We start from the raw sequence: 57,354 nt of genomic DNA, 5'->3' as shown, positions 1-57,354 counted from the left end.
CCGGCTACGCCACCCGCCGCCAGCTCCGCGCCCAGGGCCTGCGCCCCGGCGGTCAGCCGGTCGCGGCCCAGGTGATGCGCCGCTCGCCGCGCCGCAAGGGCGGGGTGTCGGTCGCGTACCTGTACCGGATCGACCGCGCGAAGCCAGTACGGCCGATGACGTCCCGCAAGTGGGGCGCGCTCGCGCTGGCGATGCTCGCCCGCCGCACCTGCCCCGTCTGCCGGATCACCTTCGGCTACTGCCTGCCGACGTCGCTCGGCATGTGCCTGCTCTGCCACGACTCCCAGGAACAGCGCGCCGCCTGAACACTCCCTTCACCGCAAGGAGACCCGAAGTGACCAGCACCGACATGAGCGCCGACGAACGTCGGCAGGAGCGCAACCGCCGCCGCCGTGCCCAGCGCCGCGTTGAGGGACGGCTGCGCATGGCACGTCACGCCGCACACGGACTCGTCACCTACGGCGAGTGGGTCGGCGGCCGTCCGTGCGCCACGGCGAGCGACGTCATCCGCGCGACCCGCGCCATGTACGGCGGCTACCTCAAGGGCGAGGACATCACGCCCGAGGAAGCCTCGGTGGCGCTGCGCGTGACCCTGACGTGCGACTCGTACGAGGAGAGCCAGGCCGAGCTGCGCAAGGCCGCCCGGCGCATCCTCGCCGCCTGAGCGTCCCTTCACCGCAAAGGAGTACGGCCATGACCGACACCATGACGCCCGTCCCCGTGTGCGAGCAGCTCCCCGCGATCCGGGCGCTGGCCGCGCTGGCGGCCGCGTTCCCGGCGCTCCCCAGCGACACCGTCACCGTCGGCACGGTGATCGCCCCGGACCGCATCGCCCAGGGCCTGCGCGTCGACCTGCACGCCGCCTCCGCCGACTTCGAGGCCTGGCGCGAGGCACTCGCCATCGACCCGGCCCAGGTCGAACACAAGGAGCTGTCCCGCTTCCAGACCCTCAGCGCCTACGCGGAGAGCGGCGGTGTCCCTGTCCAGCTCATCGCCTATATGCCGCTGACCACGGCGGTTCTCGCCGCCGCCTGACCACACGCCCCAGTGCGGGGTCCGGCCGCCCACCTCCTACAGCGACGGCCGGACCCCGCTCATCCCTCCCGGAAGAAGGACACCTGAAGTGAAGCATCCCGACGACGACAGCGAACTCTTCGACCGGCTCGAAGCCGAGATGAAAACCGACCCCGCGCCCGGCTCGGGTGGTGAGGTAGTCGACCTGGACAAGGCCCGGTCCGCCCGTACGGGGTCGGCCGACTCGTCCCCCGGCCGGTCGGCCGACGCGGTACCCGGCTCTGACCCGGCCGGGTCGGGCGACCCGGCGGCCCGTGTCACGGTCGACCAGCCGACGCCCAGGGCGGCCGGTCCGGGGTATCTGGGCCGACTGGCCGGGGCGCGGCGCCGGGATGTGATTCCGGTGTGGCTGCGGTCGGCCGCGGAGCTGAAGACCGCGACCGCGTGGGTGGCCCGCCACTACGCGCACGCCGCCGGATATCACGCGTTGCGCGCCCCGGTGTACGCCGCGCGCCTGGCGCTGCGGGCCCCGGCCGGTGCGGCCAAGTTCGTGGGCGGCACCCTGCGGTGGGTGGCCGACGCTGAGGGGGAGCCGGTGCGGCTGGCCGCGGTGCGGCGCGAGGACGCGGCGGAATATCTGAAGCTGTCCCGCCAGCGTGACGGGCGGGTGCGGATGCGGACCCTGGTCACGGTGCTCGCGATGTTCACCGGCCTGGGTGCCGCGCTGGCTGTCTACGTGCTGGCTCCCGGATGGCTTCAGGCTCTGTCGGCGGGCGCGGTGACCCTCGCGCTCGGCTACGGCGGCCGCAAGGCTGACGCCCCGGTCATTCACCGTGCGGTGGAAGTGCCCAGGGCGATGAAACTCACCTCGGACATCGTGCTGCGCGCTCTGGGAGCGCTGGGTATCCCCGCGATCAACCAGGCGCAGTCCAAAGGGCGGGACGGCTTCGAGTTCACCGCCCCGATCACCCGCGACGGGCCGGGCTGGCGCGCGGAGGGGAACCTGCCCTTCGGCGTCACCGTCACGGATGTCATCGCGCGGCGCGACAAGCTCGCGTCGGGTCTGCGCCGCCCGCTGGGCTGTGTGTGGCCCGAGGCGGTCCCCGACGAGCACACCGGCCGCCTGGTCCTGTGGGTGGGGGACCAGGACATGTCGACGTCCCGCAAGCCGAAGTGGCCGCTGGCGGCAAGCGGGAGCGTGGACCTGTTCAAGCCGGTCGCGTACGGCACCGACCAGCGCGGACGCTGGGTCGACGTCACGTTGATGTACATCGCGGGCGTCATCGGCGCGATTCCCCGCATGGGCAAGACGTTCCTGTTGCGTCTGCTCCTGCTGATCGCCGCGCTCGACCCGCGCGCGGAGCTGCACACGTACGACATGAAGGGCACCGGCGACCTCGATCCGGTCGGCAACGCCGTCTCCCACCGCCACGCGGCCGGGGACGATGACGACGCCATCGAGTACATGATCCAGGACTTCCGGGCCCTGCGGGAGGAACTGCGCCGCCGCACCAAGGTGATCCGCTCTCTTCCGCGGGACATCTGCCCCGAGTCCAAAGTCACCAGCGAACTCGCCGACAAGCGGTCGCTCGGACTGCACCCGATCGTGGTCGGGGTAGACGAGTGCCAGGTCCCCTTCGAGCACCCCGAATACGGCAAGGAATTCGAGGAGATCGCCACCGACCTGGTCAAACGGGGCCCGGCCACCGGGATCGTGTTCCTGGCCGCCACCCAGCGCCCGGACGCCAAGTCGCTGCCCACCGGCATCAGCGCGAACGCCTCGCTGCGGATGTGCCTGAAGGTGATGGACCACACGGCCAACGACATGGTGCTCGGCACCGGGGCCAACAAACGCGGGGTACAGGCCACCATGTTCGCCTGGGGCGACAAGGGCATCCACTACCTGATCGGCGAAGGCTCGGATGCCCGCATCGTGTCCTCAGTGTTCGTGGACGCGCCCGGTGCCGAGACCATCGCCGCCCGTGCCCGCACCGCCCGCGAGAAAGCCGGACTGCTGTCCGGCCACGCGCTCGGAGAAGCACCCGAGCCCGCCGCCCCCGCGTACGACCTGCTTACCGACATCCTCTCCGTCGTACCGGCCAAGGAGCCCAAGGTGTGGTCCGAGACGGTCATAGAGCGGCTGGCGGAGCTGCGGCCTGACGTCTACGACGGATGGGAGCCCGAGGCTCTGGCCGCGGCACTGAAGCCGCACGGCGTCTCCACCGTCCAGGTCGGGCGGCGCATCAAGGGCAAGGTCGTCAACCGGCGTGGCGTCGACCGCTCCCACCTCACCACCGCGATCGCGGAGCGTGACGGAAGGCGGGACGCGTCCTGAGGTTCCGGGGCCGCTGGCGCTAGCGGTGCACCCCGCTAACGTTAGCGGCCCCGCTAGCACCCCAAACCTGCTCTGATCAGGATGCTAGCGGATAGCGGCCCACCTGCGCAAACCCCGGAAACCTGCCTGGAAGGGCCTGTGATGACCCCTGCCCTGCTCGCTATCATCCTCACACTCGGAATCACTCTCTGTTACATCGGAGTGTGTGCGGTGTCCCCGTTCGGGAACTGCCGCAAGTGCCGCGGCTTCGGCTTCCGCCTCACCCAGGACCGCCGCGGACGCCTCAAGCCCGGCAAGACGTGCCGCCGCTGCCGCGGCGACCGCAAACGCATACGCGCCGGACGCTGGCTCTACAACCGCGCCGCCCGCATCCACCGCGAAGGCACCCGCTGATGCGCCGCACGCTGCGGACCCTGGCCGCCATCGTCCTGCTCGGCGTCGCCGTCGGCACCTGCCACGGCGACACCGAACCGGACCAGCCGACCGAGCCCGCTCCGCCGCGCCCCGCCGTCACCACCACCGGCACACCCGCTGACGCCCCAGACCTCAAGGGAGTTCTGCCATGGCACTGACCGACCGCGACCCGCACAACGCCCGCGAGACGGCCCGCGTGCTCTACCTCTCCGCGAAGGCGATGCGCCGCCAGGCACGCGGCAAGCCGACCAAGGCGATCGAGAACGAGATCGACCGCATCCGCGAAAAGGCCCAGGCCCGCGAAGACGCCCGCGACCACCGCTAACCCGAGACCGAAGGAGAACCGCTCATGGCCCTGACCGTGTCCCTGGTCGCCCTGTTCGGCCTGGTCCTGTTCTTCCTCCTGCGCTCTCACAGCCTCAGCTACGGAGCCGCGTTCATCGCCGCCGGGTTCGGCTTCTTCCTCGCCTCCACCGGCGCGGCCGAGCCCATCAACGAACTGACCCGCGCCGTCATCGACGCCGTCCCCGACCTCTAAAGGGGCCCCCACCGTGAACCCATCCGAGCCGATCGAGCCGATCGTGGCCCGCCACTGGCTCGTGCTGGCCGCGCCCAAGGCCGCCCCCGTGCTGTCGACGTCCACCGTGCTGGCTCTGGCCCGGATCTGGAACGCAGGCGGAGCCGAACACGACGTCGGCGGAGCCGTGCTGATGACCGCCCTGGCCGCGGGCAGCGCCGCCGCCGGAGTACTGGCCGCCCACAAGCTGGGCGACACCACGGTGACCGTCACCTGCCTGTCCGGCTCCGCCGCCTGCGCCCTGGCCGGGATCGCCGCCTACAGCGACGGCATCGAACTGCCCCTGCTGCTCTGGGCGATCGCCACACTCATCATGTACGCGCTCGCCGCCCGCACCTGGCGAAGCGACCGCCGTGAGGCCGCCGCCCGCCAGCGGCACACGAGCGAGCGGCGCGAGCACCACGCCCACGTCGAACGCGTCGAAGCCATCCGTGCCGGAGCCCAGATCGAATCCGCCCGTGCGGGCGCCGCCTACGCCGAAGCCCTCTCCCACGCCATCCTCACCCGCGCCGCCCAGCCCGGCTTCAACCCCGCCGCCCTACACAGCGCGGGACTGCCCGAACTCCCCAACCCCGACCACTAGATGCGCTGTCTCGCGAGGCTGGCACCAGGGCCTGAATGCCTGTTCGCTGAAACGGTCAGGAAAGGAATGGATGTTGAACAAGCGCATTGACAGGAAGGCGGTCTGGCGGGCGTCGGATGGCACCCACTACGAGATCTTCGGATTGGGTGCCGATGGTCTGTGCTACCTCCGTCGCGTCGAGCAGGACCCGGACACCCGGCAGTGGGAAGTCGACCGAATCGAGGTCATCGACATTCACGAAGACGTACTCCTGCGCGACTACACCGCTGTGCAGCGCGAGCCGCTTCCCGAACCTCGTATCACTCGCCTCGGTGCCCTGATCCGCGACCTCTTGGCGTCCTACGAGGACGCGACCGGCCGCTCCTCGCCGATGGCCGAGGAAATCTTGGCCGCGTTCGCCGATGTAGAGGCGATTCCGGCGGAAGTCCAGCGTCGTCAGCGCGGGTCCGCCGCTGCCGCGTACGCGCGCGGTCACCACACCGCACGCCGACGTCGATGACACCAGGGCTGCCGCGCACGTCCTGGGACACCACAACTAGACACACCTGAGGGCGGCCGCTCTCTCGCCAAAAGACCGCGGCCGCCCCCAGCTCTCCGTCCCTTCGACAGAAACAGAGAACCCCCAGCATGACACCAAACCCCACCCGCGCGCTGCTCCACGCAGCACTGAACGCCGCCGCGCGCGGCTGGCACGTGCACCCGCTGCGCCCCGGCACCAAGCGCCCCGCCCTGCACGGCGAGACGACGTGTCCCCGTACCGGCCCGTGCGCCGACGGACACCTGAAGTGGGAACAGCGCGCCACCACTGATCCGGACCGTATCCGCGCGGCCTGGTCGCGCACCCCGTTCAACGTCGGCATCGCAACCGGCCCGTCCGGGCTGCTGGTCGTCGACCTGGACACACCCGGACACAAGGACAGCAGCGCGGACGCGCCTGACGGCGCGACGGCCTTCGCCGCGCTCTGCGAGCGCGCCGGGCACGCCGTCCCCCACACCTACCGCACCCGGACCGCGAGCGGCGGCCAGCATCTCTACTTCACCGCCCCGCCCAGCATCCGGCTGGCCAACACCGCGGGCACGCTCGCCCCGCTGGTCGACACCCGCGCCTGGGGCGGCTACGTCGTCGCCGCGGGCAGCACCACTCCCACCGGCCCGTACGAGACCGTAGGTGCCTGCACGGTGGCTCCGCTGCCCGAATGGCTGCTGGCCATCCTGAAGCCCGTGCCCAAGCCCGCACACGCCCTGTCCGTGCCCGTGAGTACCCACGCACCCGCGTACGCCGCCGCAGCACTGCGCAACGAGGTGCACAACGTCGCCACGGCCGCCGACGGGACCCGCAACACGACACTGCTGCGGGCCGCACGCGCTCTGGGGCGGCTGATCGCGTCCGGCGACCTCAGCCGCACAGAAGTTGAGGACGCTCTTAGCAGGGGGGCGGCGGGCAACGCCACCCAGTCCCAGCACTACTACGACGACGTGATCAGGCGCGGGCTGGACTGGTCTGTCGCCCACAACCCCGGCAAGGGGCACACCGCATGAGCCCTCGCCAACATCCCCCCACTAAGAGCGCTCCCCACACCCCGACTGGCCTCCCCACCGCCGACCACACCGCGCCCCGGACGGCCGTGGGCGACCCCAAGAGCGTCGCCGAAGGCGTCCACGCTGCTTGTCGCCCTAACCCGCCACGCGGCGACGGACGGCACCCCGTCGCCTGGCTCCACGCCACCGCACCCGGATACGGCACCACCCCCACCGCCACCTCACGATGCGCGTGCGGACGCGACCGCAGCGCGGTCGGCCGACACCGGGTGCTCGCACTCATCACCGACCACACCGCCCACCGCGACGCCTGCCCTCTCCGCACCGCCCAGGAAGGGAGGAACGCGGCATGACCAGCACCACCCCGCCCGCGCCGTCCACCGACGGCGCGGCGCTGCTCGACGACGTCGAAGCGTTCCACCGCCGCTTCAACGTCTTCCCCACCGAAGCCGCGCACGTCGCCGTCGCCCTGTGGGATGCTCACGCCCACCTGCTCGACTGCTTCGAGTCCACCCCCCGGCTGGCGTTCCTCTCCCCCGAGCCTGGGTCGGGCAAGTCACGGGCCCTGGAAATCGTGGAGACCTTGGTGCCCCACCCCATGGCCGCCGTCGACGCGTCCGCCGCCGCGCTGTTCCGCGCGGTGTCCGGGGTCAGCGACGGCCAACGGCCAACGATCCTCTTCGACGAGATCGACACCATTTTCGGCCCCAAGGCCGGGGAGAACGAGCAGCTCCGCGGGTTCATCAACGCGGGCCATAGGCGCGGCAAGGTGATGTACCGGTGCGTGGGCGACGGCGCTAACCAGACCGTCCAGGCCTTCCCCTCCTACACCGCCGTCGCGGTCGCCGGACTCGGCTCACTGCCCGACACGATCCTGACCCGCTCGGTCATCATCCGCATGCGCCGCAGGGCCCGGAACGAGAAGGCCGAGCCGTACCGCGCGCGGCTGCACGAACAGGAAGGCTTCGCCCTGCGCGACCGCCTCGCCGCATGGGCCGAGCAAGCCCGCGAACACGTCACCGGTGCCTGGCCCGAGATGCCCGACGGCGTCACCGACCGGCCCGCCGACGTGTGGGAACCCCTGCTCGCCGTCGCCGACGCGGCCGGAGGCCACTGGCCCCGCCGCGCCCGCGCCGCCTGCGTCGAGCTGGTCAAGGCCTCCCAGGTCAACGACAAAGGCAGCATCGGCATCCGGCTGCTCACCGACCTACGCGACCACGTCATGGTCGGCGTCGACCGGCTCCCCACCATCGCCGTGCTCGACCGGCTCAACGCTCTCGATGACGCCCCCTGGGCCGACCTCGACGGCAAACCGCTCGACAACCGGCGTCTGTCGAAGATGCTCGCCCAGTACGTCACCGCCGACGGAACCCCCATCGCCTCACGGAACATCCGCACCGCCGGGGGAGTCCTCAAGGGCTACTACAGCGAGGACCTCGACGACGCGTGGACTCGGTACTGCCCGCCCCCTTCCCCATAGGTCCGCTACATCCGCTACATCCGCTACACCCCAGGTCAGAGCACCAAAACGTGTAGCGGCAACCCCACGGTGTAGCGGCTACAGCCACACCCCCGCGTAGCGCCGTAGCCGCTACACCCCTCGCATCCGCTACACAAACACCCCCGCTGACCTGCGATGTAGCGGCGTAGCGGATGTAGCGGACCTCAGAGAGCACCCCGAGCCGACGCCCGCCGAGGAGACACCCCGATGCGTACCGCGCTCTCGCCCGTCGACCAACTGCTCTACACCCCAAAGGAAGCTGCCGCAGTGCTGCGCTTCGGCCGCTCAACGGTCTATGAGCTGATGGCCGCCGGGGTCCTGAAGTACGTCAAGCAAGGTCGTTCCCGCCGCATCAAGCGGAGTGACCTTGAGGCTTACGTCGATGGCCTCGAACCGCAGTCCCCCTGACCGAGCCCTACCGAGGCGGCCCCGGACATCGCTCCGGGGCCGCCTCTCACATGGAGGCACGTACATGAGCCCCCGCAAGCCGAACATGGAATCGTCCATCTACCTGGGCAGCGACGGCTGGTGGCACGGCCGCGTCACGATGGGCGTCAAGAACGACGGGAAGCCCGACCGCCGCCACCGCAGGGCCAGGAGCGAGCCCGAAGTACGCCGTAAGGTCCGCGACTTGGAAGATCTGCGGGACAAGGGACGAGCCCCCAAGGCCGGACGCAAGCCGACCGTGGCGAAGTGGATGGAGACCTACCTCACTGACATCGCAAGCCTGAAGCTCAAGCCACGCTCTCTGGACGACTACTGGTCCAAAACCCGCAACGACATCATCCCCGGCATCGGCCAGCACCGTATCGACAAGCTCCAACCAGAGCATCTGGAACGGATGTACCGAGCCATGCTCGATGCGGGGCACGCACCGTCACATGTGCTCAAGGTCCACCGCATCCTCTCGCGGGCTCTGAAGATCGCCCATCGGCGTCGCCTGGTCGTCGAGAACGTCGCCACGCTCGTGGACCCTCCGAGCGCCGACGAAACCGAGGCGAACCCCTTCACGACCGAAGAGGCCAAGGCCTTCCTGGAGGCCGCAGCCAAGCGCCCCACGTTTATGCGGTGGGTGGTCGGCGTCGGAATGGGGTTTCGGCAGGGTGAGAGTCTGGGCTTTCGGTGGTCGTACGTCGACCTTGATGGGGAGTTGTTCCACCCGCAGTGGCAGCTTCAGCGCCTCACCTGGCGTCACGGCTGCGCAGACCCGCACGCGTGCGGAGCCCGCCTGCACCGCTTCGACCCATGCCCGGCGAACTGCACGGCGCACAAGGGCTACAAGCGTGGATGCCCCAAGCCCTGCGCGAAGACGTGTGAGAGGCACGCGAGCACCTGTCCGGAGCGGAGGGGCGGCGGTCTCGTCTTCACCCGGCCCAAGACGAAGAAGAGCAAGGAACCCGTGCCCATCCCGCCGCCATTCGTGCCCTACCTCCGCGACCACAAGGAGCAGCAGGACGAGACGCGGGCCGCTGCGGGCGAGGCGTGGGAAGACCACGACGTGGTGTTCGCGCGGCCCGACGGGCGGCCGCTCGACCCGCGCGCGGACTGGGAAGAGTTCAAGGAGCTACTCGCGGAGGCCGGGATCAGCGACCGGCGTCTCTACGACGGCAGTCGTCACACCGCGGGCACGATCCTGAATGAGCTGGGGGTGGACATGCCGACCATCATGGAGATTCTTCGGCACACTCAGATCAGCCAGACCCGCCGCTATGTCAAGGGAAGGTCCCACCTCTCCAAAGACGCTATGCGCCGTATGGGAGACCTCTTCATGCCCCCGGCTGAAGCAACAAGCGAACCCGCAACTGAGACCAGAACTGAGACCACCGACCGCAAAGCGGCCCGCGCACGGCGTCGCCGTCGTATCCGGTGAACGATGAAATCCCAGGCCGGATCAGATCCGGCCTGGGATTCTCAGGTGAGCCGCCTTCGGGATTCGAACCCGAGACCTACGCATTACGAGTGCGTTGCTCTGGCCAACTGAGCTAAGGCGGCAAGCCGCGGATATGTCCCTTCCGTGCAGGAAGAGGTTCGCATCAACAGCGGCGCCAAGTCTACAGGGTTGTTCGGGGTGCCTCTGACCAGGGGCCGGTACGTACGTCGGTGTGGGTCAGCAGGTGGTGTCGTCGGGTGGGGGGTCGCCCTGGAGGAGGTAGCGGTTGATCGCGGTGTCGATGCAGGTGCTGCCGCGGCCGTAGGCGGTGTGGCCGTCGCCGTCGTAGGTGAGGAGGGTGGCCGAGTCCAGTTGGGCGGCGAGGGCCTCGGCCCATTCGTACGGGGTGGCCGGGTCGCGGGTGGTGCCGACGACCACGATCGGGGCCGCGCCCTTCGCCTCCGTGCGGTGCGGCTGGCCGGTGGCCTTCACCGGCCAGTACGCGCAGTTCAGGGACGACCAGGCGAAGCCTTCGCCGAAGACCGGGGAGGCCTTCTCGAAGTCGGGGAGTACCTGGGCTACCTCGTCCGGGGAGGTGACCGCGGGGGGCAGGTCGAGGCAGTTCACGGCGGCGTTGGCGGACATCAGGTTCCCGTAGTCGCCATCGGGGCCGCGCTCGTAGTACGCGTCGGCGAGCGACAGCAGACCCGCGCCGTCGTCCTCCGTCATCGCCGACGCGAGGCCGTCGCGCAGCTGCGGCCAGGCGCCCTCGTCGTACATCGCGGCGATCACTCCGGTGGTGGCCAGACTCTCACCGAGGGGGCGGTCCTCTCCCGTGGGCACGGGCGTACGGTCCAGCTCGCGGAAGAAGTCCTTCAGGCGCTGCCCCGCCTCCTCGGGGGTTCCGGTGCCCAGCGGGCAGTCGGCGCGTGTCACGCAGTCCTCGGCGAAGGACTGGAACGCGGTCTCGAAGCCGGCGGTCTGGTCGAGGTTCAGCTGGAGCGCGGGCAGCGAGGGGTCCATCGCTCCGTCCAGGACCAGCCGACCGGTCCGCCGCGGGAAGAGCTCGGCGTAGGTGGCGCCGAGGAACGTGCCGTACGAGGCCCCGACGTACCGCAGCTTCTCGTCGCCCAGCGCGGCGCGCAGTACGTCCATGTCGCGGGCCGCCTCGACCGTCGAGACATGAGGGAGCACCGTGCCGGACTCGCGTTCGCAGCTCGCCGCGAAGCTCTTGAAGGCCTGGGTCAGGTCTTTCGTCTCGCGCTGGTCATCCGGTGTGAAGTCGACCTGGGTGTACGCGTCCATCCGCGGCCCGTCCAGGCACTCGACGGGCTCGCTGCGGGCCACGCCGCGCGGGTCGACCGCGACCATGTCATACCGCGCCCGGACCGGCTCCGGGTAGCCGATGCCCGCGTACGCCTGGAGGTACTGGATCGCCGACCCGCCGGGGCCGCCCGGATTGACCTGGAGCGAGCCGATGCGCTTGCCGGGGCCCGTGGCCTCCTTGCGGGCGACGGCGAGCTTGATGTCCCGGCCACCGGGGCTCTCGTAGTCCAGCGGGACCCGCAGGCTCGCGCACGAGAAGTCCGGCACGCCGCACTCGCGCCAGCTCAGCCGCTGCCCGTAGTACGACTCCAGGCCCTTGGGGACGTACGCGGCCGACGTGGACTCCACGGCGTCCGACGGAGAACCCCCCGATGAGCAGCCGGAGACCAGCAGCGCCGCCGCCGCGAACAGCGCGCCTCCGGCTCGGAAGGCTTGACTCCTGACATCCATTCACTGAGAGTAACTCTCGGCGAGGGCTGGATAGACAGTCTGTGAGGAATGTCGTCCGGATGAGTGATACGGACGGCCTCACCCCGCACGCAGCGCCACCGTCATCGCCTCCACCGCCAGCAGCGGCGCCACATTGCGGTCCAGCGCCTCACGGCAGGCGGCGATCGCCTCGATCCGCCGCAGCGTCGCCTCGGGCGCCGAGCCGCGCGCGACCTGCTCAAGGGTGTCGCGCAGCTCGGCGTTGGCCAAGGTCACCCGCGAGCCCAGCTGGAGCGCCAGCACATCCCGGTAGAAGCCCGTCAGGTCGATCAAGGCCAGGTCGAGGCTGTCCCGCTGGGTGCGTGTCTTGCGGCGCTTCTGCCTGTCCTCGAGCTCCTTCACCGCGCCCGCGGTGCCGCGTGGCATCCGGCCGCCCGCTTGGGCGCCGAGCGCCGCCTTCAGCTCCTCGGTCTCCTTGCCGTTCACCTCGTCGGCGACCTGCTGGGCGTCTTCAGCGGCGGCGTCGATCAGCTCCTGGGCCGCCTTCAGGCACCCCCCGATCTCCGTCACCCGAAGGGGCAGCCTCAGCACGGCGGCGCGGCGCTCACGCGCCCGCTCGTCAGTCGCGAGGCGCCGGGCCCGGCCGATATGCCCCTGGGTCGCACGGGCCGCGGCCACCGCGACCTGGGGTTCGATGCCGTCCCGGCGCACCAGGACGTCCGCCACGGCGTCCGCCGGAGGCGTCCGAAGCGTCAGGTGCCGACAGCGCGAGCGGATCGTGGGCAGTACGTCCTCCAGCGACGGCGCGCAGAGCAGCCACACCGTGCGCGGCGCGGGCTCCTCCACGGCCTTGAGCAGGACGTTTCCCGCACCTTCGGTGAGACGGTCGGCGTCTTCCAGCACGATGACCTGCCAGCGCCCCCCGGCGGGCGAGAGCTGGCACCGGCGCACCAGATCACGGGTCTCCTTGACGCCGATGGTCAGCAGGTCCGTCCGTACGACCTCGACGTCCGCGTGCGTGCCGATCAGGCTCGTATGGCAGCCGTCGCAGAACCCGCATCCGGGAGCGCCGCCGAGCGCGCGGTCGGGGCTCACGCACTGCAGCGCGGCGGCGAACGCTCTGGCCGCCGTGGAGCGGCCGGATCCGGGCGGGCCCGTGAACAGCCACGCGTGCGTCATCTTCGACGCCTCGGGGGGCGGAGTGCCCTCCGTCGTCGCCGTCACGAGGGTGTCGGCGTTCCGAGCGGCGGCGTCGAGCTGCGCCGCGACGCGCTCCTGGCCGACCAGGTCGTCCCATACGGGCATGGGCCACGCCTCCTCGTTGCGGTTGTGCGGCTTCGCCGTTCTGCGGTCGCTTGCCGCCCCATTGTCGTCGACGGCACTGACAATGTTCTTGACGGCTCTGGCGGCAGGACGCTGCGCTACCGTCCCCCGGTCGTCCTGTGGCCGTCCCTGCCGTCGTCGTCCCGCGAGCCGAGCAGTTCGTCGGCCAGAGTGGGCAGGTCGTCCAGCGGAGTCTCCTCCGCCCAGTCGGACCGCGGCCGACGCCGCTGACTGCCAGAGCCAGCGTCAGCGCCGGGGCGGGGTTCGTGGCCGGACCCAGCGCCTGGGTCGACCTGCGGCAGTTCGCGTGTGACCTCGTTGCCCGTGTCCGGACCCGTGTCCGGACCCGTGTCCGGACCTGTGTCCGGCCCCGCAGCCGAACCCGTACCCCCAGCCGTCTCCTCGTCGCGGAAGAACCCCGGCGGGACGCGGTCCGTCGGGTCCCCGTCAGCGGGCTCCGAGACCTGTGGGATGACCGCGGTCTCGTCGTCCGCGCCCGCGACCGTCCCCGTACCGGTATCAGTCCCGGTACCGGGACCGGGACCGGCGTCAGTCCTCGTACCGGCACCAGCCGAGGCGCCCTCAGCGGCCGCCGCCCGCCGCGCCGCCTCAGCCCGCAGCAGCGCTTCCTCCGCCTTGCGCTGCTTCTCCAGCCGCCGCGCCTCCGCCTCCGCGTGCAGCCGCGCCTCCTCCTCGGCCTCCCGCCGGCGCCGCTCCTCCTCAGCCGCCCGAGCCTGCTCCTCGGCCAGCCGCCTGGCTCGCTCCTCCTCGGCCAGCCGTCGCGCCTCCTCGGCCCGCTGCCGCTCCTCCTCGGCCTTCCGCTCGGCCTCACGACGCCGCGCCTCTTCGAGTTCGCGCCGCTTGCGCTCCTCCTCCTCAGCACGCAGCCGCGCCAGCTGCTCCTGGCGCTCCCGCTCCAGGCGCTCCTCCTCGGCCTTGCGCGCGGCCTCTTCCTCAGCACGGCGGCGCGCCTCCTCCTCGGCCGCCCTACGGGCCTCTTCCTGGGCCTTCTTCTCGGCCTCGGACAGCGGCAGCAGCTGGTCCAGCCGGTGCCGTACGACCGTGGTCACGGCCTCCGGCTCCTGCGCCGCGTCCACCACCAGGTAGCGCCCCGGATCGGCCGCGGCCAAGGTGAGGAAACCCGCCCGTACGCGCGCGTGGAACTCCGCGGGCTCCGACTCGAGCCGGTCCGGCGCCTCCGTGAAGCGCTCCCGCGCCGCCTCGGGCGACACGTCGAGCAGCACGGTCAGATGCGGTACCAGCCCATCCGTGGCCCAGCGCGAGATCCGCGCGATCTCCGTGGGCGACAGATCACGCCCGGCACCCTGATACGCCACCGACGAGTCGATGTAACGGTCGGAGATCACCACCGCCCCGCGCTCCAGGGCGGGCCGGACCACCGTGTCCACGTGCTCCGCGCGATCCGCCGCGTACAGCAGCGCCTCCGCGCGGTGGGAGAGCCCGGCCGACGAGACGTCCAGCAGGATCGACCGGAGCCGCTTGCCGACCGGCGTGGCGCCCGGTTCACGGGTCACGACCACCTCGTGGCCCTTGGCCCGGATCCACTCCGCGAGCGCCGCGGCCTGCGTGGACTTCCCCGCGCCGTCACCGCCCTCCAGCGCGATGAAGAACCCCGTGGCGGCGGGCGCCTGCGCCGGATCGCCGCCGCGCAGCGCGTCACCCAGGTCCCGCCGCAGCGGCACCCCGGAGCGGTCGTCGGTGCGCGCCAGCACCAGCGCGGCCACCGGCAGCAGCAAGGCGCCGACGAGCATCAGCGTGAAGGCGGCGCCCCCGTGGGCGAACACGAACTTGCCGCTGACCAGCCGGTGCGCCCCGATCAGCGCGGCGAGCACCGGCGCCGTGACCACCCCGAGCGCGATGGCGACCCGTACGACCGAGTGCAGATGCTCCGTGGTGCGGGCCCTGCGGTAGTCCTCGACCTCCTGGTCGAGCAGCGCGTGCCCGGTGTGCGCGGCGATCCCCGCCGACACGCCCGCGAGCGCGACGATCAGCAGCACGGACGTCGGGTCGGGTACGAGCCCCGCGGCGAGCAGCGCGACACCCGTGAGCGCGATCGCCAGCGCCAGCAGCCGACGGCGGGAGAGCGCGGGCAGCACGGACGGCGCCGTACGGATGCCGACGACCGTGCCGCCGGTCAGCCCGAGTACCAGCAGTCCGAAGGAGACCGGACCGCCGCCGAGGTCCCCGGCGTGCAGGACGGCGACCGCGACCGCGGCCGCGACCGCTCCCGCGACGCTGGCGCAGGCGAGCACCAGCAGCGGAACCGCGCCCGTGCGCCCCTTGTCCACGCCGTCGCCCGCCTTGGGGCGGCGCAGCCCCTCCAGCGGGGACCGCGCGCGTGGCGTCTGGGAGTCGGGAAGTTCCAGGAAGTACGCGACCGACAGCGAGGCGGCGAAGAGCCCGGCGGCGACATACGAGGCGAGCGCCGCCTGGTGCAGCGCGAACCAGGCGAGCCCGGCGCCGAGCAGATTGCTGACGAGCGTCACCGCGACGAGCCCGAGCGCGGCGATCGGCAGCGACACGAAGGTCGTACGCAGCGACAGCCGCCGCAACGCCGCCATCTGGTCCGGCAGCGGCCGCACGGCGGCGCCCTCGATCGGCGGCGCGGGCAGCAGCGCGGGGGCCGCGGTCTCCCGCACGATGGTCCACAGGCGCTCGGCGGCGCCGGTCACGAACGTGGTGACCAGCAGAAAGGCCAGCGCGCTGGCCGGGGTCCAGTCGATCCACAGCGGCGCGACGATCAACAGCGCGGCGCGTACACCGTCCGCGCCGATCATGGTCCAGCGCCGGTCCAGGGGCCCGCTCGGCGACGTCAGCGAGGACAGCGGCCCCAGGAGTACGGCGCCGAAGAGCACCGTGGCCAGGACGCGTACCCCGAACACGGCCGCCACCGCGAAGGCCGCGCCCCGCACACCACCGCCGAACGCACCCTCCGCGAAAGCCGCCTGGGCGGCCAGCACGACGAGGACGAGCACGGCGAGCGCGTCGCCGACGCCGCCGACGAGGTGGGCGCTCCACAGCCGCTTCAGCGCAGGCGAGCTCAGCAGGGCGCGGACGGCGCGCTCACGTGAATCCGCGACCAGGGCGTCGTCTGGCGCAGCGGCAGGCTGCATTCGGGTTCCCTCCATCGGGCGATGGTATGAGCTCCACTACCAAGCTACGTTGATCGAGCCTGGGAGAACGGGCCTACCGCCGAGTCGGCGGGAAGTGACGTCTGTGGAGTCGGTGTGAGACCGCGGGGCGGATGTGGGGGCGGATCCGTCATCCGGCGGTCGGCGCGAGCGGTCGAAGCGACGGGTACGCCCCGGCACGCGGGATGCCGGGGCGTACACCATGTGCGTCCTATTCGGCGGGCGTCGCCTTCTTGGCCGCGGTCTTCTTCGCTGCGGCCGTGGCCGTCGCCGTCTTCTTCGCCGTCGCCGTCTTCTTCGCCGCGGCCGTCGTCTTCTTGGCGGCGGTCTTCTTCGCGGTCGTCTTCTTCGCGGTCGTCTTCTTCGCGGCCGTCTTCTTGGCCGTGGCCTTCTTCGCCGGGGCCTTCTTGGCCGTCTTCTTCTTGGCCGGGCCCTTCGCCCGCTTCTCCGCGAGCAGCTCGTACCCGCGCTCCGGCGTGATGTCCTCGACGCTGTCGGCCGCCCGCAGCGTCGCGTTGGTCTCGCCGTCGGTGACGTACGGCCCGAACCGTCCGTCCTTGACGACCACCGGCTTCTCGCTGACCGGGTCCGTGCCCAGCTCCTTCAGCGGCGGCTTGGCGGCGGCCCGGCCGCGCTGCTTGGGCTTGGAGTAGATCTCCAGGGCCTCCTCGACCGTGATCGAGAAAAGCTGCTCCTCGGTCTCCAGAGAGCGGGAGTCCGTGCCCTTCTTCAGATACGGGCCGTACCGGCCGTTCTGCGCGGTGATCTCGACGCCCTCGGCGTCCGTCCCCACCACGCGCGGCAGGGACATCAGCTTCAGCGCGTCCTCCAGCGTGACCGTGTCCAGGGACATGGACTTGAACAGCGAGGCCGTGCGCGGCTTGACCGCGTTCTTGCCGGTCTTCGGGGTGCCCTCAGGCAGGATCTCGGTGACGTACGGGCCGTACCTGCCGTCCTTGGCGACGATCTCGCGGCCGGTCGCCGGGTCGGTGCCGAGCGCGAAGTCGCCGCTCGGCTTGGCCAGCAGCTCCTCGGCGTACTCGACGGTCAGCTCGTCCGGGGCGAGGTCGTCGGGGACGTCGGCGCGCTGGTGGCCCTCGGCGTCCTTCTCGCCGCGCTCCACGTACGGGCCGTAGCGCCCGACCCGCAGCACGATGTCGTTGCCGACCGGGAACGAGGACACCTCGCGCGCGTCGATCGCGCCCAGGTCGGTGACGAGCTCCTTGAGGCCGCCGAGGTGGTCGCCGTCGCCGTTCCCGGCGTCGGACGCCGAACCCGCGCCGGAGTCCTCGCCGCCCTCGCCGAAGTAGAAGCGCCGCAGCCACGGCACGGCCTGTGCCTCGCCGCGCGCGATGCGGTCGAGGTCGTCCTCCATCTTGGCGGTGAAGCTGTAGTCGACCAGGCGGCCGAAGTGCTTCTCCAGCAGGTTGACCACGGCGAACGACAGGAAGGAGGGAACCAGCGCGGTGCCCTTCTTGAAGACGTAGCCACGGTCCAGGATCGTCCCGATGATCGACGCGTACGTCGACGGGCGGCCGATCTCGCGCTCCTCCAGCTCCTTGACCAGGGAGGCCTCGGTGTAGCGGGCGGGCGGCTTGGTGGCGTGCCCGTCGGCCGAGATCTCCTCGGCGGTCAGCCCGTCGCCCTCGGCGACCTGCGGCAGCCTGCGCTCGCGGTCGTCCAGCTCGGCGTTCGGGTCGTCGGCGCCTTCGACGTACGCCTTGAGGAAGCCGTGGAAGGTGATCGTCTTGCCGGAGGCGCTGAACTCGGCGTCCCGGCCGTCCGAAGCGCGGCCGCCGATCTTCACGGTGACCGAGTTGCCGACCGCGTCCTTCATCTGAGAGGCGACGGTCCGCTTCCAGATCAGCTCGTAGAGCCGGAACTGGTCGCCGGTCAGGCCGGTCTCGGCGGGCGTGCGGAAACGGTCCCCCGAGGGGCGGATCGCCTCGTGCGCCTCCTGCGCGTTCTTGACCTTCCCGGCGTACGTGCGCGGCTTGTCCGGCAGGTAGTCGGCGCCGTACAGCTGCGTGACCTGCGCACGGGCGGCCGTGACCGCCGTGTCGGACAGGGTCGTGGAGTCCGTACGCATATAGGTGATGAAGCCGTTCTCGTACAGCTTCTGGGCCACCTGCATGGTGGCCTTCGCGCCGAAGCCCAGTTTGCGCGAGGCCTCCTGCTGCATCGTCGTCGTACGGAAGGGGGCGTACGGCGAGCGGCGGTACGGCTTGGACTCGACCGAGCGGACCGCGAACCGGGTGTCCGCGAGGGCGGCGGCGAGCGCGCGGGCGTTCGCCTCGTCGAGCTGCAGGGTGTCGGACTTGAGCTGTCCGACGGAGTTGAAGTCGCGGCCCTGGGCGACGCGCTTGCCGTCGACCGTGGTGAGCTTGGCGACCAGCTGCGAGGGGTCGCTGGAGTCTCCGGCGCGGCCGGTCGCGAAGGTGCCGGTCAGGTCCCAGTACTCGGCGGAGCGGAAGGCGATGCGCTCGCGCTCGCGCTCGACGACGAGCCGGGTGGCGACGGACTGGACCCGGCCGGCGGACAGCCGGGGCATGACCTTCTTCCACAGGACCGGCGAGACCTCGTAGCCGTAGAGGCGGTCGAGGATGCGGCGGGTCTCCTGGGCGTCGACCATGCGCTTGTTGAGCTCGCGCGGGTTGGCCACGGCGCCCTGGATCGCGCTCTTGGTGATCTCGTGGAAGACCATCCGCTTGACCGGGACCTTGGGCTTGAGGACTTCCAGCAGGTGCCAGGCGATGGCCTCGCCCTCGCGGTCCTCATCGGTGGCGAGGAGGAGTTCGTCGGACTCCTTCAGCAGGTCCTTGAGCTTCTTGACCTGCGCCTTCTTGTCGGCGTTGACGACGTAGATCGGCTGGAAGTCATGCTCGACGTCCACGCCGAGGCGGCGCACCTCGCCGGTGTACTTGTCGGGGACTTCGGCGGCGCCGTTGGGGAGGTCGCGGATGTGCCCGACGCTCGCTTCGACGACATAGCCAGGACCCAGGTAGCCCTTGATCGTCTTCGCCTTGGCAGGCGACTCGACGATGACGAGTCGGCGGCCACCCGGTGCGGTGTCGCTGGTCGGGGACAACGTTGCTCTTCTCTCCGGTCGACGCTGGATGCCTTGCGGTCAGTGCGGGTCCTGCCGTGCGGGCCCTTCGGTACGGGTCCGCACGCTCACGCTGCGGAGTGTGACGGTACATCCCGCCCCCGTGTCAAACGGGAAAAGCCCGCAACGGCCACTCGAACGGTAACCCGACTTTCGCCGTTCCTGCCGCCCGGAGTGCCCACCCGGTTGTTTCGCGCCGATGCGGAGCGTGACCTCTCATCTGTCGGCCGGATTCAGTTGTCGGCCGGATCATGCCCGATTCCGGGCCGGTCCGGACCGGTGCGGGACGGTGCGGTACGGCCGCGACGCGGGCCCTGGCCGGATGCGGGACGGCCGCTGCGGGGGCGCCCGCGGGGGCCCGACGTGCTCAGAGGCGGGTGAAGCACCACACCCCGAGCAGCAGCGCTCCGGCTCCGGCGAGCGTGGCGAACGCCACGGACGCGGCCGGGTGCGCGCCCTGCGCGACAGGCGCGCGGTGCAGCACCCGTACGCCGGTCCAGAGCAGCAGTCCGGCCCCGAACAGCGCGAACACCACCCCCGCGAAGATCGCCGGTCCGCTCTCCAGGCCCGTTTCCATGCCGCTTCCTTCCCCCGTGCCCCCGCGTACGTCCTCGGAATACGTCCTCGGGCGGACGGTGGCACACCAGGGCGTCCACCGCGCGAACCTCGGGTGAACGCCGGGACTCGCGCCATGCGTGCCCAGGGGCTCAGAGCTCCAGGGGCTCCGTGAGGCCGTCCGCGCCGCCCGCGCCGGGCTCGACCGGCTCGAGGAAGCCCTGCTCGACGAGGAGCCGGATCTGCGCGGGCGAGCGGTCCCGCAGCCCGACCGGGTCCTCGCCGACCAGCTGGGCGATGGCGTCCAGGATCCGCCCCGCGCTCAGGCTGCCGTCGCACACGCCAGCGAAGCCCGCGCCGACCGTGTCCACCTGAGTGGCGCGGCGCATCCCGCGGTGCTGGCGCAGCACCACATGCTCGGGGTCCTCCGCGCCGGGCAGCCCGACCTGTTCCTGGACGACCTCGTCCGCGAGCTTGAAGTGTCCGGCGAGCAGCGCGGCGTCGTCGTGTCCGCGCAGGTAGTCCTGGCGTGCGAAGTGGGCCCTGACGACCTCGCCGAGCGGCTGTTCGACGGGGTGCGGCCAGTCCTCGACCGTGACGGACGGCTCCGGGGCGGCGGTCTTCCGGAGCGTGATCCAGCCGAAGCCGACGGCCTTGGTCTTGCGGGCCTCGAACTCGTCCAGCCAGGCGTCGTACCGCGCGGCGTACTCGGCGGGGTCCGTGCGGTGGTCTCCCGCGTCACGCAGCCAGAGCTCGGCGTACTGGGTGATGTCCTGCACCTCGCGCTGCACGATCCAGGCGTCGCAGTCGCGCGGCACCCAGGACCGCAGGCGGTCCTGCCACTCCTCCCCCTCGACGTGCTGCCAGTTGGCGAGGAACTGCGCGTACCCCCCTTCGTTCAACCGCTCCCCTGCCTGCTGAACGAGCGAGCGGCACAGATCGTCCCCGCCCATTCCGCCGTCCCGGTAGGTGAGCCGGGCGCGGGGTGAGATCACGAACGGGGGGTTGGAGACGATCTGGTCGTACGTGGCGTCGCCGACCGGTTCAAAGAGCGAGCCCTCCTTCAGTTCCGCGTCGGGGGCGCCGGAGAGCGCCAGGGTGAGGCGGGTGATGTGCAGGGCACGGGGGTTGGGGTCGGTCGCGGTGACGCGGGTGGCGTGGTGGGCGGCGTGCAGGGCCTGGATGCCGGATCCGGTCCCGATGTCCAGGGCGCTCTGCACCGGCGTACGCACCGTGATCCCGGCCAGGGTGGTGGAGGCGCCGCCGACGCCGAGTACGACGGACTGGTCGCGGCTGGCGATGCCTCCGGCGCCGCCGACCGCGCAGCCCAGGTCGGAGACGATGTACCAGTCCTCGCCGTCGGGCCCGCCGTACGGCCGTACGTCCACGGCGGCGCACAGGTTGTCGCCGTCGCTGGCGCGGGTGAGCCAGCCGTCGGCCAGGCAGGCGTCGACGGGCAGCACGCTCGCCACGCGCGCGTGGGCGACGGGCTGTTGCAGCAGGAAGAGGCGTACGAGGGTCTCCAGGGGGCCTTCGCCGCGGGTGGCCCGCAGGGCGGGCACCGTCTCGCTGCGGGCGAGCGCGGCATACGCGGAGGCGCCGAGGAGGTCGAGCAGTCCGTCGGCCGTGAAGTCGGCGGCGAGTAGGGCTTCCCGCAGCCGGGCGGTGCTGTCGGCGCGGTCGGTCGTGGGCAGGGTGGGCGTACTCACGGGGTCCATTGTCCTCCCGCCCGCCCAGGTGTGACCCCGTCCCCACGCCGATTGGCCGCCACGCGCGCGGGGCGGCCAATCGGGACGGCGTTCGCCGTGGCGCAGGAGCCGCCGGTGGCGCTACCGGCGCGCGGGTCACCGCTGACGCTACGGGCGCACGGGGTCGCCGCCAGAGCTACCGCACGCGGTCGCCGCGGGCGGTACGGGCGCGCACGGTCGCCTGCCGGATGACCGGCGCGCGGTCGTGCCGGTGCTTCCAGGGGCGTGCCGTGTGCCGCGGGCTACTCGTCGGCGGGCGACGACGGCGACGGGGTCTCCGCCTTGCAGTCGTCCTGCTTCGCGATCGCGTCGCCGACGTCTCCGGAGAGCAGCGTCTTCAAGGCGTCGTCCCCGTTCTTCTGGATCTTGCCGAGGTCGTCCGCGACTTCCTTCAGGCCGTCCGAGAACGCCTTCAGGCCGTCCGGGGAGTCGTCCTTGGTGTCCAGGCCGTCGATCTTCTTCTTGAGGTCCGCGTACGCCTTCGAGGCCGTGTTCAGGTCCTTGATGGCGTCCTGCTGGATCTTCTCGCCGTCGTCGACCGGCGGCGGTCCGGCCTCGTCCAGCGCGCTGGCGATGGCCTTGTCCGCGTCGGAGATGGCCTGGAAGGCCTTCGAGTCGGCCTGCTGGATCTCCGCGGGCTCACCGTCGGCGGCGGTCGAGACGATGGTGTGCTGCGCCTGCACACTCTTCTCCAGCTGTGGCTGGATCTGGCCGCACAGCGACTTCGCCCAGTCGTCGAGCTTGTTGTCGCCGTCGTCGCTGGTGCACCCCGACAAGGCCAGTACCAGTACCGCACCGCCGGACAGTGCGGCTGTGAGCTTCTTGTTCACCGGCTTGGTCCCTTCCATGGCTCTCGGCCCCCGGAACATACACGCCAACCGGGCGACAACCACGCGCCAGAGGTCCGTTTAATGCCGCATTAAAGCCATTTGCACCAAGCCGGGAGTAGCTCACGCAACACAAGACGGGCGGACGGCGCGTCAAGAAGCGCCGCCCGCCCGTCTGTTGAGCGGTGACCCGACAGGGTCAGGAAGCGGTCAGGAAATCACCGCCGACACCGACTCGGCCCGCTGGGACTCACCCCCGTCGCCGACGGCGATGCCGCGCCGCTTGGAGAGGTAGACCGCACCGGCGATGATCACGATCGCGAGGGTCGCGATCACCGCCCGCACGCCGACGCTCGCGTCGTCGCCGTAGCTGAACTGGACGACCGCGGGCGCGATGAGCAGCGCCACCAGGTTCATCACCTTCAGCAGGGGGTTGATCGCGGGACCCGCGGTGTCCTTGAACGGGTCGCCCACGGTGTCGCCGATGACGGTCGCGGCATGGGCCTCGCTGCCCTTGCCTCCGTGCGTGCCGTCCTCGACCATCTTCTTGGCGTTGTCCCACGCGCCACCGGAGTTGGCCAGGAAGACCGCCATCAGCAGACCGGTGGCGATCGCGCCCGCCAGGAACGCGGCGAGCGCACCGACGCCGAGCGTGAAGCCGACCGCGATCGGCGTCAGCACGGCCAGCAGCCCCGGCGTGGCCAGCTCGCGCAGCGCGTCCTTGGTGCAGATGTCGACGACGCGCCCGTACTCCGGCTTCTCGGTGTAGTCCATGATGCCGGGGCGCTCGCGGAACTGCCGCCGCACCTCGAAGACCACGGCGCCCGCCGACCGCGACACCGCGTTGATCGCGAGCCCCGAGAAGAGGAAGACGACCGCGGCGCCCAGCACCAGACCGACCAGGTTGTTGGGCTGCGAGATGTCCATGCTCAGGTTCATCTCGGTGGCCTTGGCGCCCACGTCGCTGACCGCCGTGGCGATCGCGTCGCGGTACGAGCCGAACAGCGCCGCCGCCGCGAGGACCGCGGTGGCGATCGCGATGCCCTTGGTGATGGCCTTGGTGGTGTTGCCGACGGCGTCCAGGTCGGTGAGCACCTGGGCGCCCGCGCCCTCGACGTCGCCGGACATCTCGGCGATGCCCTGGGCGTTGTCGGAGACCGGCCCGAAGGTGTCCATGGCGACGATCACGCCGACCGTGGTGAGCAGCCCCGTACCGGCCAGCGCCACCGCGAACAGCGCCAGCATGATCGACGTACCGCCGAGCAGGAACGCGCCGTAGACGCCGAGCCCGATCAGCAGCGCGGTGTAGACAGCCGACTCCAGGCCCAGCGAGATGCCCGCGAGTACGACGGTGGCCGGACCGGTCAGCGAGGACTTGCCGACATCCCTGACCGGGCGTCGGGTGGTCTCGGTGAAGTACCCGGTCAGCTGCTGGATCACCGCGGCCATGAGGATGCCGATGGCGACGGCGACGACCGCCAGAATGCGCGGATCACCGCTCTTGGCCTGGATCGCCGCGTCCGTGACGCCCTCCAGCTCGGCGTAGGTGCCGGGCAGGTACGCGAAGACCGCACCCGCGACCAGGACCAGGGAGATCAGCGCGGAGATGAAGAAGCCGCGGTTGATCGCGGTCATTCCGCTGCGGTCGGCGCGGCGCGGCGCCACCGCGAAGATGCCGATCATCGCGGTGACCACACCGATCGCGGGCACGATCAGCGGGAAGGCGAGTCCCGAGTCGCCGAAGGCGACCTTGCCCAGGATCAGGGCGGCGACCAGCGTGACGGCGTACGACTCGAAGAGGTCAGCCGCCATGCCCGCGCAGTCGCCGACGTTGTCGCCCACATTGTCGGCGATGGTCGCGGCATTGCGCGGATCGTCCTCCGGAATGCCCTGCTCGACCTTGCCGACCAGGTCGGCGCCGACGTCGGCGGCCTTGGTGAAGATGCCGCCGCCGACCCGCATGAACATCGCGATCAGCGCGGCGCCGAGACCGAAGCCCTCCAGGACCTTCGGCGCGTCGGCCGCGTAGACGAGCACCACACAGGAGGCGCCCAGCAGACCGAGCCCCACCGTGAACATGCCGACGACGCCGCCCGTGCGGAAAGCGATCTTCATGGCTTTGTGGGAGACCTCGGTGAGGTCCTTCGCCGGTTCGCCTTCGGCGGGTGTCGCTTCGCGGGCGGCCGCCGCCACCCGCACATTGCTGCGGACGGCTAGCCACATGCCGATATAACCGGTGGCCGCCGAGAAGAGCGCGCCGATCAGGAAGAAGATCGAGCGTCCGGCGCGCTGATTCCAGTCGTCCGCCGGCAGCAGCATGAGCAGGAAGAACACGACCACGGCGAATACGCCGAGAGTGCGCATCTGCCGGGCCAGATAGGCGTTCGCGCCTTCCTGGATCGCTGCCGCGATCTGTTTCATCTTCTCGGTGCCCTCGCCCGCCGCGAGAACCTGGCGCACCAGGACGCCCGCGACGACGAGCGCGGCGAGCGCGACCACCGCGATGGCGATCACGATGAGGCGGTTGTCGTCGGTCAGGACCGCGGCTGCGAGGGTTGAGGGGTGGTCAAACTGATGAGGGGTAGAAAGCCCCGCCATTCGTCCTCCTTGACGCTGGGGCTGAGCTCAAGATGTGGACGGATTGTAGGGAGCTTGACCTGATCAAAACAGGGCGCGGTAAACAGAATTGGCCTTGACCTGCTCCTCAGCAAATGATCCCGCCCGCAGATCGAACCCGAAAGTGGTAATGCCTCAAAAGCATTGACACTTGATCGTCAATCTATTTCCAATGATCTACGGCAGCAAAAAGGCCCTGCTCAGCAGGGCCTTAGGGGTGGGAGTCGGCGTCAGGGCGAGAGCCGGTGTCAGGGCAGCAGCGTCGCGGGGGCCGTCGGCCAGCTCATTTTGATCAGCCCGCCGCTCTCGTCGGCGCTGACCTCCACATCGTCGACGAGACCGCTGATGACGGCGAGCCCCATCTCGTCCTCGCCCTCGGACTCCAGGCCGTCGGCGGCGTCCGCCTGAGGGGCCGCGCCCGCGGCGCCATTGGAGTGCGGGGCCTCGTCGCCGACCTCGATGGAGAACTGCTTCTCCTCCTCGATCAGCGCCACCCGCACCGGTGCCAGCACGCCGTTGCTCTGATGCAGGCCGACCGCGCGGGTGCAGGCCTCGCCGACGGCGAGCCTGACCTCGTCGAGAACCGCCTCGTCCACCCCGGCCCGGCGCGCCACCGCGGCCGCCACCAGACGGGCGGTCCTGACGTGCTCGGGCAGCGCGCTGAAGCGGAGTTCCACGGTGGCCATGCATCCCCCTTGGACATGTGAGCGTGCTTTCAAGGGGCCGGGCCAACGGCCCGGTCCCCCCTGCTCCTGTCGCCCCGAGCTACCGGGCTCGGGGCTTCGGCCGTCAGTCGGTGGCCGACACCGCTTCATCGACCGAGGTGTGAATCGGGAACACCTTGGTCAGACCGGTGATGCGGAAGATCTTCAGAATGCGCTCCTGGTTGCAGACCAGCCGCAGTGAGCCCTCGTGGGCCCGCACCCGCTTCAGGCCGCCTACCAACACGCCGAGCCCGGTGGAGTCGAGGAAGTCGACACCCTCCATGTCCACGACGAGATGGAAGCTGCCATCGTTCACCAGCTCGACCAGCTGCTCCCGCAGCTTGGGCGCGGTATATACATCGATTTCGCCACCGACCCTGACGATCGTGCGATCGCCGACGGTTTCGGTCGACAGAGACAGATCCACGGAGCCTCCAGCACCTTGCTCTCGAGCAATCACCCCTCGGCTGCCTGAGCTTCAGGCCTGGGGGATCGCCAGCCGCGATGGCATTCAATCACTTAACGGCACGTGTGCACGACGCCTTCGGACCATTGTCCGTCACGCCGGTGACACACTCGATGCCGATGGCCAAGAATCACCGTCCCGATCCGACCCCGGCGGGCGACCGCGAGCACACCTCCCCGCGTACGGTCCTGGACCGGCTCACCGCGGGGGCGAGCCGGGCTTCGCGCATCACTCATACGGAGCACCTGCCCCCGCGGACGGGTCGCCATGCCGTCTGGCCCGACCGCATCCGCCCCGAGGTCATCGCCGCCGTCCAGAAGCGGGGCATCGAGCACCCCTGGGCCCACCAGGCGCTCGCCGCCGAGCACGCCCTGGACGGCCGGTCCGTGGTCGTCGCCACCGGCACCGCGTCCGGCAAGTCCCTCGCCTATCTGATGCCGGTGCTCTCCGCGCTCCTCGACGGAGCCGAGGCCCCCGCCCAGTGGACCCGGCAGCGCGAAGCCCTTCTCCGGGGCGGCGAGCGGTGGACGGGCGGGCGGGGCGCGACCGCGCTCTATCTCGCCCCGACCAAGGCGCTGGCCGCCGACCAGTGCCGGTCCGTGAAGGAGCTGGCCGAGCCCCTGGGGCACGCCGTCAGGCCCGCGGTCTACGACGGGGACACCCCCGTCGAGGAACGCGAATGGGTACGCCAGTACGCCAACTACGTCCTGACCAACCCGGACATGCTGCACCGGGGCATCCTGCCCTCGCACCCCCGCTGGTCCTCCTTCCTGCGCGCGCTGCGCTATGTCGTCATCGACGAGTGCCACACCTATCGCGGCGTCTTCGGCTCGCATGTCGCCCAGGTGCTGCGCCGCCTGCGCCGCCTCTGCGCCCGCTACGGCGCCGACCCGGCGTTCCTGCTGGCCTCCGCCACCGCCTCCGACCCCTCCATAGCCGCGGGCCGACTCACCGGCCTGCCCGTACAGGAGGTGGCCGACGACGCCTCGCCACGCGGTGAGCTGGTCTTCGCCCTCTGGGAACCGCCGCTCACCGAGCTGCACGGTGAGCAGGGCGCCCCGGTCCGCCGCACCGCCACCGCCGAGACCGCGGACCTGCTGACGGATCTGACCGTGCAGGGGGTGCGCTCGGTCGCGTTCGTACGCTCCCGCAGGGGCGCCGAACTGATCTCGATGATCGCCCAGGAGCGGCTCGCCGAGGTCGACCAGTCCCTGGTGAGCCGGGTCTCGGCCTACCGCGGCGGATACCTTCCCCAGGAGCGCCGCGCCCTGGAGCGCGCCCTGCATTCCGGCAGGCTCCTCGGCCTCGCCGCCACGACCGCGCTCGAACTCGGCGTGGACGTCTCGGGCCTGGACGCCGTGGTGATGGCGGGCTATCCGGGCACCCGAGCCTCACTGTGGCAGCAGGCGGGCCGCGCCGGGCGCACGGGACGCGGAGCGCTGGCGGTCCTCGTCGCCCGTGACGACCCGCTGGACACCTATCTCGTCCACCACCCCGAAGCGCTGTTCCGGCAGCCCGTGGAGTCCACCGTCCTCGACCCGGACAACCCGTACGTCCTGGCCCCGCACCTGTGCGCGGCCGCCGCCGAGCTCCCGCTCACCGACGACGACCTGGCCCTCTTCGGCCCCGCCGCCACCGGGCTCCTGCCGCAGCTGGAGACCGCGGGGCTGTTGCGCCGCCGCACCCGGACCTGGCACTGGACGCGCCGCGAACGCGCCGCCGACCTCACCGACATCCGCGGTGAAGGCGGCCGCCCGGTCCAGGTCGTCGAGTCCGGAACCGGGCGACTGCTCGGCACCGTCGACGCGTCCGCCGCCCACACGGCCGTGCACGACGGCGCGGTCCACCTCCACCAGGGCCGTACCTACCTGGTACGACGGCTCGACCTCGAGGACTCGGTCGCGCTGGTCGAAGAGGCCGATCCGCCATACTCGACCACCGCCCGCGACACCACCGCCATCTCCGTCCTGGACACCGACACCCAGGTCCCCTGGGGCGAGGGCCGCCTCTGCTACGGCTCCGTCGAAGTCACCAACCAGGTCGTCTCCTTCCTCCGTCGCAGACTCATCACCGGCGAGGTACTCGGCGAGACCAAGCTCGATCTGCCGCCCCGCACCCTGCGCACCCGTGCCGTCTGGTGGACGGTGACCGAGGACCAGCTGGACGCCGCCCGGATCAACCCGGAGCAGTTGGGCGGCGCTCTGCACGCCGCCGAGCACGCCTCCATCGGGATGCTGCCGCTCTTCGCCACCTGCGACCGCTGGGACATCGGCGGCGTCTCGGTCCCGCTCCACCCGGACACGCTGCTGCCGACGGTCTTCGTCTACGACGGCCAGCCGGGTGGCGCGGGCTTCGCGGAACGGGCCTTCCACACCGCCGTCGAGTGGCTCACCGCGACCCGCGAGGCCATCGCCGCCTGCGAGTGCGAGGCGGGCTGCCCGTCCTGCATCCAGTCGCCGAAGTGCGGCAACGGCAACGACCCGCTGCACAAGCGCGGCGCCGTACGCCTCCTCACCGAACTCCTCAAGGGAGCGCCGCACGCCTAGGGCCTGATGTGCGGGCGGGTCCTGGCCGCGCCCCGGCACGGTCGCCTGGTCGACGGCCGTGGCAGGCGCCGGGTCCGTCGCCGCGGCGGGTCCCGCGCGTGAGCGCACCGCCGAACTGAACGGCCCGGCACGCGCCCGTACCGTCACGTCGGCGATCTCCCCCTGGATCGTGCACCGCAGCACGTCGGCGCGCTGCGCCCGAGCCACCCGCGCGGCCCCCGCGCAGGCGGGGCCCTGGCCCCGCAGCGCGTGGTCGGCCGCCGCGAGTGCCGCCAGGTCCGCGGCACCGCCCGCCCGGTGCCGGGACAGGACCGCCTGGCCGAGCAGCAGCACCGCGCCGAACACGATGCTCAGCGCACCCGCCACCACGACCACCCATACGGTCGCCGACCCCCGGTCGCCGCCCCCTCGCATCCGCCCTCTCATGCGCCCTCCTCCGCTCGTCCTTCCGCCAGCGCGACCGCCTCGGACCGCAGGCGCAGGGCGAGCGCCCCTGGGCCGGGCGAGTCCACCGAGACCGACACCCGCACCAGATCACCCTCACGGCGTACCGCGACCCGTGCCCCGCGCGGCGCCGCCCGCTCCGCCGCCGCCACCGCCGCGCTCCGTGGCTCCTGCCGGGCCGCCGCACGGGCTCCGGCCCTGGCCGCGTCCACGCACTGGATCTGCGCCGAGGCGGCCATCAGCGCCCACACCAGCGCCATCGCGAGCAGCACCAGAGCCGGGATCACCGCGGCCGCCTCCGCCGTCACATAGCCGCCGTCCCCGCGCCCGCTCCTGCTCCTTCCTGCTCGGCCGCGCTCAGAACTGGACACCGAGTGCCTTCCCGATGACCCCTTCCAGCGCCGCCTTCACTCCGTCGCTGGTCACCACGCGGTAGAGCAACGCCGCGAAGCCGCAGGCCGCGACCGTGCCCAGGGCGTACTCGGATGTCGTCATCCCCGCGTCGTTCGCCCGCATCCGGGCCCGTACCCGCCTGAAGTACCTCATTCCAACCCCTCCGATCCGCGTTCACCGATCCGCGTTCACCGAATCCACTACCGATCCACGTCTGCCCTTGCGCCTCAGCCGCCCTCCAGCAGCCCGCCCGCCAGGCCGATCACCACCGGCACGATCCCGACCGCGAGAAACGCGGGCAGAAAGCACAGCCCCACCGGCGCGGCGATCACCACCGCCGCCCTACGGGCCCGCGCCGCGGCCGTACGCGCCCACGCGGCACGGCACTCGCTCGCCAGCAGCGCCATCTGCTCCGCTGCCGGAGCACCCGACGAGCCCGCCCGCTCAAGACAGCGGGCCAGTGGCCCGGCACCCGGTATCTCGCCCAACCACCGCCAGGCCCGCTCTGGTTCGCCCCCGAGGCGCAGCTCCGCCGCAGCCCGCGCCAGCCGCTCGCCGACCGGGCCTCGCAGCGAGTCTCCGACCGCCTCGGCCGCCGCGACCGGACCGGCGCCCGCCGCGAGGCACGCCGTCAGCAGGTCGGCGGCGAGCGGAAGCTCCCCCGGTGTCTCGTCACGGTTCACGGAGCCGTGCGGGTTCCGCCGCCGCCAGCGCCACGCCGCGTATCCCGCGCCCGCCCCAAGCGCCACCCCCACGACGCCGCCGACCACGGCGAATCCGGCGCAGACCGCGCCCACCACCGGCAGCCAGTCCCCCAGGGCTCCCCGCCACCGGGGCCGCCGCGGCACTCGGCGTTCCTGGCCGAAGATCCGTCGCAGCCTCAGCCGCGCCTTCCGTTCGCGCCGCCCCACCGTCGCCGCCCACACCACACAGACCACGGCGACCGCCAGCGGCACCGTCACCCCCAGCCTGTGGACAACTTCCGCACCCATCAGCCCCTCACCTCCGCACGCTCCACGCCCTGCACCCACGGCCCACACACGCCGCTCACCGCTCACCCCGCACGCGCCCGCCTAAGCTGGCTGCGCGCCTCGCACAATCCGCATCACCCACCACACCCCCAGCCCCTCCAACGCCCCGCCCACCAGCAGGCACCCCAGCCCCGCCGGGGTGTGCAGCAGCACGCCCAGCGGGTCGGCGCCGAGCGCGGTGCCCATGGCCAGGCCCACCGCGGGAAGCACCGCGAGCAGCACCGCCGTGGACCGTGCCCCGGCCAGCTGAGCGCGCAGGTCGGCACGCTGGTCGCGCTCGGCCCGCAGCGCCCTTTCGAGCCGACCGAGCCCCGCCGCGAGTCCGGCACCGCGGTCCACGGCGACCCGCCAGCACGCCGCGAGCCCCAGCAGACCGTCCGCGCCCGGCTCCCGCGCCGCCTCCCGCAGCGCGCCCGGCACATCGCCGCCGAACCGCGCGGCGGCCAGCACCGCCGCCTGAGCCGCACCGAGCCCGCCCGAGTCGCGAGCGGCGACGAGCAGCGCGGGGCCAGGCTGGCGCCCCGCTCGCACCTCCCCGGCGAGCGCCCCGCACAGCGCGATCACGGCATCCGCCCGCGCCTGACGCTCCCGCCGCCGCTCACGGGCCCGCAGCGCCCGCCCCGCCAGCGGCACCCCCAGGACGCCCAGGACCAGCGGCAGCACCGACTCCCCCAGCACGGCGACCGTCAACCCGGCCGCCGCGCACCACCATTCGCTCCGCGCGCGGGCCCGCAGCCAGCTCAGCCAGCGCTCCCACCCAGGGTCCTGAGCGGGCAGCGCCGAGCCGCCCGCGACGAGCAGCCGCGCCCGCCGCAGACTCCGGTCTTGTCCCGAGGTCAGCCAGAGGGCCGCCAGCCCCGCGCACACCGCCGCCGCGTACATCGGCCCCCCGGAAGCCAGCACGCCCGTCGTCACCAGGCACCCCCGAGAAGCCCGCGCAGCCGCTCCCAGCCCCGCCCGCGCACGAATCCCTCCGCGCCCCACCGCAGCGCGGGAACCGCCACCACCAGTCCCGATGAGTCCCGCTCCAGTACGTTCAGCTCGGCGACCCGACGTCGCCCCGCCCGATCCCGTACGAGGTGGAGGACCACCGAGAGTGCCGCCGCCAGCTGGCTGTGCAGGGCGGCCCGGTCCAGGCCCGCCGTCGTGCCCAGCGCCTCCAGCCGCGCCGGGACGTCGGCCGCGGCGTTGGCATGGACCGTGCCGCAGCCTCCCTCGTGGCCCGTGTTGAGCGCGGCGAGCAGGTGGACGACCTCGGCTCCCCGGACCTCGCCCACGACCAACCGGTCGGGCCGCATCCGCAGCGCCTGCCGCACCAGATCCCGCAGGTCCACCCGGCCCGCGCCCTCCTGGTTGGCGGGCCGGGTCTCCAGCCGCACCACATGGGGGTGCTCCGGCCGGAGCTCGGCGGAGTCCTCGGCCAGGACGATCCGCTCGTCCGGGCCCACCAGGCCCAGCAGGGCGCTGAGCAGCGTCGTCTTGCCCGAGCCCGTTCCCCCGCTGATCAGAAACGACGCCCGTGCCTCGACCAGCGCGCGCAGCACCCGGTCGCCGCCGGGCGGCACCGTCCCCGCGACGAGCAGCTCCGGGAGCGAGAACGCCCGCGGCCGCACCACCCGCAGCGAGAGGCAGGTCGAGCCGACCGCCACCGGTGGCAGGACGGCGTGCAGCCGCGTCCCGTCGGGCAGCCGTGCGTCCACCCAGGGCCTGGCGTCGTCGAGGCGCCGCCCGGCGACCGCCGCGAGCCGCTGGGCGAGTCGCCGTACCGCCTCCGCGCTCTCGAACGACACCCGAGTCAGCTCCAGGCCATGCCCCCGGTCCACCCACACCCGGTCGGGCGCCGACACCAGCACATCGGTCACCTCGGGGTCGGTGAGCAGCGGCTCCAGCGGCCCGCTGCCCACCAGCTCGGAGCGCAACTCACGCACCACTCCGAGGAGTTCCGAGTCGCCCAGCACCCGGCCCTGGGCCCGCAGCGCCTGGGCGACACCCGCCGGGGTCGGCTCGGCGCCGCTCTGCGCGAGCCACCGCCGGACCCCGTCCAGCAGCTCGGCGCCGCCCCGCGCCCCGGCGCTCATGACCCGCCCTCCACCGAAACCCGGCTCCAGAAGGCCGTACAGAACCGGGCCAGCGGGCCTCGCCCGCTTCCGGCCGGTGGCGTATCGCACCCCCACAGGCCGGGCTCCTGAGGCACTTCGCCGGCGAGCGGCAGATCGAGCAGCCGGGCCACCTCCGCCGCGTCGAGACCGCCCGCGAAGGGGCCGCGCACCACGGCCCGCAGGTCCCGCAGCACCATGCCCGCCGACGCGGCCACCCGCCCGGCCGCCGCCACCGCACGCAGCTCCGCGGGCACCACCAGCAGGCCGAGGTCGAGTTGGGCCAGCGCCTCAGCCGCCCCTTCGTCGACCCGGCGTGGGAGGTCGACCACGACCACTCCGCCGCGCCTGCGCGCCGCGGCGAGCACTGCCCGCATCGCGCCGGGCGGCACCACCACCGAGTCGCCGCGGTCCCAGCTGAGCACGCGCAGCGCGTGCAGTTCGGGCAGCGACTCCTCAAGCGCGCCGCTTCCGAGCCGCCCCCTGGAGTGGGCGAAGGCGGGCCATCTGAGGCCCTGGACGCTCTCGCCGCCGAGCAGCACATCGGCCCCGCCGCCCAACGGATCGGCGTCGATGAGCATCGTGCGGCGTCCGGCCCTGGCCGCGGTCACCGCGAGCGCGCAGGCCAGTGTCGAGGCTCCGGCGCCGCCGCGGCCGCCGATCACACCGACGGTCAGCGCCTGTCGTCCCACGCCCTCCGCCACGTCCGCGATGCGGTCCACCAGCCACTGTTCGGCGTCCGGCAGCCGCAGCACGTGGTCCGCGCCGATCTCCACCGCCCGCTGCCATACGGCCGGGTCGTCCTGGTCCCGTCCGACCAGGCACACCCCGCGTCTGCGCGCCGCCCCGCGCACGCGCGTCGCCGCGTCGTCCCCGACCAGCACCAGCGGAGCCGCCTCCCAGCTGCCTCTGCGCTCCGGCAGCCCGTAATGCACCTCGGGTCGCGCTCCCGCCGCGGCGCACAGCCGCAGCAGGTCGTCGAGCAGCTCGGCGTCCTCCGTGACGATCAGTGGTCCGCTGTGCCGCCCGGCCTCGGCCGTCAGCCGCTCGTCCGTGGTCGATCCAGTCATGACGCCCGCCCCCTCTCGCTCCGAGCCCGCGCCGGGCTCCCTCGTGAACTCGCGAATCCCACGCCCCGGACTTGGCCGAGAACATGGCGTGAACCCGACCGTGAACAGGGCCACGGCCGTGGACTCGACCGCGAACGGGCCGCGGTCGAGAAGTGGACCGCGGACTTCGCGGCCCGGAATCACCATGAGCGGAACCCGGAAATCATGTGGATCTTGGTCGAAATCTGTGGACAGCCAGGCGACTGTGGATATCCCGCTCACCCATCCCAGCGACATAGGCCGGACTTTCACAGCGCAGCACGATCACTACGCAGTGTGACAATCCCAAGTAGGCGAGGGGTGCCGCCGCACTCGCGGTCAGCACCGGCGTCAGGGCAAAAAAGAAGGGCCCAAACGGGCCCGGACATGCGACGACCCCCGCCGGGGGGGAGAGCGGGGGTCGTCCCCACGGTCCGACTCGGGGGGGGAGGAGCCAGACCGGGTTAGCACGGTCGCGAACGATCCGTGACTTCCATGGTGTACCCGAGAGCCTTCTCAGGCAAACCCACACGCCACAGCTTACGCCGAATGGTGGGCACCTATGCTCGGGCTCGTGGAAAACCACTCCCTGCCTCACTCACCGCCCTACTCGGCACCCCGCACAGCAGCGTTCTTCGACCTGGACAAGACGGTCATCGCGAAGTCGAGCACGCTCACCTTCGGCAAGTCCTTCTACCAAGGAGGACTGATCAACCGAAGGGCGGTGCTGCGTACCGCATACGCCCAGTTCGTGTTCCTCGCGGGCGGCGCCGACCACGACCAGATGGAGCGCATGCGCGAGTACCTCTCGGCGCTGTGCCGCGGCTGGAACGTCCAACAGGTCAAGGAGATCGTCGCCGAGACCCTGCACGACATCATCGACCCGATCATCTACGACGAGGCCGCGTCACTCATCGAGAGCCACCACACCGCCGGGCGCGATGTGGTGATCGTGTCGACCTCGGGCGCCGAGGTGGTCGAGCCGATCGGCGAACTCCTGGGCGCGGACCGCGTGGTGGCCACCCGCATGATCGTCGGCGACGACGGCTGCTTCACGGGCGAGGTGGAGTACTACGCGTACGGCCCGACCAAGGCCGAGGCGGTCAGGGAACTCGCCGCGTCCGAGGGGTACGACCTCGAGCGCTGCTACGCGTACAGCGACTCGGCCACCGATCTGCCGATGCTCGAGGCGGTCGGCCACCCGCACGCGGTCAACCCCGACCGCGCCCTGCGCCGCGAGGCGCTCACCCGAGACTGGCCGATTCTCGACTTCCACCGTCCGGTCCGCCTGAAGCAGCGCGTGCCGTCGCTGTCGGCCCCGTCCCGCCCGGCGCTGCTGACGGCCGCCGCCGTCGGCGCCGCCGCGGTCACCGCCGGCCTGGTGTGGTACACGAGCCGACGCCGGGCGGCGACGACCTGAGCGTGGGCCCCGGCCGCACACCCCCAGACCGACGCCCCGGTTCGCCCGTATTTGAACCTAAAAGTAAAGAACTCGGCCCAGGACTTTCGCTTCCTTCGGGACAGGAGTAGAAAGGAGTCAACGGCCCGCGAGACCAAGGACATCCGAGAGGAACACCTTTAACGCATTAACGGCCCCACGGACCGCGCATGGAAGCCGAGCACCCACGCGACGTCGACCCGTCGATTACGGGCCAGCCGCACCAGGCAACGGGCAAAGACCCCGACCTGATGGGCAACATATCGAGGACGCTTGGTAACTGGGTGGACATGCCAGCGGCGGTACCTCCACAGGTACCGCCGCAACCCTGTTCAGGGAAAATCCCGCGCGAGTCCCACGCGACCGCGCCGCTACGCCGCCCCGCGCTGCAGCGCCTCACAGACCGCCGTCGACTCCCTGGCGCCCAGCCCGACCGCCTTCCCGCAGTGCGCGATCCACGCCGCCACCCCCTCCGGCGTACCGGACGCGTAACCGTCGAGCGCCGCCACATAGGCCGCCCTCCCGAGCTCGGCGTATCCGGTCTCGGCCGGGCAGATGGACTTCGGATCGAGGCCGCTGCCGACCAGCACCACCCGCTCGGCCGCCCGTGCCACCAGTCCGTTGTACGAGCCGAAGGGCCGCAGCGCGAGCAGCTCCCCGTGCACCACCGCCGCCATCACCAGCGCCGGTGCCGGGCTGCCCGCGATCACCAGCCCGGACAGGCCCTCCAGGCGCCCCGCCACCTCGTCGGCGTCCGGCAGCGGAAGCTCGATCAGCGGCTCGTCGACCGGCTCGGCACCCTGCCTGGGCCGCCCCACGGTGTCGTCCTGCGCACCGGCCGCCACCAGGTGCAGCCGCGCCAGCACCCGCAGCGGCGACTGCCGCCAGATGGACAGCAGCTGCCCGGCCTCCGCGGTCAGCCGCAGCGCGGCGCCGACCGTACGGGCCTCGCCGTCGACGCTGAAGTCACTGCGCCTGCGCACCTCTTCGAGCGCCCAGTCGGCCCCGGACAGCGCGGCGGAACCCCGCGCGCCGCGCAGTGCGGCCTCGGAGGTGATCTCGTTGCTGCGGCGCCGCATGACCCGGTGCCCGTAGACCCGGTCCACGGCCTTGCGCACGGACTCCACGGACTCGGTCACGCCCGGCAGCGCGCTCAGTGCCGCGAGCGGGTCGGCTGTCGTACTCATAGGTACGACCCTACGCACCCAGCGCTCGCACCCCACGAAGGAGTGGTCTTCTTCACGTCGCCCAACCGCGTACAGCGACTACTCCACTACCCTTGGTGAACATGAAAATTGCTTTCGTCGGGAAGGGCGGCAGCGGCAAGACCACCCTGTCCTCGCTCTTCATCCGCCATCTCGCCGCCGCCGGATCACCGGTCATCGCGGTCGACGCCGACATCAACCAGCATCTGGGCGCCGCGCTCGGCCTGACCGACGACGAGGCCGCCGCGCTGCCCGCGATGGGCGCGCAACTGCCGCTGATCAAGGACTACCTGCGCGGAGGCAATCCGCGGATCGCCTCCGCCGAGACGATGATCAAGACAACGCCTCCCGGCGCGGGTTCGCGGCTGCTGCGGGTCCGCGAGGAGAACCCGGTGTACGCGGCCTGCGGGCGCGCCGTGGAACTCGACGGCGGCGCCGTGCGTTTGATGGTCACCGGCCCCTTCACCGAAGCCGATCTCGGTGTCGCCTGCTACCACTCCAAGGTCGGCGCGGTCGAGCTCTGCCTGAACCATCTGGTCGACGGCCGAGGCGAGTTCGTCGTCGTCGACATGACGGCGGGCTCGGACTCGTTCGCCTCCGGCATGTTCACCCGCTTCGACATGACCTTCCTGGTCGCCGAACCGACCCGTAAGGGCGTCTCCGTCTACCGCCAGTACAAGGAGTACGCCCGAGACTTCGGCGTCGCCCTCGCCGTCGTCGGCAACAAGGTCCAGGGCCAGGACGACATCGACTTCCTGCGTGCGGAGGTGGGAGACGATCTGCTGCTGACGGTCGGGCACTCCGACTGGGTGCGGGCGATGGAGAAGGGCCGCCCGCCGCGGTTCGAGCTGCTCGAACCGCGGAACCGCGAGGCCCTCGCGACCATGGCCGCCGCCGCGGACGCCTCGTACGAGCGGCGGGACTGGGAGCGCTACACCCGCCAGATGGTGCACTTCCACCTGAAGAACGCCGCGGGGTGGGGGAACGCGAAGACGGGCGCCGACCTGGCGGACCAGGTCGACCCCGACTTCGTCCTGCGCGAAGACGCCCCCACGGACACTCCCGCGAGTACGTCCGCGAGCACCTCCGCGGACACTCTGGCCGGTGCTAGCCCTTCCCCTCAGCTGACTTGACGCCCTCGGCGCCCGGCACGCCCTTGGGCGCCGGTGCGGGCTGGGCGGCCAGGTAGCCCGCCCAGCCCCGCTTCGGGGCCTCGCCCACGCCGAGTTCACGCAGCTTGGCCAGGACCCGCGGGTCCTGGGCGTCCAGCCAGTCTGCGAGCTGACGGAAGGACACACAGCGCACATCGCGCTTGGTGCAGACGCGTTCGATGGTCTCCTCGATGGCGCGCATATACGTGCCGCCGTTCCAGGACTCGAAGTGGTTGCCGATGATCAGCGGGGCGCGGTTGCCGTCGTAGGCGCGCTGGAAGCCCTGGAGCAGCCCGTCGCGCATCTGGTCACCCCAGTACTCGTGCTTGGCGGGGTCGCCCTGCGAGGTGCTGCCCGACTGGTTGACCATGAAGTTGTAGTCCATGGTCAGCGTCTCGAAGGCCCGGCCCGGTACCGGCACCAGCTGCATCGACAGATCCCACAGCCCGTTCTTCTTCTTGGGCCACAGCTGGTTGTTGACACCGCTGGTGTCGTAGCGGAAGCCGAGCTCGCGGGCCGCCTGCATGAAGTTCCGCTGCCCCTCCAGGCACGGCGTGCGGCCGCCGATCAGCTCCTGGTCGTAGTCGAAGGGGAGCGGCTCGGCCTTCTTGGTGCCGGTGTTGGACTTCCACTCCTTGACGAAGGCCTTGGCCTGGGCGATCTCGCTCTTCCAGTCCGCGACCGACCACTCGCCGACCCCGCCGCCCTTGCCGCAGAAGTGCCCGTTGAAGTGGGTGCCGATCTCGTTGCCCTCAAGCCAGGCGCCGCGCAGTTGCTCCACGGTGTCCTTGATGCCCTGGCGGTCATTGAAGCCGATGTCGGACCGGCCCGCCGAGTGCCGGGGCGGGTCGTAGAGCTCCTTCTTGTCCTCGGGCAGCATGTACACGCCGCTCAGGAAGTACGTCATGGTGGCGTCGTTGGCCTTGGCGACCTTGCGGAAGTACGAGAAGAGCTTCTGGCTGTCCTCGCCCGCCCCGTCCCAGGAGAAGACGACGAACTGCGGGGGCTTCTCGCCGGGCTTCAGCTTCTCGGGCTTGGCCAGGTTCGGCTGCGCGCCGGTGAAGGCCGTCGAGCCGTCTCCGATCAGTCGTACCGCGCTCTTCGGGGCGGGCGCGGGCTGCGCCTTCTTCGCGCCGCTGGGGCCGTTCGCGCCCTCGCCGGTACGTGACTCCCCGCCGCCCGCGCAGCCGGACAGAGCCACGGCGCACACCGCGACGGTGACACCCGCGACAAGCCTCTTGGTGGCGGCCATCATCCGCCCACCTCTTCCTTCGGGTCGGTTCCTGTCGACAGCGCGGCCAACGTCGCATGCCATAGCGGGGCAAAAGGTGCGACAAGCCGTAGAAATGGTCTATCCACTCTTCCGAGTGAAGAGTTACCCCATTTGCCCCGATACCCCTTCCCATCTCTTTACTCTCCATTACCATTCATTTACTGAGAGTTGAGAAACCACGTGAGTTGTGAGATGAGCTGAGACACCCGGAATACCGGAGGAGACGGGAAACATGTCCGCCTACGTCCCCACCCGCCCCCACAAGAGGTTCCGGATCGCGGGAGCCGATCTGTCCGCCTCGATCACCGTGTTCCTGATCGCGCTGCCGCTGTCCCTCGGCATCGCCCTGGCCACCGGCGCGCCGCTCCAGGCGGGCCTGGTCGCCGCCGCCGTCGGCGGTCTGGTGGCCGGCCGCCTCGGCGGCGCTCCCCTCCAGGTCAGCGGCCCCGCGGCCGGACTCACCGTGGTCACCGCCGACCTCATCCAGCAGTACGGCTGGCGTACGACCTGTGCCATCACCGTGCTCGCCGGTGTCACCCAACTTGCCCTGGCCTCCCTGCGGGTGGCCCGTTCCGCACTGGCCGTCAGCCCCGCGATCGTGCACGGCATGGTGGCCGGCATCGGCGTCACCATCGCCGTCGCACAACTGCACATCGTGCTGGGCGGCAGTCCGCACAGCTCCGTCGTCGACAACCTCCGCGAGCTTCCCGCCCAGTTGGCCGACCCCCATCCGGTCGCGCTGTCGATCAGCGCGCTGACCCTGCTGGTGCTGCTGGCCTGGCCGCGCCTGCCCGGAAGGGCCGGGCGGGCGGTACGGAAGATCCCGGCCCCGCTCGCCGCGGTGGCGGGGGCGACGGCGGTGGCCGCGGCGGCCGGGCTGAGCCTGGCGCGCGTCGAACTGCCGTCCTGGCAGAGCCATGCGCTGGCCGGGATGCCCGAAGGCCCGGCGCTCGGCCTGATCGCGGCGGTGCTCACCGTTACCCTCGTCAGCAGCATCACATCCCTGCTCTCCGCAGTGGCCGTGGACAAGCTGGCCACCGCGCGCAAAGGCCCGCCGACGCCACGCGCCAACCTCGACCGGGAACTGCGCGGCCAGGGCGCGGCGAACATCGTCTCCGGCGCGCTGGGCGGACTACCGGTCGCCGGTGTCCCGGTACGCAGCGTGGCAAACGTCCAAGCGGGGGGTGTGAGCCGCAACTCCACCATGCTGCACGGCCTCTGGATCGTGGTCGCCGCGCTGCTCCTGGTGCCCGCGCTCGACCTCATCCCGCTCGCGGCGCTGGCCGCGCTGGTGATGGCCATCGGCGTCCAGATGGTGTCCCTCACGCACATCCGGACCGTCACCCGGCACCGCGAAGTCATGGTCTACACGATCACCACAGCCGCTGTGGTCTTCCTGGGAGTGCTGGAAGGCGTGGCGATCGGCGTCGTGGTGGCCGTCGCCGTGGCGCTGCACCGACTGGCCCGCACCCGCATCACGTACACGGAGAAGAACGGCATCCACCAGGTGCGGGTACGCGGGCAGTTGACCTTCCTCGCGGTACCTCGCCTGAGCCGCTCGCTGCATCAGGTGCCACACGGCTCCGAGGCCGTGGTCGAGCTGGACGGCTCCTTCATGGATCACGCGGCGTACGAGACCCTGCAGGACTGGCAGGCGGCGCACATCGCGCACGGCGGCACTGTCGAGCTGACCGGACGCTCGGGCAGCCGCATCGCCGAGCCCGCGTCCGACTCCCACACCTGCTGCCGCCCCTGGACGCCCTGGCGCAACCACCGCTGCGACCGTCCCGCCGAGACGCCCCAGCACCGGCACCAACTGGCCAGCGGCATCGGCGCGTTCCAGCGCGACACCGCGCCCCTGGTCCGGCAGGAGCTGGCGCGGCTCGCCAGCGAGGGGCAACGGCCCTCGCAGCTGTTCCTCACCTGCGCCGACTCCCGGCTGGTCACCTCGATGATCACCTCAAGCGGCCCCGGAGACCTGTTCGTCGTGCGCAACGTGGGCAATCTCGTGCCGCTGCCCGGACAGGAGAGCGGGGACGACTCGGTAGCGGCCGCGATCGAGTACGCGGTGGAGGTACTGCGGGTGGAGTCGATCACCGTGTGCGGGCACTCCGGCTGCGGCGCCATGCAGGCGCTGCTGCACAGCGCTCCGGGAACGGACCGGACACCGGCTCCGGACACAGACCGGGCACCGGGTCCGAGCGCGGACCAGACACCGGGTCCGGACGCGGACCAGACACCGCTGCGCCGCTGGCTGCGGCATGGCGCGCCCAGTCTGGAGCGGATGGCGAACCGACACGACTCCTGGGCGTTGATCGCGGGGCGGGAACCGGCTGACGTGGTCGAACAGCTCTGCCTGACCAACGTGGTGCAGCAGCTGGAGCATCTGCGGTCGCATCCGGCGGTGGCGCGCGGCCTGGCCCAGGGCACACTCCAGCTGCACGGCATGTACTTCCATGTGGGCGAGGCCCAGGCGTATCTGCTCGCCGACTGCGACCGGCTCTTCGACCGGGTGGCGCCTACCGCGTTGGAGCGCGCGTGAACCGCCGCCCGCACCCGCCCGTGCCACCGTATGACGCCATCCGGCCGACACCTCACCCTCCACTCACCCCCGACACGCACAGGTCTAAACCAATTTCCGGCAAACCCTTGTCACCGGGGGCGCGGGTCTGATGAGGTGTGGTCTGGGACACAACGGACACCCTGGGAAAGGGAGATGTCGTGAGCAACGAAAGCCTGGCCAACCTGCTCAAGGAAGAGCGCAGGTTCGCGCCGCCCGCCGCGCTGGCCGAAGCCGCCAACGTCACGGCCCAGGCGTATGAACAGGCCAAGGCTGACCGGCTCGGTTTCTGGGCCGAGCAGGCGCGCCGACTGAGCTGGGCGAGCGAGCCGACCGAGACCCTCGACTGGTCGAATCCGCCGTTCGCCAAGTGGTTCGCCGACGGGAAGCTCAACGTCGCGTACAACTGCGTGGACCGCCATGTCGAAGCGGGCCACGGCGACCGGGTCGCCATCCACTTCGAGGGCGAGCCCGGCGACAGCCGCAGCATCACCTACGCCGCGCTCAAGGACGAGGTCAGCAAGGCGGCGAACGCGCTGACCGAACTGGGCGTGCAGAAGGGCGACCGGGTCGCCGTCTACCTGCCGATGATCCCCGAGGCCGCGGTGGCCATGCTGGCCTGCGCCCGCGTCGGCGCCGCGCACTCGGTCGTCTTCGGCGGCTTCTCGGCGGACGCCCTGGCCGCCCGTATCGAGGACGCCGACGCCAAGGTCGTCATCACCGCGGACGGCGGCTACCGGCGCGGTAAGCCCGCCGCGCTCAAGCCCGCCGTCGACGCCGCCGTCGAGCGCGTCGACCGCGTCCAGCACGTCGTGGTGGTACGCCGTACGGGCCAGGACATCGCCTGGAACGACGGCCGGGACGTGTGGTGGCACGAGATCACCGAGCGGCAGAGCCCCGAGCACACCCCCGAAGCCTTCGACGCCGAGCACCCGCTGTTCATCCTCTACACCTCGGGCACCACGGGTAAGCCGAAGGGCATCCTGCACACCTCCGGCGGCTACCTCACCCAGGTCGCGTACACCCACCACGCGGTGTTCGACCTCAAGCCGGAGACGGACGTCTACTGGTGCACCGCCGACGTCGGCTGGGTGACCGGGCACTCGTACATCGTCTACGGCCCGCTGGCCAACGGCGCGACCCAGGTGATGTACGAGGGCACCCCCGACACCCCGCACCAGGGACGCTTCTGGGAGATCGTCCAGAAGTACGGCGTCACGCTCCTCTACACCGCGCCCACGGCGATCCGTACGTTCATGAAGTGGGGCGACGACATCCCCGCGAAGTTCGACCTGTCCTCGCTCCGCGTCCTCGGGTCGGTCGGCGAGCCGATCAACCCCGAGGCCTGGATGTGGTATCGCAAGCACATCGGCGCCGACACCTGCCCGATCGTGGACACCTGGTGGCAGACCGAGACCGGCGCGATGATGATCTCGCCGCTGCCGGGCGTGACGGAGACCAAGCCCGGATCCGCCCAGCGCGCCCTGCCGGGCATCGCGGCGACCGTCGTCGACGACGAGGCGAACGAGGTGCCCGACGGAGGCGGCGGCTATCTGGTGCTCACCGAGCCGTGGCCGTCCATGCTGCGCACCATCTGGGGCGACGACCAGCGGTTCATCGACACCTACTGGTCCCGCTTCGAGGGCAGGTACTTCGCCGGAGACGGCGCCAAGAAGGACGACGACGGCGACATCTGGCTGCTCGGCCGGGTCGACGACGTGATGCTGGTGTCCGGCCACAACATCTCGACCACGGAAGTCGAGTCGGCCCTGGTCTCGCACCCCGCGGTGGCCGAGGCCGCCGTGGTCGGCGCCGCTGACGAGACCACCGGGCAGGCCATCGTCGCCTTCGTGATCCTGCGCGGCACGGCGGCCGCGGAGGCATCGGCCGCCGACGCGACAGGCACCGACGCGACAGGCGGCGACGCGACAGGCGGCGACGCGACAGGCCGCGGCCTCGTCAGCGAACTGCGCGACCATGTGGGCGCGACGCTCGGCCCGATCGCCAAGCCCAAGCGGATCCTGCCGGTCGCCGAACTGCCGAAGACCCGTTCCGGCAAGATCATGCGGCGGCTGCTGCGCGACGTGGCCGAGAACCGCGAGCTGGGTGACGTGACCACGCTCACCGATTCCTCGGTGATGGACCTGATCCAGACGAAACTGCCGAGCGCGGGCAGCGAGGACTGATCCCGACCGGCCTTCGGCAGACCCCGCAGGCGGGCACCCGGCAAGAAGCCGGGTGCCCGTTTCGCGCATAAGGTGATATTTGCCAGGTCAGTCCGAGCGCACACCCGGTAGGGTGGGGGCGCGTGAACAACGCAACAAGGGTTCGAAGAGTTGCTCCCCTGTTGTCTACGCGACAGATCCACAAGGTGTGCCGGGAAGTCTGGTCGGCAATGCAGCAAGCGAACCCGTTGCCGAACCGACCCGGAGGTCCCCACCCGTGGCCGCGCCCGCTTCCAGCAAGATCCCCAGCGACCAAGAGCAAGCACTCGGACGCCCCTCACTCCGCGAACGGAACTTCATCGCGGATCTCCTGCGCACCGAAACCGTCGGCGGCGTCCTGCTCCTCGTGGCCGCCATCGCCGCGCTGATCTGGGCGAACACCCCCCTGAGGGAGAGCTACGAAGCGGTCCGCGAGTTCCACATCGGCCCCAGCGCCCTCCACCTGGACCTGTCCATCCAGCACTGGGCGGCCGACGGCCTGCTCGCCATCTTCTTCTTCGTCGCCGGCGTCGAACTCAAGCGCGAGCTGGTCGCCGGAGACCTGCGTGACCCCAAGGCCGCCATCCTGCCGGTGGCCGCGGCCCTGTGCGGTATGGCCATCCCCGCCCTGGTCTACGTACTGACCAACCTGACCGGCGGCGGCTCCATGGACGGCTGGGCAGTCCCCACCGCCACCGACATCGCCTTCGCGCTCGCCGTACTCGCGGTCATCGGCACCTCGCTGCCGTCCTCACTGCGCGCCTTCCTGCTCACGCTTGCCGTCGTCGACGACCTCTTCGCGATCCTGATCATCGCGGTCTTCTTCAGTGACAAGCTGAACTTCGCGGCGCTCGCCGGCGCCGTCGTCGGCCTCGTCGTCTTCTGGCTGCTGCTCCGGAAGGGCGTACGCGGCTGGTACATCTACCTCCCGCTGGCCGCCGCCATCTGGGGCCTGATGTACAACAGCGGCGTGCACGCCACCATCGCCGGCGTCGCGATGGGCCTGATGCTGCGCTGCACCACGCGCGAGAGTGAGAAGGTCTCGCCCGGCGAGCACATCGAGCACCTGGTGCGCCCTCTGTCCGCGGGCTTCGCGGTGCCGATGTTCGCCCTGTTCTCGGCCGGTGTCACGGTCTCCGGACAGGCGCTGAGCGACGTCTTCACGCGGCCCGAGACCCTGGGCGTCGTCCTCGGTCTGTTCCTCGGCAAGATGTTCGGCATCTTCGGCGGTACGTGGCTCACCGTCCGGTTCACCAGGGCCCAGCTCAGCAAGGACCTGGCCTGGCCCGATGTGTTCGCGGTCGCGACCCTGGCCGGGATCGGCTTCACCGTGTCCCTGCTCATCGGCGAACTGGCCTTCAAGGGCAACGAGACGATGACCGAGGAGATCAAGGCGTCCGTCCTGGTGGGCTCGCTGGTCGCCGCCATCGCCGCCACCATCCTGCTGAAGGTCCGCAACTCCAAGTACCGCAAGCTGTGCGCGGACGAGGACCGGGACGAGGACGCCGACGGCATCCCGGACATCTACGAGATGGACAACCCCGACTATCACCTCCGGATGGCCGCGATCTACGAGAAGAAGGCCGCCGACCACCGCAAGCTCGCCGAAGCGCGAGCCCAAGGGAGCGCAGAGGGCCACAGTCCGGCATGATCTGATGCCAGATGTCGGCCACAGAAGAGAAGAGGGGACCGCGATGAGCGCAGCCGAAGGCGGAGACCGCAGCCTCGGACAGCTGGTATCCGCGGCGACCGACCAGCTGTCTGGTCTTGTCCACGACGAGATCGCGCTGGCCAAGGCCCAGCTCCGCAACGACGTCAAGCGGGCCGGTGTGGGCGGTGCCGCGTTCGTCGCGGCCATCGCGGTCCTGATCTTCTCGCTGCCGATGCTGAGCTTCGCGCTCGCCTACGGCATCCACGCCTGGAGCGGCTGGCATCTGTCGGTCTGCTTCCTGCTGTCCTTCGCGGGCAATGTGCTGGTGGCCGCGCTGCTCGGCCTGATCGGCGTGCTGTTCGCCAAGAAGGCCAAGCAGGGCCAGGGCCCGCAGAAGGCCGTCGCGTCGGCCAAGGAGACGGCCGCGGTCCTGGGGAACGTCAAGCCGCATCCCCGCGAGGTCACCGCTTCGACCAGCGACGAGCCCGCCGACAAGGCCCTGGAGGGGGCTCCTGTGGCACGCTCGTCCTCATGACGGACCCCGCCGCACCCTCCCCCGCACCGGCGCCCGCGTCGGCCGTACGGATCGACGGCCCCTGGACCCACCGGGACGTCGCCGCCAACGGCGCGCGCTTCCACATCGCCGAGGCGGGCGACGGGCCGCTGGTGCTGCTGCTGCACGGCTTCCCGCAGTTCTGGTGGACCTGGCGGCACCAGCTCACCGCGCTCGCCGACGCGGGCTTCCGCGCGGTGGCGATGGATCTGCGCGGTACGGGCGGCAGCGACCGCACACCGCGCGGCTACGACCCGGCCAACCTGGCGCTCGACATCACCGGGGTCGTCCGTTCCCTGGGCGAGCCGGACGCCGCGCTCGTCGGGCACGACCTCGGCGGCTACCTGGCGTGGACCGCGGCCGTGATGCGGCCCAAGCTGGTACGCCGCCTCGCCGTGTCCTCGATGCCGCATCCGCGGCGCTGGCGGGCCGCGATGCTGGCCGACGTCAAGCAGACCGCGGCGAGCTCGTACATCTGGGGCTTCCAGCGGCCCTGGCTGCCGGAGCGGCGGCTGGTCGCGGACGACGGGGCGCTGACCGGCCGTCTGATCCGGGACTGGTGGGGGCCGCGGCTGCCCGACGACGAGGCCGTGGCGGCCTATCAGCGGGCGATGTGCATCCCCTCGACGGCGCACTGCTCGATCGAGCCGTACCGGTGGCTGGTGCGCTCGATGGCACGGCCCGACGGCATCCAGTTCAACCGGCGGATGAAGCGGCCGGTACGGGTGCCGACCCTGCACCTGCACGGCTCGCTCGACCCGGTGATGCGCACCCGGAGCGCGGCCGGGTCCGGGGAGTACGTGGAGGCGCCGTATCGCTGGCGGCTGTTCGACGGTCTTGGGCACTTTCCGCACGAGGAGGACCCGGTGGCCTTCTCGACCGAGCTGGTCAACTGGCTGAAAGACCCCGAGCCTGACCGGTAGTGTGTGCGCGCCACTCGAACTGCCGTGTCTCGAACGGCCAATTGCCCGCCGCATAGGCCAATCGGGCGCTGTGGGCGCGGTTATCGACCATGGGGCACGGGCAGACGTCGGGGTATGGGCTGGACGCACGACTTCAGTGACGCGACACGCGATCGCCGCGACGCAGCACGCGATCGCCGCTCGGCCACCGCGGTGAACCATCCGCGCCCCAGGGGCGGCGCCTCGGGCCAGGCTCGGGCCCGTGGCCACGACCCGCGGAACCTGGGCATCCCACGCATCCTGCGCCGCAGGGCCCGCTGGGTCTCGGCGCGGCTACGCCACGCCCGCACCTGACCTACTCCGGGCCACCGGTCCGACGCCCTGGCGGCCCCAGCACGGCCACCACGCGGCGGCACTGGGGCCGCCGTGAAACGGTCGGACCCCCTGCTCACGGGGCCACCGGGCGACACCAGACCGCTGGGCGGCCACGCGCTCGCCGTGCGACACCGGACCGCACCGCCACGCGGTACCCGTCCCCGCGACGCGAGGGCGCTGGGCGCACGCGGGCTACGGGCGCCACCAGGCCGAGGTGCGGCACGCGGCGTAGCGCAGCACGCGGCCGGAGGGCAGCGTGCGATCGCCGGGTGACACGCGGGCACCGGGCGCACGCGATCGTCGTACGGCACCAGGCCGCCGGTACGGCACCCGTCGCCACGCGGACACCGGCCCGCCACGGGGACCGGCTCGCCGCGCGCCACGAGACCGCCCCTGCGCCACGAGACCACCCCTGCGGCGGAAGACCACCCCTGCGGCGGGAGACCGCCATGCGGCACCAGGCCGCAAGGCAGCACCCGATCGCCGTACGGCACAGCCCGTCATGCGGCACGGTCGCGACACGGCACCCAGGCGCCGTGGAGCGCCTGGCCTCCCTGCGGCGTGCGGCCGCCGGGCGATGGCCAGCCTCGGTGCGGCACGCGGGGAGGCGATGCGGCACCAGGCCCCCATACGGCGTGCGGCCGCCGGGGTGCCGGACCCCCGCCCCGGGCCGGGCGGGCGGCAACAGGTCGCCGCGCGGCACGTGGCCACGCGGGCGCGGCCTGTCGCCGCGGACGGCGCTCGGGGTTACCAGCGCGGGCACGTGGCCGCGGGCGGCCTGTCGCCGCGCGCGGCACCTTGCCGCAGACGGCACGTCACCGCAGACGGCACGTCACTGCAGACAGCACGTCACCGCAGACGGCACGTCGCCGCAAGCGGCGCTCGGGGTTACAGCGCGCAGCCCTGGGTGTCGACCTGCTGGGTCGCTGCGCGGCCCACTCTGATGTCCTCGGTGATCTCCTCGACGGTCAGCGCGTAGCCGGTGTCCGGGTCGTCCAGGGACTTCGCGAAGATCACGCCGTACACCTCGCCGTCCCGCGTGAGCAGCGGGCCGCCCGAGTTGCCCTGCCGCACGGTCGCGTAGAGCGAGTAGACGTCGCGGCGCACGGTGCCCCGGCGGTAGATGTCGGGTCCGTCGGGGTTGATCCGCCCGCGGACGCGGGCGGAGCGCACGTCGTACGGGCCGTTCTCGGGGAAGCCCGCGACGATGGCGTTGTCGCCGCTGACCGCGCTCTTGTCGGCGAACTTCAGCGGCGGCGCCTTCAGGTTCGGCACATCGATGACGGCGATGTCGCGCGCCCAGTCGTAGAGCACGACCTTGCCGTCATAGAGCTTGCCCTCGCCGCCGATCTGGACGACCGGCTCGTCGACGCCGCCGACCACGTGCGCGTTGGTCATCACCCGACGGTCGGCGAACACGAAGCCGGTGCCCTCCAGGGACTTGCCACAGCTCGGCGCCGTGCCGGTGACCTTGACGATGGAGCGCCGGGCGCGGGCGGCGACCTCGCTGTTCGCCAGCGCCGGGTCGGGGGGGCGGACCTCGGTGATGGGCTCGTTGGCGAACGGGCTGAAGACCTGCGGGAAGCCGTTGCGCGCGAGGATGGAGCTGAAGTCCGTGAACCAGGTGTCGGCCTGGTCGGGCAGCGCCCGGTCGACGCCCTGGAGCACCGTGGAGGCGCGTACCTCCTTGCTGACCGTCCGCAGCGTGGTCACGGCCAGCAGCGAGCCGATCAGCCAGGCGACCAGGAGCATCGCGACCACGTTGACCAGCGCGCCGCCCGTGGCGTCCAGGGCCCTGGCCGGGCTCCAGGTGATGTATCTGCGCAGCTTGTTGCCCAGGTGGGTGGTGAACGCCTGGCCGACGGAGGCACAGAGGATGACCACCGCGACCGCTCCGGCGGCAGCGGCGGTGCTCAGCTCGCGCGAGTCCGAGAAGGCGTCCCAGAGCACTGGCAGCACGTATACGGCGACCAGGCCACCGCCCAGGAACCCGATCACCGACAGGATGCCGACGACGAAGCCCTGGCGATAGCCCACGATCGCGAACCACACGGCGGCGACCAGCAACAGGATGTCCAGCACATTCACGGAGGCCACCCTGTCATGCGTGCCAGTCAAGCGGGACCTGCCGGGAGCGGTCCCAGGGCCGCTCCCAGCCCGAGAAGTGCAGAATGCGGTCGATCACCCCGGCCGTGAAACCCCAGACCAGAGCCGATCCGACCAGGAACGCGGGGCCCTCGTGACCTCGGGGGTGCACGGCGGTGACCCGGTGCGCGGGGTCCGTGAGTTCCGCCACGGGAACCGTGAAGACCCGCGCCGTCTCGCCCGGATCGACGACGCCGACCGGGCTGGGCTCCCGCCACCAGGCGAGCACGGGCGTCACCACGAAGCCGCTCACCGGGATATAGAGCCTGGGCAGCACGCCGAAGATCTGTACGCCCTTCGGGTCGAGCCCCGTCTCCTCCTCGGCCTCGCGCAGGGCCGCGCGCAACGGTCCCGTGGTGTGCGGGTCGCCGTCCTCGGGGTCTAGGGCGCCGCCGGGGAAGGAAGGCTGCCCGGCGTGCGAGCGCAGCGATCCGGCCCGCTCCATGAGCAGCAGCTCGGGGCCGCGGTCGCCTTCGCCGAAGAGGATCAGTACGGCGGACTGCCGCCCGGCTCCGCTCTCGGGCGGCAGGAAGCGGCTGAGCTGCCGGGGTTCGATGTCCTCGGCCGCGCTGGCCACGGGCTCCAGCCAGCCGGGCAGGCCCTCGCGGCTCACCGTGACCGTGACGGCCGTGTGTCCGTCCTGCCGCTCACTCGCGCGTGTCATCGCCGCCCCAGCGGCGGCGCGGGCTCGCCCGGATAGTCGGCGGGCGGCTTCAGTCGCTGGCCCGGATAGCCGCCCTTCTCGTACTTCAGCAGCTTTCTGGCCTTCTCAGGGTCCGTCTCGCCCTCACCGTACGAGGGGCAGAGCGGCGCGATCGGGCAGGCGCCGCAGGCGGGCTTGCGGGCGTGGCAGATGCGGCGGCCGTGGAAGATGACCCGGTGCGACAGCATCGTCCACTCGTTCTTCGGGAAGATGTCGCAGACCAGCGCCTCGATCTTCTCGGGATCCTCCTCGTCGGTCCACTTCCAGCGGCGCACCAGTCGCCCGAAGTGGGTGTCGACGGTGATGCCGGGGACGCCGTAGGCGTTGCCGAGGACGACGTTGGCGGTCTTGCGGCCCACGCCGGGCAGCTTGACCAGGTCCTCCAGGCGGCCGGGGACCTCGCCGCCGTGGCGGTCCCGCAGGGCGGCGGCCAGCCCCATGATCGACTTGGTCTTGGCGCGGAAGAAGCCGGTCGGCCGGATCAGCTCCTCGACCTCCTCCGGGTCGGCGGCCGCCAGGTCCTCGGGGGTCGGATACCTGGCGAAGAGGCCGGGCGTCGTCTGGTTCACCCGCAGGTCGGTGGTCTGGGCGGAGAGCACCGTGGCGACCAGGAGCTGGAAGGGGTCGTCGAAGTCCAGCTCCGGGTGGGCGTACGGGTAGACCTCGGCGAGTTCGCGGTTGATGCGGCGGGCGCGGCGGACGAGGGCGAGGCGCGACTCGGGTTTCGCAGCCTTGGCCGGGGCCTTGACCGGTGCCTTGGCCGATGCCTTGGCCGGGGCCTTCGTGGGTTTCCCCGTTCCCTCTGCAGCTGGCTTCACACCCCGCCCCCCTGTCCGTTTTGCAGCATTCTTTGACTCTATTGGAGCCTGTTCGCCCACAGCGGAATCGCGACGCTCCGCCACCTTTCCCGCCCCCTTGGCCTGTGCTCTCACCGGCGTATTGGACACTCGGCCAGCCTAAGCCCGACCACCGACATCCGCCCCGGACCCCGGAGAACAGACCCCGATCGGCCCCCCTGTCTCACGGCATGCGACACCAGTACGGCATCCTTGTGACTGATCACACTGTTTGGACCGTCCGGCAAGATAGGGATCACAGTCCCTTGATGCAGGTCGATAGGAGAGAACTCGTGGACGACGTTCTGCGGCGCGCCCCGCTCTTCGCGGCGCTCGATGACGAGCAGGCCGCGGAGCTCCGCGCCTCCATGAGTGAGGTGACGCTCGCACGCAGCGAAGCGCTGTTTCACGAGGGCGACCCAGGAGACCGCCTGTACGTGGTCACCGAGGGCAAGGTGAAGCTCCACCGCACATCCCCCGACGGCCGCGAGAACATGCTCGCCGTCCTCGGCCCCGGCGAGCTCATCGGTGAGCTGTCGCTGTTCGACCCCGGCCCGCGCACCGCCACCGCCAGCGCCCTCACCGAGGTCAAGCTGCTCGGCCTCGGCCACGGCGACCTGCAGCCCTGGCTGAACGTCCGCCCGGAGGTCGCCACGGCCCTGCTGCGCGCCGTCGCCCGACGCCTGCGCCGTACCAACGACCAGATGTCCGACCTGGTCTTCTCCGATGTCCCCGGCCGCGTCGCGCGCGCCCTGCTCGACCTGTCGCGCCGCTTCGGCGTGCAGTCGGAGGAGGGCATCCACGTGGTGCACGACCTCACGCAGGAGGAGCTCGCCCAGCTGGTCGGCGCCTCGCGCGAGACGGTAAACAAGGCACTGGCCGACTTCGCGGGCCGCGGCTGGCTGCGCCTGGAGGCGCGCGCCGTGATCCTGCTGGACGTCGAGCGGCTCGCCAAGCGCTCGCGCTGACAGCGCCCGCCCAGCCGCTCCTACCGCCCCTACGGGGAGGGCCCGCCCGCCGGGTGGGCCCTCCCCGTAGCGCGTACCGGGCGGGCCCGTAGCGCGTACCCGGCGGGCCCCGTAGCGCGTACCGCGCGCCCCGGCGTCAGTTCTTGCGGGTGCCGTCCACGATCAGCGGGCTGCCGTCACCGCCGCCGCACGGCACGGCGTAGACCGGGTTCTGCTTCGCGGCCTGCTTGAACGCGTCGATGCACTCGTTCATCAGGACCTTGTCGGTGAGCGAGTCGTTCAGGATCTTGTTGGCCTTGGCGATGCCTTCGGCCTCGATCTTGCGCCGCTTGGCCTCTTCGGCTGCCGTACGGCTCGCCTCGGTGGCCCGCTCGGTGGCCTCGCGCTGCTGGATCTTGCGGTCGATCTGGTCCTGCAGCTTCTGGGACGGCTTCACATTGCGCAGGTTGACGGTCGTCACGTCGATGCCGCGCGGCGCCAGCCGCTTCTTGACCGAGCTGGCGATCTCGGCGTTGATCTTCTCGCGCGCCGAGCTGTAGCCCTCCACGCTGGTGTACCGGGCGAAGACGTTCCGGACGATCTCCCGACTGTCGGGGAAGACCAGCCGCTGCTGGATGGACTGCTCGTTGCCCGCGAGCCGGTACAGCTCCACCGCCTTGGCCGGGGACACCGCCCACTTCACCGTGACCTCCGCCTTCATCACGCCCCCCTGCGACGAGCGGACCTCGATCACGTCCTTGCCGGACAGGTTGAGGTCCACCGGGCGGGTGGAGAACGCCGTGACGTTGGTGAACGGCGACTTCAGGTTCATCCCCGGAGTCATCGGCTCGCCGACCTTGCCGAAGGTCACCGGCACCCCGACCTCGTACGCGCTCACCACGTGCACACAGCTGGCTATGCCGAAGAACGCACCGGCGACCAGCGACGCCACCGAGCCGATCTTCACCCCGGTGATGTCCGGGCGGGCCTTGGCGACGAACCATGCCACCACGGCACCGACGACAAGCAGGATGGACAGGACAAACACGTGCACTCCCCCAGGGAAACCGTAAGAAGCCGCAGGCCAGCGGCTGATGTATACGGAGCGTAAAGGATCGCGAGGGGGGTGCGGTACGAGCGGGTCAGGCAGCCAAACGAGCCCGGACATGTCCGGACCCCGGCAGTCAGATCAGGCCACGCCCGGCCGGACCGGGCCGGGCCGCGCCCACAGCCCGGAACACGCCGCGCCGGAGCACGCCGCGTCAGATCAGGCCGTGCTCGCCCAGATAGTCCAACTGCGCCCGCACCGACAGCTCCGCCGCGGGCCACAGCGAACGGTCCACGTCCGCGTACACATGCGCCACGACCTCGCGCGCCGTGCGGTACCCGTCCTCGACGGCCGTCTCGACCTGGGCGAGGCGGTTCGCCCGGTGCGCCAGGTAGAACTCGACCGCGCCCTGGGCGTCGTCCAGTACCGGCCCGTGCCCCGGCAGCACCGTACGCACCCCGTCGTCCACGGTCAGCGAGCGCAGGCGGCGCAGGGAGTCCAGATAGTCGCCGAGGCGGCCGTCCGGGTGCGCCACCATCGTCGTACCGCGCCCCAGGATGGTGTCCCCCGTCAGTACGGCCTGGTCGGCGGGCAGATGGAAGCAGAGCGAGTCGGCGGTGTGCCCCGGCGTGGGGACCACCCGCAGCTCCACGCCGCCCGTCTCGACGACGTCGCCCGCCGTCAGGCCCTCGTCGCCGAGCCGCAGCGCCGGGTCGAGGGCGCGGACCTTGCCGCGGGTCAGCTCGGCGAAGCGGGCCGCGCCCTCGGCGTGGTCCGGGTGGCCGTGGGTGAGCAGGGTCAGCGCGATCCGCTTGCCCGCCTTCTCGGCGGTCTCGATCACCCTCCGCAGATGGCCGTCGTCCAGCGGGCCCGGATCGATGACCACCGCGAGCTCGGAGTCCGGCTCGGCGACGATCCAGGTGTTGGTGCCGTCCAGGGTCATCGCGGACGGGTTCGGGGCCAGGACGTTGACCGCTCGCGCGGTGGCGGGCCCCGAGCGGACCTCGCCGCGCGGCTGTCCGGGCAGTGCGGCCGCATCGGTCACCGGGGGCCTCCCGCCGCGGGGATGTGCTTGGTGAACTCCGTGTGCCCCGGCCAGCTGAGCACGACCTCGTCGCCCTCCATACGGGCCTGGGCCAGTACGGGGGTGAGGTCGCGGTCCGCCGCGGCGGCCAGCGCGTCGGCGGCGGTGGCGTACGGGATCAGCTGGCGCAGGGTCGCGATCGTCGGCGGCATCATCAGCAGCTCGCCCCGGTCGTACCCCGCGGTGGCGTCCCGCGGGGCGGTCCACACCGTACGGTCCGCCTCCGTGGACGCGTTGCGCGTGCGCTGGCCCGCCGGGAGCGCGGCCACGAAGAACCAGGTGTCGTAACGCTTCGGCTCGAACTCCGGGGTGATCCAGCGCGCCCAGGCGCCCAGCAGGTCGCTGCGCAGCACCAGGCCGCGGCGGTCCAGGAACTCGGCGAACGAGAGCTCACGCGCGACGAGGGCCGCGCGGTCGGCCTCCCAGTCGGCGCCCGTGGTGTCCGAGACGACCGTGTCGGCGGTCGGGCCCGCGAGCAGCACGCCCGCCTCCTCGTACGTCTCCCGCACCGCCGCGCAGACGACGGCCTGCGCCTCGGTGTCCGTGACGCCGAGGCGCGCGGCCCAGGTGCTCAGCGCGGGTCCCGCCCAGCCGACGTGGTGGTCGTCGTCGCGCGGGTCGACGCCGCCGCCCGGATAGGCGTACGCGCCTCCGGCGAAGGCCATGGAGGCGCGCCTGCGCAGCATATGGACGGCGGGCCCGGCCGCCGCGGTGTCCCGCAGCAGCATGACCGTGGCCGCGCGCTTGGGGGGCGCGGGCCGAAGTGTGCCGTTCGCCAGCGCGCGGATGCGGTCGGGCCACTCCGGTGGGTACCACTGACCATTCGCCATGGGCGGAGGCTATCCGGTGGCACGTGGATGTTCGAGAGGCGACCACCGCCTGTCCCGTCAGCCCTCGGCCCGCCCTTGACCGGCCCTCGGCCCGCCCTCAGCCAACGGGCCAACCCTCAGCCAGCTGGTCAGCCCTCAGCCAACGGGCCAACCCTCAGTCAGCTGGTCAGCCCTCGGTCAGTCCGCGTCAGCCTGAGTCAGCCCTCGGTCAGCTCGACCTGGATCTCGACCTCGACCGGCGAGTCCAGCGGGAGCACCGCCACCCCCACCGCGCTGCGCGCGTGCACGCCCTTGTCGCCCAGCACCTCGCCCAGGAGCTCGCTGGTGCCGTTGATGACCGCCGGCTGGCCGCCGAAGTCCGGGGCCGACGCGACGAAGCCGACGACCTTCACGACACGGGCGATCCGGTCCAGGTCACCGACGACCGACTTGACCGCCGCCAGCGCGTTCAGCCCGCAGGTGCGGGCCAGCTCCTTGGCCTCGTCGGGCGTGACCTCCGCGCCGACCTTGCCGGTGACCGGCAGCTTGCCCTCCACCATCGGGAGCTGGCCCGAGGTGTACACGTACGCACCGGACCGCACGGCGGGCTGGTACGCGGCGAGCGGCGGGACGACCTCCGGCAGCGTCAGCCCGAGCGAGGCGAGCTTCTCCTCGACCGCGCTCACGCCTGCTTCTCCCGCTTCAGGTAGGCCACGAGCTGCTCGGGGTTGTTCGGTCCGGGAACGACCTGGACGAGCTCCCAGCCGTCCTCGCCCCAGGTGTCCAGAATCTGCTTCGTCGCGTGGACGAGAAGCGGCACAGTTGCGTATTCCCATTTAGCTTGGCACGGTGTGGCCATGATCAGTCCCGAGGTAGTAACCGGCATGAACTTGCACGTTGCAGCATACGGACGACAGTCATACGGCAGGGAGAACGGCAGCGAAGCGAGTCCAGCCGCGCAGCGGAGCGCCAACTACTCTCGCTTTGAGACCTTCGCCGCAGAAGCCGCCCGAGACGGCCGAGAGGCCAAGTGGTGCGGGCACTTCGAGGATGTAGGTATATCGGCTTACAGCGGAACGGAGCGACCCGAGTTTGAGCGGCTGATCCATGAGTGCCGCATGGGCCGCGTCAACGTGATCATCGTCTACAACATCAGCCGCCTGTCGCGCCTGGAACCGACCGACGCGCTTGGCGTCGTCAACGAGCTGTTGGGCCTCGGTGTAACGATCATCAGCACGAGCGACGGCGTGTTCCGCCAGGGAAACATCATGGATCTGATCCACCTGATTTTCCGGCTCGACGGCGCGCACCAGGAGAGCAAGAACAAGAGCACCGCCGTACGCGACGCCGTGAAGCAGGCGCGGGCCCTTGGAGGGTACGTGGGCGGCAAGGCCCCGTACGGCCGGAAGCTGCGGCAAGTGACTCGACACAACGCCGACGGCAAACCAATCGCCATTCAGCTACTCGACACGGACGCCGACCAGGCCAAGGTGATCCAGCGGGTGTGGTGGATCATCCGCAAGCACAAGGCGCGGACCCACACTGCCAAGCCGACCGGCATGCATGTGCCCGGTTCCCTCGGGAGTATCGTCCGGGAACTCAACGAAACTGGCGTGGCGACGCAGGGAACCGACCGAGGGAAGAAGACAGCCGGGGGCGCGTGGTACATCAAGACGCTAGCCGCCATGCTCCGCCATCCACAGTTGGCCGGTTTCGCCACGGACCCAATCTACGAGCCCCAGAAGAAGGACCCTTCCAAGCTACGGGTAGTCGGACACCGCATCCGGCGGGACGACAACGGGGCCCCGGTTCAGGCATGGGAACCGATCCTCACACCGGGCGACTGGTTCGAGTTGCAGGAGTGGCTAGACAGCCGCCCGAAGCGGAAGTTCGAGAACCGGACCACGGCGCTACTCACCAGCATGGAAGTCCTGTACTGCGAGTGCGGACGGTCCAAGAGCGCCAACAACGCGGCCAGGCCGGTCGGTGGTAGTTACTTCTGCTCCCGGCCATCCGGAACCAAGCCCAAGCCGGGTGAGCATGAGGGGGGTTCGTACATCAGCCGCGCGGGTGTTGATGACCTCGTTGCCCGCCGCATCTTCGCTCTGATCTCGACGGCTGAGGAAGACCCCGAGACAGCCGGCATCATGGTCGCGGCAGCGCAACTGTTCGGAAAAGCCGCAGAGAGCCCCGAGAGAGCACAGGACCGGCGCACAGTGGTTCAGGAACGGGCCGACGCTGCGCGGGCGCTGGAACAGCTCTACGACGACGCAGACCTGTACCGGGGTGACGAGATCGGCCGGACGCGCTGGCGTAAGGACGTGAAGGCGCAGCAGGAACGACTAGCGGCGTGCGATGCCCGCATGGCCGAACTTGGGGAAGCTGAAGTTCCCGTTCTACCCATCGCCGAATGGCTGGCGCAAGACGACGACGCGACCGGCGACCCGATCGGCCCCGGTACCTGGTGGGCGAAAGCCTCGCTCAACGACCGGCGCGCATTGGTGAAGCTGTTCATCGAGCGCATCGAGATCCGCAAGGCACGGCCGGACGAAAAGAGCCGAGGAAACAAGGCTGAAGCGGTAGTTGAGCCTCGGGTCACCATTACGTGGTCCAAGCCGCAGCCGAGAGGCAACCGGACGGTCGCCTGAGCACGCGAGGGGCACATGGACCTTCACGCTCGCCCCTGAGCCCGCCAAAGCCACGCTGACGGTTACTGAGGTTGAACTCGTGATGTCGGTGGGTTGTTCAGGTGGGTCTGATGGTCAGGCTGGTCTCGGCGAGGCAGCC

General features: G+C 71.2%; 51 protein-coding genes, 1 tRNA gene and 2 pseudogenes (1 of these 54 only partly in view). 26 read left to right on the top strand and 28 right to left on the bottom strand.

The features are described from left to right. The 15 genes and pseudogenes from ACX6XY_RS17790 to ACX6XY_RS17720 all read left to right on the top strand — a co-directional run. Window positions 1-305 carry the 3' portion of an RRQRL motif-containing zinc-binding protein gene (locus ACX6XY_RS17790; RefSeq protein ID WP_460331620.1) on the top strand. It extends 82 nt beyond the left edge of the window, so 305 of the gene's 387 nt are visible here — the last part of the coding sequence; its start codon lies off the left edge, out of view; it ends in the stop codon at window positions 303-305. A 29-nt stretch (window positions 306-334) separates the two neighbouring features. After that, window positions 335-664 carry a hypothetical protein gene (locus ACX6XY_RS17785; protein WP_460331618.1) on the top strand — a complete coding sequence of 110 codons (330 nt, stop codon included), beginning with the start codon at window positions 335-337 and terminating at the stop codon, window positions 662-664. Between the two features lie 29 nt (window positions 665-693). After that, complete coding sequence (locus tag ACX6XY_RS17780; protein WP_460331616.1) at window positions 694-1,035, top strand: hypothetical protein; 342 nt, start codon at window positions 694-696, stop codon at window positions 1,033-1,035. A gap of 88 nt (window positions 1,036-1,123) precedes the next feature. Beyond that, the gene (locus ACX6XY_RS17775; RefSeq protein ID WP_460331614.1) at window positions 1,124-3,349 is read left to right on the top strand and encodes a cell division protein FtsK; all 2,226 of its coding nucleotides are present in this window, start codon (window positions 1,124-1,126) and stop codon (window positions 3,347-3,349) included. Window positions 3,350-3,559: 210 nt separating this feature from the next. Further along, a complete protein-coding gene (locus ACX6XY_RS17770) occupies window positions 3,560-3,742 on the top strand; it encodes a hypothetical protein (RefSeq protein WP_460331613.1) in 183 nt (60 codons plus the stop codon). Next, complete coding sequence (locus tag ACX6XY_RS17765; RefSeq protein ID WP_460331611.1) at window positions 3,742-3,921, top strand: hypothetical protein; 180 nt, start codon at window positions 3,742-3,744, stop codon at window positions 3,919-3,921. Before ACX6XY_RS17770 ends, ACX6XY_RS17765 begins: the two co-directional genes overlap by 1 nt. Continuing rightward, window positions 3,912-4,088, top strand: a complete 177-nt coding sequence (locus ACX6XY_RS17760) for a hypothetical protein (RefSeq protein ID WP_460331609.1) — start codon at window positions 3,912-3,914, stop codon at window positions 4,086-4,088. The genes ACX6XY_RS17765 and ACX6XY_RS17760 overlap by 10 nt, the downstream gene beginning before the upstream one ends. A 24-nt stretch (window positions 4,089-4,112) precedes the next feature. After that, a complete protein-coding gene (locus ACX6XY_RS17755; RefSeq protein WP_460331607.1) occupies window positions 4,113-4,301 on the top strand; it encodes a hypothetical protein in 189 nt (62 codons plus the stop codon). 13 nt (window positions 4,302-4,314) lie between these two features. Then, window positions 4,315-4,923, top strand: a complete 609-nt coding sequence (locus ACX6XY_RS17750) for a hypothetical protein (protein ID WP_460331605.1) — start codon at window positions 4,315-4,317, stop codon at window positions 4,921-4,923. Between the two features lie 70 nt (window positions 4,924-4,993). Further along, a complete protein-coding gene (locus ACX6XY_RS17745) occupies window positions 4,994-5,422 on the top strand; it encodes a hypothetical protein (protein WP_460331603.1) in 429 nt (142 codons plus the stop codon). 128 nt (window positions 5,423-5,550) lie between these two features. Further along, the gene (locus tag ACX6XY_RS17740) at window positions 5,551-6,462 is read left to right on the top strand and encodes a bifunctional DNA primase/polymerase (RefSeq protein ID WP_460331601.1); all 912 of its coding nucleotides are present in this window, start codon (window positions 5,551-5,553) and stop codon (window positions 6,460-6,462) included. Continuing rightward, window positions 6,459-6,815: a hypothetical protein gene (locus ACX6XY_RS17735; RefSeq protein ID WP_460331599.1), complete on the top strand. Its 357-nt coding sequence runs from the start codon at window positions 6,459-6,461 to the stop codon at window positions 6,813-6,815. The genes ACX6XY_RS17740 and ACX6XY_RS17735 overlap by 4 nt, the downstream gene beginning before the upstream one ends. Then, window positions 6,812-7,998 (top strand): annotated as a pseudogene (locus tag ACX6XY_RS17730) (DUF3631 domain-containing protein). Before ACX6XY_RS17735 ends, ACX6XY_RS17730 begins: the two are co-directional and overlap by 4 nt. Window positions 7,999-8,170: 172 nt before the next feature. Then, on the top strand, window positions 8,171-8,371 hold the full coding sequence (locus ACX6XY_RS17725) for a helix-turn-helix domain-containing protein (protein ID WP_460331597.1): 201 nt from the start codon (window positions 8,171-8,173) through the stop codon (window positions 8,369-8,371). A 64-nt stretch (window positions 8,372-8,435) separates the two neighbouring features. After that, window positions 8,436-9,833: a tyrosine-type recombinase/integrase gene (locus tag ACX6XY_RS17720; RefSeq protein ID WP_460331595.1), complete on the top strand. Its 1,398-nt coding sequence runs from the start codon at window positions 8,436-8,438 to the stop codon at window positions 9,831-9,833. A 48-nt stretch (window positions 9,834-9,881) separates the two neighbouring features. On the opposite strand, the gene ACX6XY_RS17715 is transcribed toward ACX6XY_RS17720, so the two are convergent. The 11 genes from ACX6XY_RS17715 to bldG form a co-directional block, all read right to left on the bottom strand. Continuing rightward, window positions 9,882-9,955, bottom strand: a tRNA-Thr gene (locus ACX6XY_RS17715). A gap of 115 nt (window positions 9,956-10,070) precedes the next feature. Next, window positions 10,071-11,609, bottom strand: a complete 1,539-nt coding sequence (locus ACX6XY_RS17710; protein WP_460331593.1) for an alpha/beta hydrolase — start codon at window positions 11,607-11,609, stop codon at window positions 10,071-10,073. Between the two features lie 78 nt (window positions 11,610-11,687). Next, on the bottom strand, window positions 11,688-12,893 hold the full coding sequence (locus tag ACX6XY_RS17705; protein ID WP_460331591.1) for a DNA polymerase III subunit delta': 1,206 nt from the start codon (window positions 12,891-12,893) through the stop codon (window positions 11,688-11,690). A gap of 116 nt (window positions 12,894-13,009) precedes the next feature. Next, window positions 13,010-16,060 (bottom strand): dTMP kinase, encoded by a 3,051-nt coding sequence (gene tmk / locus ACX6XY_RS17700; RefSeq protein ID WP_460331589.1) that lies wholly within the window; start codon window positions 16,058-16,060, stop codon window positions 13,010-13,012. A 214-nt stretch (window positions 16,061-16,274) separates the two neighbouring features. Next, on the bottom strand, window positions 16,275-19,151 hold the full coding sequence (gene topA / locus ACX6XY_RS17695; protein ID WP_460331587.1) for a type I DNA topoisomerase: 2,877 nt from the start codon (window positions 19,149-19,151) through the stop codon (window positions 16,275-16,277). A gap of 385 nt (window positions 19,152-19,536) precedes the next feature. After that, window positions 19,537-19,734 carry a hypothetical protein gene (locus tag ACX6XY_RS17690; RefSeq protein ID WP_460331672.1) on the bottom strand — a complete coding sequence of 66 codons (198 nt, stop codon included), beginning with the start codon at window positions 19,732-19,734 and terminating at the stop codon, window positions 19,537-19,539. Between the two features lie 142 nt (window positions 19,735-19,876). Continuing rightward, window positions 19,877-21,442, bottom strand: coding sequence for a DUF7059 domain-containing protein (locus tag ACX6XY_RS17685; protein WP_460331585.1), 1,566 nt, complete (start codon window positions 21,440-21,442; stop codon window positions 19,877-19,879). Window positions 21,443-21,714: 272 nt separating this feature from the next. Further along, on the bottom strand, window positions 21,715-22,320 hold the full coding sequence (locus tag ACX6XY_RS17680) for a small secreted protein (protein ID WP_460331583.1): 606 nt from the start codon (window positions 22,318-22,320) through the stop codon (window positions 21,715-21,717). Between the two features lie 189 nt (window positions 22,321-22,509). Further along, on the bottom strand, window positions 22,510-24,897 hold the full coding sequence (locus ACX6XY_RS17675) for a sodium-translocating pyrophosphatase (protein WP_460331581.1): 2,388 nt from the start codon (window positions 24,895-24,897) through the stop codon (window positions 22,510-22,512). A 266-nt stretch (window positions 24,898-25,163) separates the two neighbouring features. Then, a complete protein-coding gene (locus ACX6XY_RS17670) occupies window positions 25,164-25,601 on the bottom strand; it encodes an ATP-binding protein (protein ID WP_460331579.1) in 438 nt (145 codons plus the stop codon). Window positions 25,602-25,704: 103 nt separating this feature from the next. Next, complete coding sequence (gene bldG / locus ACX6XY_RS17665) at window positions 25,705-26,046, bottom strand: anti-sigma factor antagonist BldG (RefSeq protein ID WP_460331577.1); 342 nt, start codon at window positions 26,044-26,046, stop codon at window positions 25,705-25,707. 77 nt (window positions 26,047-26,123) lie between these two features. Between bldG and ACX6XY_RS17660 the strand changes: the two genes are divergently transcribed. Next, a complete protein-coding gene (locus ACX6XY_RS17660) occupies window positions 26,124-28,631 on the top strand; it encodes a DEAD/DEAH box helicase (RefSeq protein WP_460331575.1) in 2,508 nt (835 codons plus the stop codon). Window positions 28,632-28,778: 147 nt separating this feature from the next. On the opposite strand, the pseudogene ACX6XY_RS17655 reads toward ACX6XY_RS17660, so the two are convergent. The 7 genes and pseudogenes from ACX6XY_RS17655 to ssd all read right to left on the bottom strand — a co-directional run. Next, window positions 28,779-29,045: pseudogene (locus ACX6XY_RS17655) on the bottom strand (Rv3654c family TadE-like protein); the annotation flags it as partial. An 8-nt stretch (window positions 29,046-29,053) separates the two neighbouring features. After that, entirely contained in the window at window positions 29,054-29,446 is a 393-nt protein-coding gene (locus ACX6XY_RS17650; RefSeq protein ID WP_460331573.1) for a TadE family type IV pilus minor pilin, read from the bottom strand. After that, complete coding sequence (locus ACX6XY_RS17645; protein WP_411061741.1) at window positions 29,433-29,621, bottom strand: DUF4244 domain-containing protein; 189 nt, start codon at window positions 29,619-29,621, stop codon at window positions 29,433-29,435. The genes ACX6XY_RS17650 and ACX6XY_RS17645 overlap by 14 nt, the downstream gene beginning before the upstream one ends. A 74-nt stretch (window positions 29,622-29,695) precedes the next feature. Beyond that, window positions 29,696-30,460 (bottom strand): type II secretion system F family protein, encoded by a 765-nt coding sequence (locus tag ACX6XY_RS17640; protein ID WP_460331571.1) that lies wholly within the window; start codon window positions 30,458-30,460, stop codon window positions 29,696-29,698. An 81-nt stretch (window positions 30,461-30,541) separates the two neighbouring features. After that, window positions 30,542-31,381, bottom strand: a complete 840-nt coding sequence (locus ACX6XY_RS17635; RefSeq protein ID WP_460331670.1) for a type II secretion system F family protein — start codon at window positions 31,379-31,381, stop codon at window positions 30,542-30,544. 29 nt (window positions 31,382-31,410) lie between these two features. After that, window positions 31,411-32,577 (bottom strand): TadA family conjugal transfer-associated ATPase, encoded by a 1,167-nt coding sequence (locus ACX6XY_RS17630; RefSeq protein ID WP_460331569.1) that lies wholly within the window; start codon window positions 32,575-32,577, stop codon window positions 31,411-31,413. Beyond that, a complete protein-coding gene (gene ssd, locus ACX6XY_RS17625; RefSeq protein ID WP_460331567.1) occupies window positions 32,574-33,665 on the bottom strand; it encodes a septum site-determining protein Ssd in 1,092 nt (363 codons plus the stop codon). Before ssd ends, ACX6XY_RS17630 begins: the two co-directional genes overlap by 4 nt. A 580-nt stretch (window positions 33,666-34,245) precedes the next feature. On the opposite strand from ssd, the gene ACX6XY_RS17620 reads away from it, so the two are divergent. Then, window positions 34,246-35,103 (top strand): HAD family hydrolase, encoded by an 858-nt coding sequence (locus ACX6XY_RS17620; protein ID WP_460331566.1) that lies wholly within the window; start codon window positions 34,246-34,248, stop codon window positions 35,101-35,103. A gap of 389 nt (window positions 35,104-35,492) precedes the next feature. Here the strand turns inward: ACX6XY_RS17620 and ACX6XY_RS17615 are convergent, their stop codons facing one another. After that, window positions 35,493-36,308: a Fic family protein gene (locus ACX6XY_RS17615; RefSeq protein WP_460331564.1), complete on the bottom strand. Its 816-nt coding sequence runs from the start codon at window positions 36,306-36,308 to the stop codon at window positions 35,493-35,495. A 101-nt stretch (window positions 36,309-36,409) separates the two neighbouring features. On the opposite strand from ACX6XY_RS17615, the gene ACX6XY_RS17610 reads away from it, so the two are divergent. Next, a complete protein-coding gene (locus ACX6XY_RS17610; RefSeq protein WP_460331562.1) occupies window positions 36,410-37,459 on the top strand; it encodes an ATP-binding protein in 1,050 nt (349 codons plus the stop codon). On the opposite strand, the gene ACX6XY_RS17605 is transcribed toward ACX6XY_RS17610, so the two are convergent. Next, complete coding sequence (locus ACX6XY_RS17605) at window positions 37,434-38,729, bottom strand: polysaccharide deacetylase family protein (RefSeq protein WP_460331560.1); 1,296 nt, start codon at window positions 38,727-38,729, stop codon at window positions 37,434-37,436. The genes ACX6XY_RS17610 and ACX6XY_RS17605 overlap by 26 nt on opposite strands. A 253-nt stretch (window positions 38,730-38,982) precedes the next feature. Here ACX6XY_RS17605 and ACX6XY_RS17600 point away from each other — a divergent pair, with 253 nt between their 5' ends. The 6 genes from ACX6XY_RS17600 (at window position 38,983) to ACX6XY_RS17575 (ending at window position 46,974) form a co-directional block, all read left to right on the top strand. Next, entirely contained in the window at window positions 38,983-41,292 is a 2,310-nt protein-coding gene (locus ACX6XY_RS17600) for a bifunctional SulP family inorganic anion transporter/carbonic anhydrase (RefSeq protein WP_460331558.1), read from the top strand. A gap of 137 nt (window positions 41,293-41,429) precedes the next feature. Beyond that, the gene (gene acs / locus ACX6XY_RS17595; RefSeq protein ID WP_460331556.1) at window positions 41,430-43,496 is read left to right on the top strand and encodes an acetate--CoA ligase; all 2,067 of its coding nucleotides are present in this window, start codon (window positions 41,430-41,432) and stop codon (window positions 43,494-43,496) included. 256 nt (window positions 43,497-43,752) lie between these two features. Further along, window positions 43,753-45,165: a Na+/H+ antiporter NhaA gene (gene nhaA, locus ACX6XY_RS17590; protein WP_460331555.1), complete on the top strand. Its 1,413-nt coding sequence runs from the start codon at window positions 43,753-43,755 to the stop codon at window positions 45,163-45,165. Between the two features lie 43 nt (window positions 45,166-45,208). Continuing rightward, window positions 45,209-45,700, top strand: a complete 492-nt coding sequence (locus tag ACX6XY_RS17585) for a phage holin family protein (protein ID WP_460331553.1) — start codon at window positions 45,209-45,211, stop codon at window positions 45,698-45,700. Next, complete coding sequence (locus ACX6XY_RS17580) at window positions 45,697-46,641, top strand: alpha/beta fold hydrolase (protein WP_460331551.1); 945 nt, start codon at window positions 45,697-45,699, stop codon at window positions 46,639-46,641. Before ACX6XY_RS17585 ends, ACX6XY_RS17580 begins: the two co-directional genes overlap by 4 nt. Window positions 46,642-46,755: 114 nt before the next feature. Next, the gene (locus tag ACX6XY_RS17575) at window positions 46,756-46,974 is read left to right on the top strand and encodes a hypothetical protein (RefSeq protein ID WP_460331549.1); all 219 of its coding nucleotides are present in this window, start codon (window positions 46,756-46,758) and stop codon (window positions 46,972-46,974) included. Window positions 46,975-47,883: 909 nt separating this feature from the next. Here the strand turns inward: ACX6XY_RS17575 and ACX6XY_RS17570 are convergent. From ACX6XY_RS17570 to nth, 3 genes are read right to left on the bottom strand one after another with little or no spacing between them, the layout of a single operon-like run. Beyond that, window positions 47,884-49,083, bottom strand: coding sequence for a MarP family serine protease (locus ACX6XY_RS17570; protein WP_460331547.1), 1,200 nt, complete (start codon window positions 49,081-49,083; stop codon window positions 47,884-47,886). A 13-nt stretch (window positions 49,084-49,096) separates the two neighbouring features. Next, a complete protein-coding gene (locus ACX6XY_RS17565) occupies window positions 49,097-49,804 on the bottom strand; it encodes an NUDIX hydrolase (RefSeq protein WP_460331545.1) in 708 nt (235 codons plus the stop codon). Continuing rightward, entirely contained in the window at window positions 49,801-50,661 is an 861-nt protein-coding gene (gene nth / locus ACX6XY_RS17560) for an endonuclease III (RefSeq protein WP_460331543.1), read from the bottom strand. Before nth ends, ACX6XY_RS17565 begins: the two co-directional genes overlap by 4 nt. A gap of 311 nt (window positions 50,662-50,972) precedes the next feature. On the opposite strand from nth, the gene ACX6XY_RS17555 reads away from it, so the two are divergent. After that, window positions 50,973-51,647, top strand: a complete 675-nt coding sequence (locus ACX6XY_RS17555; protein WP_411056989.1) for a Crp/Fnr family transcriptional regulator — start codon at window positions 50,973-50,975, stop codon at window positions 51,645-51,647. A 136-nt stretch (window positions 51,648-51,783) separates the two neighbouring features. On the opposite strand, the gene ACX6XY_RS17550 is transcribed toward ACX6XY_RS17555, so the two are convergent. The 5 genes from ACX6XY_RS17550 to ACX6XY_RS17530 form a co-directional block, all read right to left on the bottom strand. Further along, on the bottom strand, window positions 51,784-52,674 hold the full coding sequence (locus ACX6XY_RS17550) for a prohibitin family protein (protein WP_460331541.1): 891 nt from the start codon (window positions 52,672-52,674) through the stop codon (window positions 51,784-51,786). Window positions 52,675-52,888: 214 nt separating this feature from the next. Continuing rightward, entirely contained in the window at window positions 52,889-53,719 is an 831-nt protein-coding gene (locus ACX6XY_RS17545; RefSeq protein WP_460331539.1) for an MBL fold metallo-hydrolase, read from the bottom strand. Next, window positions 53,716-54,588: an NUDIX hydrolase gene (locus tag ACX6XY_RS17540; protein WP_460331538.1), complete on the bottom strand. Its 873-nt coding sequence runs from the start codon at window positions 54,586-54,588 to the stop codon at window positions 53,716-53,718. Before ACX6XY_RS17540 ends, ACX6XY_RS17545 begins: the two co-directional genes overlap by 4 nt. A gap of 197 nt (window positions 54,589-54,785) precedes the next feature. Further along, window positions 54,786-55,253 carry a RidA family protein gene (locus ACX6XY_RS17535; RefSeq protein WP_460331536.1) on the bottom strand — a complete coding sequence of 156 codons (468 nt, stop codon included), beginning with the start codon at window positions 55,251-55,253 and terminating at the stop codon, window positions 54,786-54,788. Continuing rightward, the gene (locus ACX6XY_RS17530) at window positions 55,250-55,426 is read right to left on the bottom strand and encodes a DUF4177 domain-containing protein (RefSeq protein WP_460331534.1); all 177 of its coding nucleotides are present in this window, start codon (window positions 55,424-55,426) and stop codon (window positions 55,250-55,252) included. Before ACX6XY_RS17530 ends, ACX6XY_RS17535 begins: the two co-directional genes overlap by 4 nt. Between ACX6XY_RS17530 and ACX6XY_RS17525 the strand changes: the two genes are divergently transcribed. Continuing rightward, window positions 55,425-57,215 carry a recombinase family protein gene (locus tag ACX6XY_RS17525; RefSeq protein WP_460331532.1) on the top strand — a complete coding sequence of 597 codons (1,791 nt, stop codon included), beginning with the start codon at window positions 55,425-55,427 and terminating at the stop codon, window positions 57,213-57,215. The genes ACX6XY_RS17530 and ACX6XY_RS17525 overlap by 2 nt on opposite strands. The last annotated feature ends 139 nt before the right edge of the window (window positions 57,216-57,354 follow it).

Source organism: Streptomyces sp. O3 (assembly GCF_054788135.1).
The sequence above is the reverse complement of the archived record's forward strand: the minus strand, read 5'-3'. Positions and strand labels throughout refer to the sequence as shown.

Coding starts and splice junctions, on each gene's coding strand:
- ACX6XY_RS17720 (WP_460331595.1), top strand. CDS start 8,436: ATGAGCCCCCGCAAGCCGAACATGGAATCGTCCATCTACCTGGGCAGC.
- ACX6XY_RS17580 (WP_460331551.1), top strand. CDS start 45,697: ATGACGGACCCCGCCGCACCCTCCCCCGCACCGGCGCCCGCGTCGGCC.
- ACX6XY_RS17765 (WP_460331611.1), top strand. CDS start 3,742: ATGCGCCGCACGCTGCGGACCCTGGCCGCCATCGTCCTGCTCGGCGTC.
- ACX6XY_RS17705 (WP_460331591.1), bottom strand. CDS start 12,893: ATGCCCGTATGGGACGACCTGGTCGGCCAGGAGCGCGTCGCGGCGCAG.
- ACX6XY_RS17540 (WP_460331538.1), bottom strand. CDS start 54,588: ATGGCGAATGGTCAGTGGTACCCACCGGAGTGGCCCGACCGCATCCGC.
- ACX6XY_RS17585 (WP_460331553.1), top strand. CDS start 45,209: ATGAGCGCAGCCGAAGGCGGAGACCGCAGCCTCGGACAGCTGGTATCC.
- ACX6XY_RS17640 (WP_460331571.1), bottom strand. CDS start 30,460: ATGGGTGCGGAAGTTGTCCACAGGCTGGGGGTGACGGTGCCGCTGGCG.
- ACX6XY_RS17630 (WP_460331569.1), bottom strand. CDS start 32,577: ATGAGCGCCGGGGCGCGGGGCGGCGCCGAGCTGCTGGACGGGGTCCGG.
- ACX6XY_RS17565 (WP_460331545.1), bottom strand. CDS start 49,804: ATGACACGCGCGAGTGAGCGGCAGGACGGACACACGGCCGTCACGGTC.
- ssd (WP_460331567.1), bottom strand. CDS start 33,665: ATGACTGGATCGACCACGGACGAGCGGCTGACGGCCGAGGCCGGGCGG.
- ACX6XY_RS17610 (WP_460331562.1), top strand. CDS start 36,410: ATGAAAATTGCTTTCGTCGGGAAGGGCGGCAGCGGCAAGACCACCCTG.
- ACX6XY_RS17680 (WP_460331583.1), bottom strand. CDS start 22,320: ATGGAAGGGACCAAGCCGGTGAACAAGAAGCTCACAGCCGCACTGTCC.
- ACX6XY_RS17725 (WP_460331597.1), top strand. CDS start 8,171: ATGCGTACCGCGCTCTCGCCCGTCGACCAACTGCTCTACACCCCAAAG.
- ACX6XY_RS17635 (WP_460331670.1), bottom strand. CDS start 31,381: ATGTACGCGGCGGCGGTGTGCGCGGGGCTGGCGGCCCTCTGGCTGACC.
- ACX6XY_RS17780 (WP_460331616.1), top strand. CDS start 694: ATGACCGACACCATGACGCCCGTCCCCGTGTGCGAGCAGCTCCCCGCG.
- ACX6XY_RS17660 (WP_460331575.1), top strand. CDS start 26,124: ATGGCATTCAATCACTTAACGGCACGTGTGCACGACGCCTTCGGACCA.
- ACX6XY_RS17605 (WP_460331560.1), bottom strand. CDS start 38,729: ATGGCCGCCACCAAGAGGCTTGTCGCGGGTGTCACCGTCGCGGTGTGC.
- ACX6XY_RS17710 (WP_460331593.1), bottom strand. CDS start 11,609: ATGGATGTCAGGAGTCAAGCCTTCCGAGCCGGAGGCGCGCTGTTCGCG.
- ACX6XY_RS17685 (WP_460331585.1), bottom strand. CDS start 21,442: ATGGACCCCGTGAGTACGCCCACCCTGCCCACGACCGACCGCGCCGAC.
- ACX6XY_RS17740 (WP_460331601.1), top strand. CDS start 5,551: ATGACACCAAACCCCACCCGCGCGCTGCTCCACGCAGCACTGAACGCC.
- ACX6XY_RS17745 (WP_460331603.1), top strand. CDS start 4,994: ATGTTGAACAAGCGCATTGACAGGAAGGCGGTCTGGCGGGCGTCGGAT.
- ACX6XY_RS17525 (WP_460331532.1), top strand. CDS start 55,425: ATGATCAGTCCCGAGGTAGTAACCGGCATGAACTTGCACGTTGCAGCA.
- ACX6XY_RS17675 (WP_460331581.1), bottom strand. CDS start 24,897: ATGGCGGGGCTTTCTACCCCTCATCAGTTTGACCACCCCTCAACCCTC.
- ACX6XY_RS17600 (WP_460331558.1), top strand. CDS start 38,983: ATGTCCGCCTACGTCCCCACCCGCCCCCACAAGAGGTTCCGGATCGCG.
- ACX6XY_RS17735 (WP_460331599.1), top strand. CDS start 6,459: ATGAGCCCTCGCCAACATCCCCCCACTAAGAGCGCTCCCCACACCCCG.
- ACX6XY_RS17530 (WP_460331534.1), bottom strand. CDS start 55,426: ATGGCCACACCGTGCCAAGCTAAATGGGAATACGCAACTGTGCCGCTT.
- ACX6XY_RS17760 (WP_460331609.1), top strand. CDS start 3,912: ATGGCACTGACCGACCGCGACCCGCACAACGCCCGCGAGACGGCCCGC.
- ACX6XY_RS17575 (WP_460331549.1), top strand. CDS start 46,756: ATGGGCTGGACGCACGACTTCAGTGACGCGACACGCGATCGCCGCGAC.
- ACX6XY_RS17670 (WP_460331579.1), bottom strand. CDS start 25,601: ATGGCCACCGTGGAACTCCGCTTCAGCGCGCTGCCCGAGCACGTCAGG.
- ACX6XY_RS17645 (WP_411061741.1), bottom strand. CDS start 29,621: ATGAGGTACTTCAGGCGGGTACGGGCCCGGATGCGGGCGAACGACGCG.
- ACX6XY_RS17620 (WP_460331566.1), top strand. CDS start 34,246: ATGCTCGGGCTCGTGGAAAACCACTCCCTGCCTCACTCACCGCCCTAC.
- tmk (WP_460331589.1), bottom strand. CDS start 16,060: ATGGAGGGAACCCGAATGCAGCCTGCCGCTGCGCCAGACGACGCCCTG.
- ACX6XY_RS17755 (WP_460331607.1), top strand. CDS start 4,113: ATGGCCCTGACCGTGTCCCTGGTCGCCCTGTTCGGCCTGGTCCTGTTC.
- ACX6XY_RS17615 (WP_460331564.1), bottom strand. CDS start 36,308: ATGAGTACGACAGCCGACCCGCTCGCGGCACTGAGCGCGCTGCCGGGC.